Below are 52726 nucleotides of genomic sequence, written 5' to 3' on the forward strand. Positions count from 1 at the left end.
TGCGAAATAGCGCCTACATCACATTTTTAATTTCGGGGCTGCTACTTTGCGCATGCGCTCATGACGATACCTTGTTCGTTTCCGTACCATCGTCACATACCCATATCGACTTTTCGAACGATATCGAAGAAGATAGCCTGAACAACATTTACACTTTTATGAACATCTATACCGGTGCTGGTGTGGGTGTTGGCGATATCGATAATGATGGCCTTACGGATGTTTTTATGGCCGGCAATAAAGTGTCGAACGCATTATATCGCAATCGGGGGAATCTTGCTTTCGAGGATATTACCGAAAAATCGGGACTCACCTCCAAGAGCTGGGCCACTGGCGTTGCCATGATTGATATCAATCAGGATGGATGGCTCGACATCTACGTCTGTGTATCAGGGGATGCGGCGGTGCCGCAAAGGGCGAACCTCCTGTATATCAATCAAAAGGATGGTACATTTTCGGAGGAAGCCCAAAAATACGGACTCGCCGATACCTCGCAATCTACACAAGCCGCCTTTTTCGATTATGATAAAGACGGTGACCTCGATATGTTCCTCATCATCAACCCCGTAGATTATACATTGTCATCCGTCAACAAAATACGGTCCAAAAAAGTAAATGGCGAATCTAACAGCACCGACAAATTGTACCGCAACAACGGAGACGATACGTTCAGCGATGTATCCAAAGAAGCGGGAATACTCGTTGAAGGCTATAGTCTAGGCTTGGGTATTGCCGATATCAATAACGATAGTTGGCCGGATGTCTATATTTCCAACGATTTTTTGACCAATGACGTGCTGTATCTGAATCAGGGCGACAGTACGTTCAAAGATGCCTCGAAAACACTGTTCAAGCATACCAGTTTTGCAGGTATGGGCAACGACATCGCCGATTTCAACAACGATGGCCTGATGGACATTCTGGTACTCGACATGTTGCCGGAAGATAACCAACGACGAAAGACCATAGTACCCTCCAGTAGTTTCGACAAACTGCAAATGCTGACCGAGCGGGGCTACACGCCACAATATACCCGTAATACATTGCAATTGAACAATGGCAACGGCTCCTTCAGCGAAATCGGCCAGTTTTCCGGAATCGATAAAACAGATTGGAGCTGGAGCGTACTTTTGGCCGACTACGACAACGATGGCAACAAAGATGCGTTTATAACCAATGGTTTTAGAAGGGAACTGGGCGATCTCGATTACATCAATTACCAACAGCAAGACCTTTCGAACCCCTTCGGTTCGGAAACGGACCGAAAGCAAAAAAAACTGGACGCCATCAAAGACTTGCCCAGTGCCGCGGTAAAAAACTACTTTTTCAAAAATAGGGGCGACCTCAAATTCGAGAACGTTTCAGAAGCATGGGGCATCCGGGAAAAAAGCATGTCAAACGGTTCGGCGTTTGTGGATTTGGACAATGACGGCGACCTAGATCTTGTCGTCAATAATGTCAACCAAAAGGCAGATATTCTAGAAAATAAAAGTGAAAGGAAACAAGAGAACAATTTTTTGGGCATCCGTTTAGAAGGAAAACAGGGCAACCTTGAGGGTATAGGAACAAGTCTCACCTTAAAAACAAAAGGGAATACCCAATATTACCAACACTATCTGTCCCGTGGCTATGAATCGAGCATCGATCCGAAGATACACTTCGGGCTAGGTGACGAAAAAAAGGTCGATAGCCTGATCGTGACCTGGCCCGACGGCAAAAAGCAGGTCGTAACGAATGTAGATGCCGGACAATTGCTAAGCATGCGCTATATCGATGCCAAAGCGGGTAAAGAGACATCCACTACAACCAAAAAAACCTGGTTCACGGAAATATCGCAAGAGGTAGGCACGGACTATCGCCATATAGAGAATAAATTCAACGATTTTAACGTACAGCCGTTGGTGCCCCACATGCAATCGAAAAACGGTCCGAAAATGAGTAAGGGCGATATCAACGGAGACGGTCTCGACGATTTTTACATCGGGGGTAGTGCCGGATTCAGCGGCTATTTCTTCTTTCAGAAACCGGATGGCTCATTTACCAAAAAGCCCCTTGACCAAGATATCGCTTCCGAAGATATGGGCTCGCTGTTGTTCGATGCTGAAAATGACGGCGACCTAGATCTGTATGTGGTCAGTGGCGGCAGCGAGTTTCAAAAAGAGGACAAGGCCTATCAAGATCGACTGTACCTCGGCGATGGCAATGGCGGTTTTGTGAAGGATAGCGTAGCACTTCCCGAAATCGAAACTTCAGGTTCGGTGGTTGCTGCATCCGATTTTGACGGTGATGGCGATTTAGACCTTTTTGTGGGGGGAAGGGTGGTTCCGGGAGAGTATCCCCTACCCCCTAAAAGTGTTCTACTACGCAACGATTCCGGAAAATTTACCGATGTTACGACGAAATGGTGTCCCCAATTATCCAATCTGGGAATGGTCACTTCGGCGCTTTGGTCCGATGTTGACGGCAATGGCCGACCTGACCTTATTCTGGCCGGAGAATTTATGCCTATTACCATCCTAAAAAATACGGGGACCGAATTTGTCGACACTACCCAAGAAGCCGGACTTTCAAAAACCTCGGGGTGGTGGAACAGTCTGGTATCCGCAGATTTTGACAATGACGGCGACCTTGATCTAATCGCCGGAAATCTCGGCACGAATAGCCGATTTAAAGCCACCGTCGAAGAACCGCTTTGTATCTACGCCAACGACTATGACAAAAATGGTAGTATCGACCCAATTATGTGCTACTACATCGATGGAAAAAATTATATCGCCCACACCCGCGACGAAATCATCAAACAGATCGCCCCTATGCGGGCCCGTTTTCAGACTTATGGAGACTACGCCAAGGTTACGTTTTCCGAGGCCTTTTTACCTGAAGAACTTTCAGCCGCCCATGTGGTGCATGCCGAAAATTTCGAGAGCAGCTACTTTGAAAATTTAGGAGATGGTACTTTTGCCGTACACGCCCTACCGAACCTGGCGCAACTCGCACCCGTAAACGGTATCGGGGCTATTGATGTCAACAAAGATGGTAATGTCGATGTACTGTTAGTAGGCAACAATTATTCCGGCGAGGCGACCATCGGCAATCATGATGCCGGTATCGGGCTGTGTATGTTGGGCGACGGAAAAGGAGGATTCGCCCCGGTAAGCTTGGATAAAAGTGGATTTTTTATCGATGGCGATGCCAAAGACATCAAGACTATGTTAAGAAGTGACGGTCAGACCACGGTATTAGTGGGTATAAATTCGGTGCCGATCAAGGCGTTTTTGTTACAAAAACCATGATTCTTGAATCACGGCTACATGTGGTATTACTGGCTCGTTTTATGGATAGCGCCTCTTTATATCTCTTTTTAATACAATAAATTTACTATAAGTTTCAAACCGATGAAAATGAAAAAAATACGCATACTCCCGCTTATTGTAATGACGGCCTTTTGGGCACATGCCCAAAATAAGGATTCGGTCGAAATCGATATTATTCCCGGCGAATATTGGTGGGGCGGTCTTAGCACCGTAGGCCATGAAACGCCCTATGATTCGGAAACCGTCACTAGCCATGATCTTTGGGGCGATAATCTGGGAAACCAGGCGCAGCCTTTATTGCTGTCAAGTAAGGGAAGATACGTTTGGAGCGAATCACCGATCAAATACAGCTTTAATAAAGGCAAAATCACGGTTACAGACCGTGAAGGCGGCATACAATCAGGTACTGCCGGTAAAACTATTCGGGATTCCTATGACTACGCAGTCAAGAATTTTTTCCCTCCAAACGGTAAAATTCCCGAAGAACTGCTGTTTACAAAACCGCAGTACAATACGTGGATAGAGCTGACCTACAATCAGAACGAAGAAGACATTTTAAAATATGCACAGGCCATTATCGACAAGGGATATCCACCGGGGGTTCTGATGATCGACGATAACTGGCAAGATAGCTATGGTACTTGGGAGTTTTCTGCCAAACGCTTTAAAGACCCCAAGGGCATGATGAAAAAATTGCATGCTATGGGCTTCAAAGTGATGCTATGGGTATGCCCTTTCGTAAGCGCCGACACCGAAAACTTCAGGCAATTGGCCAAAGACGGGATGCTGTTGTTAGACGGTGATAAAACACAGGAAGTACTCTGGGCCAATACCCAGAACAAGGCAGCCATCATACGTTGGTGGAACGGGGCTAGCGCCTGCCTCGACCTCAGCAATCCGAAAACTAGGGAATGGTTCGAAGGTCGACTGAAATTTTTGATGGACGAGTATGGCGTAGATGGATTTAAATTCGATGCCGGCGATGCCGATTTTTATACCGGTGATATCGTTTCTTACGTGCCCGACCTGGCGCCGAACGACCATACGACCTATTTTGCAAAACTCGGATTACAATTTCCTCTGAACGAATACCGCGCCTCTTGGAAAATGGCGGGACTTCCGCTAGCCCAGCGATTGCGTGATAAAAGCCATAACTGGGGAGACCTTCAAAAGTTGATTCCCGATCTGATGTCACAGAGTATGATGGGTTATGCCTACACCTGTCCGGATATGATCGGGGGCGGGGAATATGGTTCGTTTATGGACCTGGCATCCATTGATGAGGAACTGGTCGTTCGTTCCGCGCAGGTACATGCCCTGATGCCCATGATGCAATTTTCTGTCGCCCCTTGGCGGGTGCTATCCGAGGAAAACAACCAAATATGCCTTGAAGCGGCCAAGTTGCACGAAAAAATGGGGAATATGTTCCTTAATCTCGCTAACACTGCCTCAAAAACGGGAGAACCTATCGTTAAACCATTAGCCCTGGCCTACCCAGAGAGCGGATATGAGATGATTAAAGATCAATTTATGGTCGGGGACAGTATTCTCGTAGCGCCCGTGGTGGAAAAAGGGTCACGGAAACGTAGTGTGGTTTTGCCTAAGGGAAGGTGGAAAGCCGACGATGGCACCTTGTACAAGGGCAATCGAACGGTCGAAATCGAAGTGCCTCTGAATCGGTTGCCCTATTTTACGAAAAGCTAGTTCAACCTAGGGATTGAAAAATTCTAGAACAAAACCAGGTATGTATTTCATTGACTAAAAAATGGCCCGTGCGCGTGTTTACGTGTTCGTGTTATTGGGCCGCGCGTGAGTTATATCATTTTCTGGGAAGATAGCACCGATATTCGTTCCCGCAATACATTGAACTTATCCTAAAAGGTTGGCAGTAAAAACTTTCGAATCATTTTTATCCAAATAAAAATGAAAGGTTACGAAAGATTTTATATATTTGATATTCATATATAATGTCGAATATCATTGAAACGTAGATCTTTTATTGGAAGAAGTGCCTTGGCCGGCCTTTGTACAGGGGTCTCCTTTTCATTTCTGGATAGTAAGATACCACCCCATAATTGGGAAGGGTATAATTTTGGCCCTCCACCTACCATCACCGACCGTTTGAACCAAGGTCCGTTTCACAACTATGGTCCCGATGCGAACGCACCCGGTGCGAATGTGGTCATGACCACCACCGCGGCGTCCGGCAAAGTACCCAATTTCGGAATGGGCATGGTCACCTATATCTGTGATGAGGTTGGGCCGCCCAAGGTTAAGGGTGAAGACTTAAGAACATCCATCGAAAAATTGGCCCGTTTACCTTTAGGCGATGTGCTGTACCTTCGCGTTGATTGGAAAGATATCCAAAAAGAACCTGGGAAACTCGATTTTCCCGAACATTGGAATATCACCTTCGAGATGGCCAAAAAATATGGTAAAAGGGTGGCATTTAGAGTGCAGTTGATGAGTCCGGTAATCGAGGGCCATTCCGTACCGGATTTCTTAGCGGATAAAATTCCTTTCGTGAAATTGGGGGTTACCGATGAAATCGGCATTCCCGGAAAAGTACATTACGCTCCGAGATATGACCATCCAGAATTCATGAGGGCCTTTAAAGAGCTTGACGACCTGCTATCGGAAAAATACAACGGCCATGAACTTGTGGAATATGTAGATACCTACATGTACGGCTTTTGGGGCGAAGGCCACACTTGGCCCTTTGAAGGCAATCCGTTTCCGGATTATCGCACTGCCGAAGAAACCTCTATCGCACTTTTCGAGCATCAAGCCAAGAATTGGATAAAAACTCCCTTGACTACAAACACACAACCCGATTACAGCGAAGTGGGCAATTCGGAAGTTTTGGATAGAACCGTACGCTCGCATAATTGGTTGCGCACAGACACTATTTTTATCGAAACCTCGCAAATAGATGCCCTGAGTAATCGCCCGTCTTGGATAGGCGCGACAATAGAACAGGGCTTGGCGACAGGCGATAAAAATAAAGAAACGAATTTCGAGGGAATTGCAAAGAACGAAAATATCATTGCCCATGTAAAGGACGTTTCCCCAACCTATTTTTCGTTGTGGAACTGGCACGTTATTTCTGCGGAAAATTTCCTGAGCTATTACGATAAATACCCTGGGCCATTAAACCATTTGGCCGCTTCGATAGGCTATCGGGTCAGGCCCTCATGGATCTGGTATTTTGAAAAGGACGGATATCCCGGACTGATTCTTGGATTGGTCAACGACGGACTTTCCGGGGTGCCCGGTGCGCTTCGCATATCCCTTACCGATACGGAAAAAACCTTGCACATCGAAGGAAGTCTCGATCCCGGATATCCGTTACCCGGCAAGGTAAGACAGGTACTTTTTCAATTGCCTAAAAACAAAGCTTGGGAGGGATTGCGTCTCTACGCACATATCGAAGTGAAACAAGTAAGACATCCTGTAAAATGGGCGTGTCACCAATCGCTGGAAAACGATGGCGCCCTCCTTTTAAGAAAAAATCTATAAACCTCGAATTACGGTCAAATGACCAAAAATAATACCTCTTATGAAATTGAAACCTTGGCTCCTTTATGCATTAGTAACCACCATTTTTTGGGGCGTTTGGGGCGCGTTTACAGGAGTACCTGCAGAAAATGGCTTCCCCGATACCTTGATCTATTGCGTTTGGGCGGTAACCATGATTCCCCCTGCCCTATTCGTTATGGGCCGTACCGGTTGGAAACTACAGCGCGATAAGAAATCCATTTTCTATGGATGTTTGATTGGTCTATTAGGTGCGGGAGGCCAAATGGTACTTTTTAAGGCGGTCACTGTGGGGCCGACCTATCTCATATTTCCTATTATCTCCCTCTCCCCGATTATAACCGTGGTGCTTTCTTACTTGTTCTTAAAAGAGCGCACAGGCAAGTTGGGCACCCTCGGTATCGTGTTTGCCATAATCGCACTGCCCTTATTCGATTATTCAAAAGGTTCCACCGAGGAGGATTATGGTATTTTATGGTTTGTTTTAGCCATTTTAGTGTTGGCCGCTTGGGGCATACAGGCCTATTTTATGAAACTGGCCAACGAGACCATGAAGGCGGAAAGTATTTTTTTCTATATGATGCTGACCGGACTTCTAATAATTCCCGTTGCCCTCTTAATGACGGATTTTTCTCAAGAAATCAATTGGGGGGCCAATGGCCCTTGGCTTGCGGCGGGCATCCAAATTTTAAACGCGGTCGGGGCACTATGTCTGGTCTTTGCATTCCGATACGGAAAGGCTATGGTAGTATCTCCTTTGACCAACGCCGGGGCACCCCTGATTACGGCCATAATTTCGATGCTGGTACTCGGATTTTTACCGAATCCCGTAAAAATAGCGGGTATCGTATTAGCGATAATAGCCGCTTTTTTACTGGCTATCGATCCGGAAGAAACTGCGGACACGCCAGAGGAGAAAGTTTGACATAATTTAAACTGAACTACCATCGGCTAAATACAGATGGCTTTTGATTCCGATTCAAGCTCGGTTAAAGTCCAACCGTTCGGCCCAACGCTATACTCAGATTGCTTTAGGCTTTTTTTGCCTTCGTCATATAGCGAACAGCGAATCGAATTGAATTGAAGTCTTCGCCTAAAGGCGAGGGCATTTCACCCAGAATGATGCATTAAGTTTCTATCGTATTGGGTGTATACTCGTTTAAAACTTAAAATGAATTAGGACGTTAAGACTTAGAAAACAGCATAAAATAGTATCAGAATCATTGTCTTGTTTGATAGCCATGTTATGTAAACCAAAAAATATGAAAACAATGAATATTCTATTTCTCGTGATAATCTCAATAGTTTGGAGCTGCAATAGCGATAGCGGTTCCGAAGAGCCGAAAAAAGAGGGTGAAGTCCAAGTCTCGGATAACGTCGTTGTAGACTATACAGAAGACGACACTGATTTTCCGAATCCCGATCGCGGTTTTTATCGCTATTCGGAAACCAGGGCAAGCAGCTATGAACCTCTTAGTGAAGATGCACTAAAGGCCTATCGAAATCCGTCCACGACCGAAGGGGCGACTTACAGCACGGTAAGCACATTGATATTCCGCTATTTTATTTTAGATGGTTTTAACGATAAACCCCTTTCGCAAGAATACCTTACTAACGTCGCTTCCGATTTCGAAATCGCCCGAAAGGCAGGGGTGAAATTGATTCCCCGTTTTACGTATACCGTTACCTCCACGGCCGGCAGTTGCCCCGAAGATTTTATATGCCCTCCATACGGTGATGCCCCAAAAGATATAGTTTTACAGCATATTGCACAATTGGGTCCGATACTTAGCGAAAATGCGGATGTAATCAATTCCATTCAAATGGGCTTCATTGGCACATGGGGTGAAAACTATTATACGGATTATTTTGGGGATTCTTCAGGTAACGCCGACCAAGGCAAATTGTTGGACGAGAACTGGCAAGACCGTATCGATGTATTGAAAGCCTTGTTGGATGCCACTCCCAAAGAAATTATGATACAGGTGCGCTATCCGCAGATGAAGCAGCGCTATATTTATGGAATAGATGCCAAAACAGATGTTACCGCCACTTCGGAAGAAGAAGCCTTTACCGGAACGGACAAGGCGCGGATCGCCTACCATAATGATTGTCTTTTCGCAAGTCCAGATGATTTCGGAACCTACGAAGATTATGGCAATTCGTCATCCCAAAGGGAAACATCCATTGAAAATCTAAAAGCCTATTTTGAACAGGATAGCAAATATGTCATTGTCGGGGGAGAGACCTGTAGTGATGGATACAGTCCTGAAAATGACTGTTCACCGGCAGGCGTGGCCGACATTGAATTACGCCAATTACACTATACTTTCTTGAACGCCGATTACAATAATGAGGTCAATAACGATTGGGTAGACGGGGGATGTATGGAAAACATCAAAAAGAATTTAGGCTACCGCTTTGTTCTGAAAAAAGGTACCTATCCTTCCAAAATTACTAAAGGTGGCTCATTAGAAATAGCGCTCGATATAGAAAACAAGGGCTACGCATCCTCTATGAAGAAAAGGAACGTACAATTAATTTTGAGAAATCAAGTTGACGGAACAATCACTGCCCTGCCTATAGCTACAAACGTTCAAAAATGGTTTTCCGACGTTAGCCTCTCCGAATCTTTGTCCCTTCCCAAATCTTTGATGGCCGGAGAATATGACCTACTCCTTCACATAGCCGATAGCCAAAATGACCTTGCGGATAGACCCGAGTATAGCGTACGTTTGGCGAATGTCAATACTTGGGAGGAAACCACCGGATACAACAACCTCGACCATAAGATAACCATTGAATAGACCCCTGCGGTCAAAGTGAAATGTAGGAACTATTGCAGCGCTTTTGGCATCAATCAGTTTTTTTTAAACGGTCCTAGGCAATAATCACTTTCACCCCTGAATCTTGAAGTTGTTTATGGTCTTCGGCACTAATTTTATCATCGGTCACCACGGTATCTATTTGGCCTATCGGACAGATAAAGGCAAGGCTTCTTCGATTGAACTTACTTGAATCGGCTACCAAAATAACTTCTTTGGCGATGTTAATCATAATTTGGTTAAGCGAGGCTTCTTCAATATTGGGGGTATAAATGCCAACGCGGGTATCAAAAGCATCGACCCCGATAAAAGCCTTATCCACATAAAAGTTCTTAAGATTTTTTTCCGCAAGGGGGCCGACCAATGAGTGGGAGTTTTTTCGTAGCGAGCCGCCCGGCACAATCACATTAATGTTCTGATTCGCTATCAATTGACCCACAATATTGAAGGCGTTGGTGATGACGCTCAACGATTTGATATCACCGAGATTCTTGGCGATTTCCATAGTGGTAGTTCCTGAATCTAGTATTACGGTTTCCGATTCTTTGATCAAAGCCGCCGCTTTTTTACCGATTTTTTGTTTTTCGACGTAGTTTATTTTGTCCTTTTCGGAAATTCCGTAATCAATTCCAACGTTGTTCTCATATTTCATGGCACCGCCCCTGGCCCTAATCAACAAATTTTTAGATTCGAACAAATCCAGGTCGTTTCGTATGGTCACCTCACTGACGCTAAACTGCTCACTGAGCTCATGCACGAACACTTGCCCGTTTTCGGACAGCATACTTAAGATGGTTTTACGTCTTTCGACGGTTGAACGTTTTGATTTCTTTTTTTTGGCCATGCCGTTATTTAGGTATTAGAAGACCAAAGATATTCGTATTCCATGGTTCTGCAATTAGTACCCCTAAAATAGGAAAAAGGAGATTAAATAATGTATTGGAAATAAAATACAAGGCTTTGAAACTTAAAATAAGTTCGTTATTTTTGTTACATAATATTATGGAAGTTTATCGCAATAAAATAGCTATCTTAAACATATGAAATATTTAGGCATCGATGAGACCGTACTCAAAAAAAGGAACGGTATTTTTACAGCCAGGGAAATAGCAGGTCAACCTGTTTTGTGGTCTACGATTAGGGATAAAGTTTCCGAAGAAAAAGTACAAATTGCTTCATTTCTTGATGAGGTACTTCCCAAAGTCGATACTATCATACTCACGGGAGCGGGCACTAGTGCATTTATAGGTCTTTCACTTTCCGGTGAGATACAGCGCAAGACAGGGGTAACCACGCTCTCGGTGGCCACTACACATTTGGTTTCACATCCCGAGGATTATTTTAGGAAAACTTCATCCATCTTACTTATCTCGTTTGCCAGATCCGGTAATAGTCCTGAAAGTGTTGCCACTTTGCGTCTTGCGGACCGGTATTGCCATACATGCTATAATTTGGTGATAACCTGCAACGAAACTGGTAAGCTTGCTGAATACAAAGTCAAGAACGAGCGCTATTCTTTCATCTTACCCGCAGAAGCAAATGATCAAAGTCTGGCTATGACAGGAAGCTACACGGGAATGATGCTAACTGCCCTTTTGATAAATACTATTAATCAACCGGAAGCCGTCAACCCTCTGGTAGATCACGCCATTACCTGTGCCAACACTATTTTTAAAAAATATAGCAACGAATTAAAAAGAATTACCGACCTACCTTTTAAAAGGGCGATTTTTCTCGGATCCGGCCCCCAATTTGGTACTGCAATGGAATCTCATCTAAAGCTTCAAGAATTAACGGATGGGCAGGTCATCTGCAAATATGATTCTTACCTAGGTTTCCGGCATGGACCGAAAGCGGTTGTAGACGAGGAAACTTTGATGGTTTATTATTTTTCCAATAATCAAGATGTGCTGCGATATGAAAAAGATCTGGTCAAAGGAATGGACCAAGGTAAGAAGCCTTTGTTTCAAATAGGCATTTCCGAGGTAGAACTGAAAGATATTTCTTTCGATGCCCATTTTCAGCTTCCAAAAATCAATTCGGCAGGTAATGAAGCTTTTTTAGCGGTCTCCAATATACTGTTCGGGCAATTACTGGCATTTTACAAATCGATGCAACTAGGTCTCTCGCCAGATTCGCCTTCATCTAGTAAAGCGATTTCTAGGGTTGTTGAAGGTGTTACTATTTATTGATAGAGTTCGTTCTTATCAGAATCCTATTAAGGTGGAATGTGCAAAAAATCGATACATAGCGGGATTCAGCGCGATTGAATTTTGAAAAGACACTTCCAAAAGCCATTAATTATGTTATATTTTATTTAAAAGGCAACATTAGACAGCTGTCCGAAAAACCATGCAGAGAAGCTGGTTCAAAGGAGTAGAATGCCTGACTTACCTGTTGCCGCCGTACTTCTTGACGATGCCATGTCCTTTCGGTAGAAAACCAGCTGATTGCGCAAAAACGTTACAAAAATTAATCAATTCCATATTTCTCTCTTTGTATACGAGTCAAGGGAGCTATGTGATCGCTTTTAAGAAAGGCTTCTAAAGTTACCATTTTCCACAAACGGGCGGTCCCATCTTGTGAACTTGTCAATATGGTCTTTCCATCGGGGGAAAAGACAGCGGATAAGACTTGATCCTCATGTTGCATTGGCTTCCCAAGGAGATTACCTTGACGATTCCACAAACGGGCGGTCCCATCCCATGAACTTGTCAGGATGGTCTTTCCATCGGGGGAAAAGACAGCGGACAAGACTTGACCCTCATGCTGCATGGGCTTATTAAGTGGACTACCTTGCAGGTCCCACAGACGGGCGGTATTAGAGGATCTTGTGAGTACGGTCTTTCCATCGGGGGAAAAGACAGCATTGAAAACCATACCCTCATGGTGCATGTTCTTTCCAAGGGGGTTGCCTTGCAAATCCCAAAAACGGGCGGTCCCATCCTTGGAACTTGTCAGGACGGTCTTTCCATCGGGGGAAAAGACAGCGGAATAAACTGCATCCTCATGTTGCATGGTCTTTCCGAGGGGATTGCCTTGTGGGTCCCATAAACGGGCGGTATTATCCGCGGAACTTGTCACTATAATCTTTCCGTCGGGGGAAAAGACAGCGGAATAAACTACATCCTTATGTTGCATTGGCTTGTAAAGGGAATTGCCTTGCAAGTTCCACAAACGGGCGGTGTTGTCCGCGGAACTTGTCACTATGGTCTTGCCATCGGGAGAAAAATCAGCGGAATAGACGTCACTCTCATGTTGCATTGGGTTTCCCAGGGGATTTCCCTTCAAATCCCACAAACGGGCGGTCCCATCCTCGGAAGTTGTCAACACAGTACTTCCATCGGGGGAAAAATGAGCGGAATAGACTACACCCTCATGGTGCATAGGATTTCCCAGGGGATTTCCTAGGGAATCCCACAAACGGGCGGTCCCATCCTCGGAATTTGTCAACACAGTACTTCCATCGGGGGAAAAATTAGCGGAATAGACTGCACCCTCATGGTGCATAGGGTTTCCTAAGGACTCAACTTGTGCGTCCCACAAGCGGGCAGTGCCGTCCTCGGAACTTGTCAGTATGGTCTTTCCATCGGTGGAAAAGACAGCGGAAGTTACCGACCCCTCATGCTGCATGGGCTTATAAAGCGGATTGCCTTGAGCATCCCACAAGCGGGCAGTCTTATCAAGGGAACCTGTCAGTATGGTCTTTCCGTCAGTGGAAAATACAGCGGAAGTGACCGCCCCTTCATGTTGCATGGTTTTCCCATTGGGGTCGCCCTGCTGATTCCACAAGCGTGCAGTCCCGTCCGCTGATCCTGTCAGTATGGTCTTTCCATCGGGAGAAAAATTAGCGGAATAGACCGCACCCTCATGTTGCATGGGGTTTCCTAGGGGATTCCCTTGAGAGTTCCACAAGCGGGCGGTATTGTCCGCGGAACTTGTCACTATGGACTTTCCATCGGGAGAAAAGGCAGCAGAATAGACTCCATCTTCATGTTGCATGGTGTTTCCGATAGAATCACCTTGCAGGTCCCACAAACGGGCGGTGCTATCGGCGGAACTGGTCACGATAGTCTTTCCGTCGGGAGAAAAGACAGCCGAATAGACAGCAAACTTGTGCTTCATTGCCTTTTGCAGAGGGTTACCTTGTAGGTCCCACAAACGAGCGGCCCTATCCTCACCACTTGATAGTATAGTCTTCCCATCGGGAGAAAAAACAGCGGAAAAGACTCCGCCTTCATGCAGCATGGGCTTTCCAATGGGGTTACCTTCATGGTCCCACAAGCGAGCGGTCCCATCCCGTGAACTTGTCAATATGGTCTTTCCATCAGGAGAAAAAACAGCGGAATTGACTGTTTCCTCGTGTTGCATTGGGTTTCCCTGAGGATTTCCCTGCGAATCCCACAAGCGGGCGGTATTATCGGAGGATCTTGTAAGTATAGTGCTTCCATCGTTGGAAAAAACGGCAGATTTGACTGCCTCCTGATGTCTTAAAATACGTTTGTAAAAACTATTTTCGCTATAAATGGCATATACATCCTTAGCGATAGTAGTATCGTCAGAACGTTTTTCAAATGCTTCCCCCGCTAATCGGAGTGCAAGGGTCGGATCGGTTTGAACTTCTCTATTCGCTTCCCCGATCAAGTAATTGGCCAAGGCTCTATTTTTTTGAGTAATAGCATTTTTACTCTCTATAAAAGCTCTATTACGCTGTTCCTCTGCTATATTTGTTTGTTCCTCTGCTTGTGATTTTTGATAAATTGCTTCTTTTTTTTCCCTTTCGGCTTCTTTTGAGCGGATTTCTGCGATAGCTGTTTGCCTCTGCGCTGTCGAATCAGAAACCTTGGCTTCTATGGTTTTTTGTTGCGCAATATTGGTTTGCTCTGTAGCATTAATAAATAGAAAGGTCATCGATAAGCCAATAAGCGTCAGAAAGGATATGACTCCAATTATGCTGGCACGCCTTTTACGACGTCGACGGAGGTCCTCCTTTAAACTTTCCAAAACATAGTGCTGCTCTTCACTGTCGAGTTGGTTACTATAGCGTTCAAACCAATTGGAAGCTTCGTGCAATACCGCGCCTTTAAGTAGTGTGTTTTTGTCCCTTTCGTTGTAGTCCCATTCCTGTTTAGCTCTGGAAAGTCGGCTGCGCCATAACAGAAATTCCCGGTCTTCGTCCAACCAGGTTTTTAATCGCTTCCAGGATCTAAATAAGGTTTCGTGTGCAACTTCTATAGTACCATCACCATTTTCGCCGCCACGTGAGACTAGCAACCTCCCCGCTACCAGTCGTTCAAGTACACCGTGAACTTCTTGGGGCATGTCACTCCATTTTGCTACCTCTCTTGTAAATTGTCCATTTTCGTTGATTCGGGACATAAAAAGAAATGCCTTACGAAGGTTTTCTTCTTGAGTTAAAGTTAGTTGTTGTCTTTCCAGCACTCCTTCAGCTGCTTTGGCAACCGCACCCTGAATTCCACCGAGAAAGTCTTTATACTCGCGATATTCTAATAGATTATCGTCGGCAAATTTATCGTACAGCTCACGCAAGGTAAAGGCAAGCAAAGGCAAGGCATCATCTGTTCCAGCATCTTCGATCAAGGCTTGCAATAATTTCGGTTCTATCCGCACCCCTGCCAATTCTGCAGGCTTTTCAATGATTTCTGTCAAAGAAGCTGTATCAACAGGACCCACTAAGATTTTACCATATTCTAAGCTACGCAAAGCCGAATTTTGTTGAAAGGCACCCAGAAAGTCGGATCGCATTGTTCCTATTATCACAAGTTTGTTATCCTTATTGTCCAATAGGCGGCGTAAAAAGACTAGAAACCGGCTGCCCAAATGATCTGGAGGTCGGTTGAGCAACTCTTCAAACTGATCAATGATAATTAAAAGACTGGCATTCTCTCGACCTGAGCCATTTAATAGCTCTTCTATAAATACTGGCCGTGAACCGTCATCATTGTCAGCGACGTCGGCATAGTTTGGAGACGCAAATTCACTGCGGAACTTTTGGAGATCCTTGAGGCTGGAGCGCAGTAATCCGTGTTTGGATGTATTTGTTTCGATGACACTTTTCTGGAGAAGACCTTCTAAGGTCTTTATGGCATCCTGCAATTCAGCAAAATCTATAGATGGTTCATCAACAGAAACAGTGTCATCATCACCAGTGGTTGTCCGTTCTATAGCTACTTCGTTGAAAATAAGACTTTCACGAATGGCATCGGCCTTTCGTTTGATTTTGGAATATTTGAGATAGGCCTTAGATAAAATTTTCGACAACTCAAGGAATGGGTCGTCTCCCGGTTGAAAGGGGTCTATGACTAACCAACGTGCCGGATCACGCTTCAATCTAGGCACAATTCCGGCTCTAACAAGTGAAGACTTCCCGCTACCGGAAGCACCCAAAGTCATGACGAGACCGGCGCCATCATAGCGATGGATTCCATTCAGTACATCAAGTCCGTCTCCGATTTCTTTGTCCCTTCCAAAAAAAATCGCGGCATCGGCTTCCTGAAAAGATAAAAGACCGGGATAGGGTGATCGACTACCATCCCAATCATAGGGGTCCTCGGCATCGATTCCTGCAATGGCCAGCCCATTTTTAAGGCGTTCGAAAGCTTCCTTTTCATCAAATTTCAAAAAGTCAACAACCTGCGAATCAGATAGTATTGAGTCTATTTTACAATCGGCTATCTTAAGTGGAAAGATATGTTTTCCTAAAGAGCGTGCCTGCGTGATTTCCGCAAAGCACCATTTAGAACCCATAAGGTTTTCGGTACAAATAACGATGACCGCACGACATACCCGCAATTCTTGATAGAGTTTCTGCTCCCAATTGTATCCAGCTGCTATTCCAGATGATCCGTCTATATCCAGGAATACGGAGCGGTGTCCAAGATCATCCAACCAAGCCATCAGCTTTTCACAAAACTCGTTATCCCTACTTGAATGACTTATAAAAATTGCGCTCATATTAAAATTTAATCAATAGAGTTGGTTATTTTAAATTCGACACGGAATTTGCAAACAAAATTTTGAAAGGGATATTAAGAGGGAGGGGGGACTAAATTTAGTACTAAATTTTAAGATGTCAAAATAGCATGACCAACAATCCTATGAGAGTGATGAACGCCAGTGAGTATGCCACTCGATTGGTCGATTATTATGACCAGCAAGACCTTTATAACTGGTATTACACCAATCCGACAAGTAGCCAGGGCAAACCGGCCCGACCCGATGTCACTAATCCTGAAATAATGACTTCAAGGTTAAGGACCGAAGAGGAAAAGTCCAATTATCTAGCGGGAAACGATGTTGATTGGGTCGATGCAGTTACGAGATTTGCAGCAATTCAAAACTACAACCTGAGTGTTGCGCAACGTACCGAGCGCGGTAATTATTTCGTATCGGATTCCTTTACCCGTGAATCCTTTTGAGATCCCGGTCGCACCTGGGGTGGATATAACCATAAAGATGTTTATGCGATCCAGCTTGCAGAAACTTACCTCTTGAGAGCCGAAGCCTATGTGTATATGGGAAACACGGCCTTAGCGGCACAAGATATAAATGTTATCAGAAACCGGGATATTGATAGAATGGGTGTTTATCGGCGGTAAAATGGGGCAGATCCACCAAACATGACTATTTTGCAAACGGATATCGGAATTTAACGGGATTTAATCATATAATTTACATCCATATGGGAACAAGAAGAAATTTTATCAAAAAAACGACACTTGGTGGTGCAGCCATTGCAGTGGGAAGTTCGGCCATGGGAATGACAGCAAGTAGTTACCGCCGCATTATAGGTGCCAACGACAGGTTAAATGTGGCCATAGCAGGATTGGGCCGTAGACTGGGCGCCTACTATGAGCCGATTGCCAAAAAGGAGGCCAATGTCAATTTAATGTATCTATGCGATGTAATGGAAAAACAACGGGAAAAGGCCTTGAAAAATTTTTCGGAACATATTGATTACAAACCGAAATTGGAAAATGATATCCGCAAAGTAATCGACGATTCCAAGGTAGATGTCTTGTTCAATGCCACCCCCGACCATTGGCATACCCCAGGGTCGATCATGGCTCTTAAAGGAGGAAAAAATGTATATGTAGAAAAACCGTGCAGCCACGACATGAATGAAAACGAAATGTTGGTGCAAGCAGCCAAAAAATATGGGAAAGTGGTTCAAATGGGCGTTCAGCAGCGTTCTTCCGACCATACCATAGAGATAGTTAACGAAATTCATAACGGCATTATTGGCACGCCCTTTAAAGCAGTTGCCTTTTACGTCAATAGCCGTGGCGAAGTGCCCGTCCAGAAAAAAGTTCCTGTACCCCAAGGTCTGGATTGGGAACTATTCCAGGGTCCTGCCCCACGCCGTGACTATACCGAGGAAACCTGGGACTATAACTGGCACTGGTACGGTTGGGACTACGGTACTGCCGAAGCAGGCAATAACGGTACCCATGAATTGGATGTGGCCCGGTGGGCACTTAACGTCGATTTGCCCCAACATGCCGAGGTATTGGCAGGCAAACGGCAATTTGTAAACGATGGTTGGGAAATGTACGATACTATGGAGGCTACTTTTAGATTTGCAGGGGATAAAACCATTCAATGGGACTGCAAAAGCCGAAAAGCTTACGATACCTATGGTTATGATCGCGGAACCATTATTTATGGCAGCGAGGGGGCAGTGTTTGTAAATCGCGGGAAGTATCTGCTCACGGATCTCGGCGGAAAATTGATCAAAAGCAGCGAGTCTACCTCCAACGAGGCAGGCACAGCGTTGGGCGGAGGAGGTGATATGTCGACCACCCATATACTAAACTTCTTCGACGCGATTCGCGGTAAAGCCAAGCTGAATGCGCCTATCGACGAGGCAAGCATCACTATGGCCATGGTGCACTATGCCAACATCGCTTACCGTATAGGAAAAGGGTTCGACGTTGACGATACAACCGGACGTATGTCCGACAGCGAGGCCATGAAGTTATGGGGACGTAAATATGAACAAGGATGGGACCTTACCGTGTAAGAGACCGTCTAAAACTATTTCTTATGAACAGAGCATCTTATTTACCAAGTATAGTAATCGCCTTATTGTTATCTACGGGAACCATTTTTTGCCAATCGGGCAACCTTCTTTTTCCCGAAACGCCCGGCTTGGTATCGTACACCCATCGAACCAGTTTCGAGAAAGACGTTTCGGCAACCCTAGATACTATAAAGACCTTAGGCATCACGGATATGGAATTTTCCAATCTGTTCGGCAAGACCCCCGAGTCCCTTCGCAGTTCTTTGGACGAAAGGGGCATCAAATGCTCGTCTTTCGGTACGGGTTATGATGACTTGGTAAAGGATACCGAAGAAGTAGCGCGAAAGGCAAAAGTATTGGGCGCTTCCTTTGTCCGGGTAGCTTGGATTCCCCATGAGGGCACCTTTGACCTTGATGATGCTAAAAAAGCCGTTGCAGACTTTAACCGGGCCGGTAAAATTTTAAAGGAAGACCACGGATTGACGTTTTGTTATCACAATCATGGGTATGAGTTCGAGCCCTATAAAAAGGGTACCTTATTCGATTATCTGATGCAGAATACCGATCCGAGGTACGTGTCCTTTGAAATGGATATCCTATGGACATTTTTTCCCGGGCAGGACCCTGTCCAATTACTTAAAAAATATGGTGACCGGTTTAAGCTAATGCACTTAAAAGACTTACGGAAAGGCGTTAAGGGCGATATGACCGGATCTACCTCCAAAGAAAACGACGTTCCACTGGGTACCGGTCAAATAGACATTCCCGCAGTATTAAAAGCTGCAAAAAAAGCAGGTATCAAACACTATTATATCGAGGATGAAAGCAAATTAAAAAGTGTTCAGGTCCCAAAAACTATGGCTTACCTAAAGAGTTTAAAAGAATAATATCAGGAAAATATATGTGAACACATTCTAGGAGCACATCTTTTAATATACCTGACACAGCAATTATTATTGCTTACTTATTCTTATTGCATTGCCCCGATAGATTTTCTCTAGGACAGAATCAGTTAACCCAAGACCATACAAAGGCCATTTATAACCCAGTAAATCGGTTAAATAAAAATGTTCATCCTGAGTTTCAAGAACCCTAAAAGTCATACGAAACATAGAGTCTAACTTGGTATTGTTGCCATAATCACCGTTCTTGTCCCAAACTTCCCAACCATAGTCCGTTCCGTAAACGATACGGTCTTGGTATTTTTCAAAGAATGCCGCTGTATTTCTAGGGATAGTCGAATATTCGGAGAAACGTGCTGAAATATCGGCATACAAATTTGGGAAGTCATCTAAAAGTCTTCCGAGAATGGATAAATCAAAAGTGCAATTCGCCAAATGGGCGGCCACGAACTTTGTGTTCGGATGCCGTTTTAATGTATTCGCAAATGTGGACATCAGTTTCATATGATCAAACTCGGGGTTCTTTACCCTCCATGTCCAGGATCGCATCAAACCATCATTGGTAGAATCCATGGTTTCGTACATCCATTTCGGATCTGAAACGTGCAAATTGACTGGAATGTTCAATTCCGAACAGGCCTCAAATAAAGCATCCATCAAAGGGTCATCGGGGTGCAGTCCCTGAACCAAGCCTCCGCCTTTGTCATGAAGTTCCCCAACACCTACGGCACCTTTCTTCACACAACGTCGAAGCTCCTTTACGGCTTTATCCGACCAACCCTTTTCCTGATATCCGGAAAGATCAAAACCGCAATAAACCTCAAAGCGTTCAGGATATTTGGAATACATGGTATACAGCGAATCAAATTTCGCTCCGGTTGAATTCGTGAAGATTACGGATTTCTGAATACCCACTTCATCCATAATCTGCACTCGTTCGGCGATATCTTCCGCTGTAGTGGTATAATCATGGGCATGCATATCTATTACCGGGAATTTCGCTTTTTCAATATTTGTAATTGGAACCTTGTAAATAGACTTAGGCATCCACTCTTTAAGAAGAAGGTTTTCGGGACTTATTGTATTCGCCTTCGAGTTGGGAGCATCAGAATCCCGATTATTCTGGCAGCCAACCATACTGAGAAGCGCCAGGCAAATGGTTGCGATTGTATTCGATTTAATCATTGATTATATTTAAAGATTTCATGTATTGTCATTGGCAAGATATTGCGTAATGCACTTACCCAATTGTCATGGGGGGCCTAGTTTTCCACTTGCCCTTAGTAAAATCGGGAACATCTACGGATTTGCCATTATTGGCCACGGATAAATTTGAAAGCGGAAACACCACACTACTGGTAACTGAATCGTATACATCAAAATAGGGCATTTTTTTTTCTCGCAAGGCATTCACCAATAAATGCCAGGTCAAAGGTGTGGTATTGCTGTTACCGCCGTGGCCTCTTAACGCTGACTTTCGAGGAGTTGGATTATAATTTTTGATTACAGGGTGTTTGTATTCTTCGAGGTATTTTGCGGCAGGTTCCCATTCGTGTTCCTCAGGGCTAAGTCCTTCAAGATAAATTTTCGGGCCATCCAAGGCACTTCCTCCTAAGTATACTCCCTTTGTACCTTGTAAGCGAAATAATTCTCTTGGATGTGGCGTATTCGTGTCGTAATTTAAAGTTATCAACCGTCCATTAGCTGTCCGAATTAAGGTTGTATTGACATCACCCTGTTTAAATTCGATCTTACCTTGTTCGGAGTTTCTGCCATAGTTCAATTCCGCATATTCATGGAGCATCACCGCTTTTGAACTCATGGAAATCAAATGCTCCAGCCTGTCACCATGGTTTATATTTTCATATGCCATAATGCGGTTCATCGGATGGTCTGGATATAGATTACCGTTATGTGTTACGTCGTAGGCTAAACGCCAAGGTTCTTCCGCAGGATTATTTTTGACAAATCTCAGGTCATGCACATAGCCACCCTCCGTATGCAATATTTCTCCAAATAGTCCCTTTTGTACCATGTTCAGCAACGCTAGCCCATCAGAACTTTCCAACATCGCTTGCTCCAAGGCAAGAGTGGCCCATTTACCGGTTTTTTCAGATGTTTCTACCAGTTCCCAAGCTTCATCGACCGTAAGAATAATGGGCACCTCCGATACGGCATGCTTATCATTTTTCATCGCAGCAAGGCAAACTGGGGCGTGCCATTCCCATGATGTAGAGCAAATTATGGCATCCAAGGTTTCTTCCTCACAAAGACGTTTAAAATCCGTAAGCCCCTTATCGTAGAGCCGAGGAGTCGGCTGGCCCGATTCTTCGATCCACCTTTTCGCCTGATACAGTCTTTCAGGCTTAATTTCACAGATTGCTGGAACCAATACACCTTCCATTCCCAATGCCACATCAAGATGGTAGGAACCCCGGCCCCCTATTCCGACAAAGCCCAATCTTATAGGATCTGCGATAGTACTATTTTGCGAAAAAATGTCGAGAGGTGAACTTATATTGGATATCGCCAAACCTCCCATTGCTACAGAAGACTGTTTGATAAATCTTCTACGGTTATCACTGTAATTACCCATAATCCCATTGTTTTTGAGTAGAATTCTACTCGAAATTTTTGATTTAAACCGAAATCGTGAAAGGTCGAGTCTATTTTATATAAATAGTCCTTTTTGGTTTACGATTCAAGCTAAGCTACTCAAAGATGACATAATTCAGGGCAGTACCTTAGCATTCAGTTCATGCTCGAATTTGACATAAGTAATTTTAGTATTCAGTTGGACTTTTAAAAGTCGGACTTTTTTGGAAGAATTTCCCCTTATACTATTTGGGTTTACCACTTTCTAAATCCTTTAAATAAAAATACACACTTTATCGGACTTTTGGTAACCAAGGCAATATTAAATCTGATTAAAATTCTCTACTTTTAAAATGTCCGGTTTAACGGGAGGAGGTCAAAGGAATTATTAAATATTATAAAAACCATAAATTATGAAATCGAATAGACGTAATTTTTTGACAAAAAGTCTTTCCTCCGCAGCTGGATTAGCGGCCGCTTCTATGATGCCACTCGGAGCTTTGGGTCATAGCTTAGGATCTACAACTAGACCTGAAGAGATTATTGTTAGACCCCAAAAACGTTCAAGGCCCAAGAGAGCAATACGATTTTCGGTCATCGGGCTAAACCATGGCCACATATATGGGATGGTAGATTCCCTACTTGAAGGCGGCGGAACCCTAGTGGCCGTTTATGCCAAAGAACCCGCTTTGTTACAAAGTTTCACAAAGCGCTATCCTAAGGTAAAGATTGCAAAAAGCGAAGAAGAAATTATTGAAGATACTTCTATAAAGTTGGTGGCGAGTGCATCAATCCCTGTAGATCGCGCTCCTCTTGGCATTCGTGTAATGAAATCTGGCAAGGACTATATGGTCGATAAACCTGGAATCGTGAATTTTAATCAATTTGAAGAAGTAACGAAAGTACAAAAGGAAACGGATCGTATTTATTCAATCACATACAGTGAGCGTTTGGCCAACCCTGCCTCGGTGTTTGCAGGACAATTGGTCCAAGAAGGCGCCATTGGCAAAGTCGTACAGGTCATAGGTCTTGGCCCTCATCGTATGCGACCCGAAAGCCGCCCTGATTGGTTCTTTTCTCCCGAAAAAGCAGGAGGTATCCTGTGCGATATAGGCTCTCATCAATGTGACCAGTTCCTTTTTTATACCAATTCAAAACAGGCAGAGGTAAGTTTTGCCCAAACGGGAAACTTTAATATTCCTGAATATCCAAGTTATCAAGATTTTGGTGATATGAGCGTACGGAGTCAACACGCTACCGGATATATCCGTATAGATTGGTTCACTCCAGATGGGCTAGGTACATGGGGAGATGGAAGAACCTTTATTTTAGGGACTGAAGGCTATATCGAAATGCGAAAGTATATTGACATTGCCGGCCGGGAAGGGAACAATCACTTATTTTTGGTCAATAAAAAGGAAACCAAGTATTTTGATTGTAGCAATGTTCATATGCCCTACGGTGAACAACTGGTGAGTGATGTAGTCAACCGCACCGAAACAGCTATGGCTCAAAGTCATTGCTTTCTTGCCACTGAACTAGCACTAACGGCGCAGAAAATGGCATACAAACTAGGATGATAATCCTATTATATATTAAGCATCTTAAATAAACAAACCTAAAGTGGAAGTAGCCATTACTAGAAATTGGATACGAATGAGGTTTTTGTAGACTAGGAAATAAACCGGAATTTTCCTTTTAGACTTTTAGATAGGCTTATCTGATTAAATGGCAACAAAGTCAAATTGTAAAAATTAATGAATCCTTCTGTTTCTCTAACGAAGTAGCAAAGGTATATTTGGGGACTTTCGAGGTATTGTTAAGGCTCATATCTTGGCTACTGCCTTGTGGTAAGCCAATGCATATCAAAAATAGCAGGCATACCACAGACCAGTGACCTTTACTGAGAATTTTCATGATTATTCAAGTTTTTGATTATACAACCATCGGGTCAATCAGTAAGAAATTAGTCCACCTTTACGCTCTTTTTTGAATTGCTGACAAAAGCGATGTGTTTACTATCCGGTGACCAAGAGTTGACATTGATAGTGCCCTGTCCCCCATACAGATGGGCAATCACTTTTGGCGCACCTCCCGATGTCGGCATCAACCGTAGCATTACCTTTTTGTACGAAGGATGGGAATTTAGTTCAATATCCGGCGAAAAAGAAATAAAGGCAATCCACTTACCATCGGGCGAAATGTGCGGAAACCAATTATTGTATTGGTCGAAGGTAATCTGCTCCTTTTCAGTTCCATCAGGTTTCATTCTCCAGATTTGCATAGTGCCCCCATTTTTGGAGCCGTTGTAATAAATGTACTTGCCGTCCGGTGAATATTCGCATCCGTCGGCATGGTCCCATTTTTTGTTATCGGTCAATTTGACTTCCTTGCCTCCTTTAATGGGTTTCCTATAGATGTCGTACACCTTGTTTTCTCCCCTTTGTGCCACGTAAACCACTTCTTTGTTGTTAGGTGCCCATCCGTGCAGATAAGACGGAGCCTGTTGAGTAACCGATTTGGGCTCTCCACCATCAAGCGGAAGATAGAACACATTGGAACCTTCTCCATCGTTATGGCTGATACCTAGCATTTTACCATCGAACGAAATACAATGGTCGTTGTTGAGATCGTCGGCGGAGCCCGTATTCAGTTTTTCGGTCTTACCTCCATTGATGGGAATGGTGTATAATGACCCGTCTTCATTGAAAAGGAGTTCCTTACCGTCGGGCATCCAGTTGGGTGCCTCGAAACGTCCGTCTTTTTCGTGGATCACTCTACGTTTACCGTCGAAAACGTTCATCGTTTCCATCCGGCATCCGATCCATCCATCCTTTCCGGGATTATAATCTTCGGCCACGGGCTGGTCAATACGAGCGTTCCATACTCTGGCGGTTTCGATTACGTTTTCATCGTGTGAACCTATAACAACACCCAAAAGCACTGCCTCTGGCATAAATTCTAATTGTTTGGAACTGATTTCCTGCAAAGGTTCACCCGGATGCGCGGCACGTACAATAAAGGTATTTCCGCGACGCTCCAACTGTATAATCTGCTGATAGCGCTTTTGGGCCCAAACGTCATCCTCGGGGTTTTGCATATCGGCCCCTTTTCGTTCGCGCCACTGGCCTGCCATTAGTCCGTCACCGTGAAGGAAACCGCCGACCATTACGGAATTGTCATTCTCCGAGGCACGTGCCATCCACCCGATCTTACGATGAATTTCTTTATTGCCCTCAAATTCAAAGTTAGCTGTCGCGACAAAGTCGCCCTTCACTTTACTGTACAGATAGCGGTGTTCATCGCGCTGCCCCCAAATATTATATCCGGCACCCTTTATTGTGTACGTTTGCGAAGTTTCGTCATAAGAAGCCGACCCCGCTAATTTTGGATTACCGATGTCCTTATTGTCCTCAAAAATTCCGATTGGATTTTCTTGTGAAAATACCGCTCCCGAAATGGCCATAAAAATTAGTAATGGTAGTGCTCTTTTCATAATGTCGTTTTTTAAATAGCTTCTTCCATTAAAGAAGATTACTACGGTTTAAGTAAATTTATAAGAGAAATTCGAAATATCACGCCGTTTTTACATTATTCATAGATATTTTCCATATCATAGGCCTCCAACGAAAGCAGTTCGCTATCCTGTCCTTGAGAGCGTAGGGAAACGCCCAAACTATCCTCCATTCCGGGATAGACCCGCACAGCGACGCAAAGTTTTCCATTAGCGAATACCTCGACCACACTTTTATCGATAAATACCCTTAATTTTAAGTTCTCATCGGGTTCCAGATAGAAAGAACCTGTTTCTGGGGCACGTGATTTCACGTCGGGTAGTATGGAGGAGTAAGATGAGTCTATGGTCAGCAAGCTGTTGAACTCTTGCTTCCAAGACTCCGGTCTGGGACGTTCGTAATTTCGGCCCTGCCATTTGCCCCGTTCTTTGTAAAAAGCAATCCTAGTGTATTCCTTTTTATCTGGGGAGCGCAGGACATTCAGTTCAACCATGGGTGCATCCTTGGCATCTATTTCTGCAACGATTTCCATAGCATTGCCACTGATATTGTCCAAAACGATTTCTTGATTGGCAGGAAGTGTTCTTTTTTCGACGGTTCGCTTATTGGAGCGAAGTGATTCGATGTCCCCGGCAGGTTCTTGTAACAGGGTATCCTTACCCTTGAGCATCAGCCTTCTGGGAAGGCTCATGATCTGGTCCCATCCATCGGTAGGTTTTGCCGCGTTCATGTTAAAGATGATGATTACGTCTTTCCCATTGTTCGCGGGTGCTGCGGAGGGCGCATGTACCCCCGCCGGATTGGAGGCCCCAAAATTGAATTTCCCATGGCCAGTTGCTACAAACTTGTCACGCCGCTTGTCGTAGTCGCCCAAAAAGTATTGCCCTCCGCTAATGTGGCTGTAAAAAGGAAGGATATGGCGATCGCCAATGGGCCAAAAATAAGGACAGGCACCATCATCGCCTACATGGGTAAAATGATCATTTTCTATAAATTCGTGCATATATTCCCAAGTTTTTAGGTCCTCGGATTTGAACAGGTAGTTGGAAACCATTGGGTTGTCTCCGGGATTATCGTTGGTAATTCCGCCGGACATAGAATAGTACACCCCATCCTTTTTCCAAATATTGGGATCGTAAACATAATACGGTAGGTCTTCACTGTTCGCGGTCATGGGAATTACGGCACCGTCACCGATTTTATCCCAATTCAACAAAAGTGGATCGTTAGAAGTAGCCACCATATTACCCAAGCGCGTACCATGGTACATGGCGATGACCCTATCGTCTTCTACCAAGGCCGACCCAGAATAGCATTGGTATTCCGGCCCCGGATAGATGGCATAGGGCAAATCCTTCCAATGCACCAGATCATCGCTTACCGTATGGCCCCAATGCTGGCGTGTATCTTCCGGTGGATAGGCCTGATAGAACAGGTGCCATCTTCCTTGCCAGTAACTTAGTCCGTTGGGGTCGTTCAGGTTACCTTCGGGACTTACAAAATGGTAGCTTGGACGATACCGGTCGTGCTTCATTTTTTCACGGGATGCCGCGAACCGTATCATCAACGGATTGGCCTTTAACTCCTCCTCTTGTCTTTCGAGGGTATTGGAAAATTCGAACTTCGGGACTTTTGAAGTATAGTCCACAGATTTATCTTGAGCGGATGTCAAGTATACGGGACCCAACAAGGCAAAAAAGTAAATAGCGTATAGTGTATCTTTAATTTTAAGCATTATATTACTTTTTAAAGTAAACGATTTAGGGGAAAAAACACGGGTCCTCCGACCCGTGTCCAAAAACTAACTCAAACTAACTCAAATCACTGAATTATTCTTCAACCACAAGGAAATTAGTAGCCAGGGTTTTGTACATAAACTCCTCCCGTAAAATCTATTTCCCGCTGTGGTATTGGATAATATTCGTCCCTGCCCGCAGTAAACTGCGCATTGTTCAGGAAATCCCTTTTGGTTTTCTCTTCGGCCAAATAAGCGTTTAAAACTTCCTCTGCTATGCCCCATCTGACTAGGTCAAAGAAACGTGGACCTTCCATACCAAATTCCAATCTGCGTTCGAACATCAGAGCTTTCATCGCAAACTCTTTATCTGGAAAAGCGCTATAAGTCCCGATATTGTAAATATCGTTCGCTCCGGCATCTAAGGGACGTTGTGTACTAGCGGCAGCACGTTCCCTTATCTGGTTGATGATAGGCAAGGCCTCGTCCCATCTATTCAATTGTATCAATGCTTCGGCTTTGAAGAGCAGCACATCTGCATAACGGATAAAATCCACATTCTTGGAAGTCCCCATGAAAGGCCCTTCCTTTTTATAACAGGAACAATCGGGTGCCTGCTGTTCTTTCATATTCCCAAAATAGCCATATACCCCAGGATCTCGCGCCCAGCTAAAGTTATATACCAAATCGCCCGGTTCATTGAGGGTGTTTCTATATTTAAATGGCCTACCGGGTACCCCTACTGTATGGTCGAGTCTTGGGTCGACGGTAAGGCCTGCATCAGGGGGCGTCTCGCCATCGGCATTTAAATTCGTAAAAATATCGGTATCGTTAAATGTGTCCAACAATGGAAGTCCGTTTGCGTCGGTCTTGAAAGCATTCACCATGTTTTGGCTTGCCAAATGAAAACCACAGCAACCATACAATGCTGTGCCGTGCGGTGAATTTAGTCCTGTTACATAACTTACCCTTCCTACTGTTGTACCGTCATTTATTGAAAATTGGGCCGCCCAGATGGATTCGGAACCGTTATCAAAACCGTCCAAATAATTATTACCGTAATCCGGCTCTAAACTTCCGGTAACCTCATCGGCATAATCAATGACCTCTTGCAAACGTGCCGGATTTATTCCTGTCACCTGATGTTCTTCATTCTGTTCGTAAGCCTGGTACAACCGTAATTTAGCCAAATAAGCCGCAGCCGCATTACGATCTGCCCTTCCTGGTTCTTCCTGTGATTGGGGAAGGTTGTCGTAGGCGTATAGAAAATCTTCGGCAATGGTATTCCACAGATCTTCATCGGAGACATCATTGGAAACTAAGGCAATTTCCTCCTGAGTAAGCCCTTCCCTAATATAAGGAATCTTGTTGAACAACAGCTTTAGCATAAAATGGGAATGTCCTCTTAAGAATCGAAGTTCGGCCTGCCGAGCGGTTTTATTCGGAACATCGGCTTCGGATAGGTCATTAATTACTGAAAGAGCAAAATTAGCTCTCGAAATCGCCTTATAAAAATTGGTCCAGGTCGCTGGGGCCATATCGCCGCCGTCATCGGGCACTGTCAAATTGTATTGTTCATAATGGTCCACAATATTAACATCCCCTCGGCCACCACCACCCTTGTACGAGTCATCCGAACGCACACTGCCATATACCCACATATGGGTGAGGGGACCACTAATTTGATCATTGGCGATGCCGGCATACGCTGCTGTAACTAATGCTTCGACGTTATCGGCGGTCGCAACGCTTTCACTGGACAACGCTCCTTCCGGCTCATACTCCAAAAAGGTATCCGAACATGAGAGTAGTAGATGTGCTGACAATATTACCAATATAATTAATTTGTAATTTTTCATGATTTTCATTTTTAAAAGTTCACGTTAAGACCCAATGAAAGCACGGTAGGTACTGGAATAGTATTAGTGTCCGTCCGCTCCGGATCCGATCCTATATAATCCCCTGGGGTAAACCAGAAAAGGTTTTCCCCTTGAAAATAAATCCTCAATGCCGTCATCCCGCCCCATTGGGCTATAAGATTCTCAGGAAGGGAATAGCCCAACTGTAAATTCCTTATCTTAAAATAGGAGTTGTTCCTCAAAATATAGTCGGAAGTATCGGTAAAGTTATTGACCAGAGACAACGAAGGGATGTCGGAACCCGTATTGTCGGGGGTCCAAGAATTCAGCACGCCAAGACCGGCATTCTCCCTCCCCTGAACAAAATTATTCCAGAATATATAGGGATCTGTTCCGCTGCGTCCCGCTACACCGGAACCAAACATGGCAAAATCAAAATTTTTGTACCCTAGGTTTACGCTAATCCCATACTCCAAATCGGGAAGGGTAATTCCTATGAAATCCCGATCTGAACCATTGATGACACCATCATTGTTCAAATCAACGATTTTTATTCCGCCGGGCCTAGCATTTCCTGTCTGTGCACCACCGGTAGGGTGTGCGTCGACTTCAGCCTGACTTTGAAAAAGACCATCCGTTTTATACCCAAATATCGAAAACTGGGACCTGCCGATGATAGAGTTTTCGGCCGTTCCCGGAAAGGCCGACCTGACTTCCTCGGGCAACTCGGTAATCTTATCCTTGAAGGCCCCAAAATTGGCAGAGACGCTAAAAGAAAGCTCGTTTTCCCATGTTTTGGCATATCCAAGCGAAAGTTCCCAGCCCTTGGTTTCGGTGGTGGCACCGTTCAAAACTCGCTGTTGGCCCTCACCAATAACAGAAGCTATGGGAGGTGTAGTTAAAATATCGCTGGTATTTCTGGTAAAGTAATCAAATGAACCGTTGATGGCATTGTTCAAAAACCCGAAATCAATACCAAAATTCCATTCCTTGGTGGTTTCCCATTTCAGATCTGGGTTTGCCGCCTGTACCGATACGAATCCAGAAGGCAGATTACCGGAATTATTGCCGCCCAGGTCATATGCCGTACCTATATTGTACCATTGGTCGAAACCGGTACTACCAAATTGACTGAAAACCGGCCCATATCTTGACTCGTATAGACCAAAACGGGCCAAATCCCCGATTTCTTGATTACCTACTTCGCCATAACCCGCTCGAAGTTTTAGATTTGAAACCACCTCCACATCACTCATAAACTGCTCATTATTGATTCGCCATCCAAGAGTACCAGCAGGGAAAATACCATATCTGTTATTAGCGCCGAATCTAGAAGAACCGTCCCTGCGTAACGTAAAGGATGCCAAATACCTGTCGGAAAAAGCATAGTTCAGTTTCCCAAATTGTGAGGATAACCTGCTCCCAGTTGATCTGCCCTGTGAGGTTCTTGGCCCCGATGCCGCGTTCAAGACAAAGTAGTCTTCCGTCTCAACAGCAAAATCATCGGCAGAAGCAAAGACGGAATCAAAATCGTCTTTAATGGATTCGACCCCCAAAAGAACTCCTATCCGATGTTCACCCAATTCTACATTGTAGTTCAAGGTATTAGAGAATACCAAACTCGTAAACTTGTTGGTATCCAAAATAAGTCGATTTGTATTTCGTGAAACAAACCCATTATCGACCTTTCGTTCGACATTCTTACTTTTGTAATCGTTGAAATCTATTCCCAGACTGGAACGGAAGGTCAAATTTTCGAGTATTTGCAGTTCAGCAAAAATGTTACCGAAAAAATTGTTCCGCTCCGTATTGTCCCACTGGTTTAAAAATTGCATTAATACTGGGTTGTTTCTATCGGAGTATCCTGCACCGATGGGACCCGCAAAATCACCATTACTATCGCGCAACGGTATGGTCGGAGCCAAGGTGATTGCAAGTCCGGGTGTGGGGGCATTCCCTACATCCCTTGCCGCCAAGGTTTCAGCCGATGTCGAAAATTGTGTGTTAACACCAAACTGCAGTTTGTCTTTGAAAAGCTTGGTGGCACCATTTATCTTTGCTGTGTACCGGTCGTAACTGGTATTTTTTAGCATGCCTGTATTTTTCAAATATCCTATGTTGATTAAAAGGGAAGATTTATCAGAACTTGCCGCAACCGTTGCCTCATTGTTAAAGACATAGCCTGTTTTGTAGGTTTCATCTTGCCAATCGGTATTTCCAGCAGGTACGTTTGGATCACCACCCACGAAAGGTTGTATCCCTACACTATTTAGTACGGGGTTAGCAAAATCGCCGTTCCAGTCAAAACTGTAAATTTCGCCATATCCGCCTGCGGGATCGGCACCATCATTAACCGAGGCGCGCCACAGTGCATCGCCCCGTTGCTGCGAACTTAACATATCGTACCGCTGATTTTTTTCGGACTGCACGGAAACTATCGAATTGATGGAGACACTTAGTGTTTCCCCCCTCGGAGCCCTGTTCTTCGTAGAAACGATGATTACGCCGTTAGCCGCCCGAGAACCATATAGGGAAGAGGCCGACGCATCCTTTAGCACCTGGATAGATTCAATCGTGTTGGGGTTAAGGCTTGCAAACACTTCAGGCCGTTTTGTGGGGACACCATCGATAACGTACAAAGGATCATTATTACCCAAAGTGGTGGCCCCTCGGATCAGAATACGACTGCTCGCCCCGGTAGGGTTACCGGATTTTTCCACAAAAAGGCCTGGCACTCTTCCCTGTAAGGCCTGCATTGCATTGCCAGAACTCAGGCTCTGCCCTTCTATAGGGGCAATATCCACAACCGTAACAGCACCAGTTAGGTCAACTCTTCGCTCGGTCGCGTATCCTGTCAGTACAACTTCATCGAGTTGCTGTGCATCGGGCTGTAAGGAGGCATTGATAGCGGATTGCCCGTTCACTTGCACTTCTAGCCTCGAAAAACCGACATAGGTAAAAGCTAGTGTCGCATCGGAAGCTACATCGTCAAGAGTATAATTACCATCAAAATCGGTGGTGGTACCCGTGGTGGTGCCTAGGATAACAACGGAGGCGCCCGGCAAGGGCATACCGTCATCTGCAGAGGTAACCGTACCGGATACCTGCATTTGTGACAGCAGGACTAAAGGTCCCAAGATCAGCAGAAATAATAGGAGTTTCATTTTCATAATAGTTGAGATTTAGTTAAATTTTAATTCATGTATTTCGACGTGCTTTAGTTTAAGTTTGTCGTCATCTGATTGTATCGATAAGGTTTCAAAAGGTGCGTTCGGAAAGAATATTTCGGTCATAACGTTGAGCCCATCGTCATAGAACAGTTCTATCGATGTTTTATCCAATAAAATCCTTCCCGACAAACTTGTCGCTTTCGAAATTCGTGGGGCTGTGATAATCGTATTTGCAAAATTTTTGGAGAAGTCTATTTTTCCGGATTTTGACCGGTCGACATAAAAGTTTTTGTCGTTACCATTATATCCAAACGAAAGTTCATCCCCCCCCGAATTGGTTAGCTTGAAGTTGAAACCGCCATCCTCGATATCCGAAATATCGAAGATGAGCTCGGCCCGGGACAGATCGATGGTTTCTGAATCGACGAGTTTCGTTTCCTCATTGACCGTTACACCGCCCTCTTTGTGTTTTTTGCCGCGATGTCCGATAATTTCGTCCGTAGGCCTAAAGACCAACCGATAGATACCGTCCGATTTTACGAGCCTTAGTTCTCGGGGCACTGTCATGGCGCTACGCCATGTTTCGGTAGGCACTTCGTTGGCATATTGCCAGTTTGACATCCAACCAATAAACAGTTTTGCGCCATCGGAAGTCGATATATTGGACCAGGTGACTCCCGCGTAATTGTCCTTTCCGAAATCGGCCCAAAAATCATGTTTCTTCTGCATTTCATCTTTGAAATTCTCATCGACCATGAACTTTTTTCCATCGAAATCTCCGATGAAATACTGGGTGGCACTTCCCCCATTGGGCCCACCCGGATTGATACTTACCAAGTGCACCCATTTGGTCTCATCGGTATCCTGCACTTTCAGCGGAAATAGGTCCGGACATTCCCAGACACCATCGTGATTACCGATTCCTTCGCCAAAAGTGGAAAGCAATTCCCAATCCTTTAGATTTGCAGAGCTATAAAAATAAGTCTCCTGTCCAGCCGCCAGGACCATATTCCATTGTTTGTGCTCAGCGTCCCATGAAACTTTTGGATCTCTAAAGTCACGCGCACCTGGATTCTTTATTACCGGATTCCTATCGTACTTCGTCCATGTTAGACCTTCGTCCAAAGAATAGGCAATGCCTTGAGTCTCCACATCAGTTTTCTTTGCTTCGGCTTTTTTGGGATTGTGGTAGGTGAACATGGCAATAATTGGGGGTATACCATTTTTGCCAAAGCCAGAAGTATTATCATGATCGACCACGGCACTGCCCGAAAAGATATATCCCAATTCATCGGGATACAATGCAATAGGCTGTTCCTTCCAAGTTACCAGATCGGAGCTGGTAGCATGCCCCCAGTGCATGGGTCCCCAAACGTTATCATCCGGGTAATGTTGATAATAAAGATGATAGTAATCTTTGTAATAGAACATCCCATTAGGATCGTTCATCCATCCACTCTTTGGGGTAAAATGGAAGTTTGGACGGAATAGTTGCTCCTCGGACATTGCTGCCTGTTTCATGCGTGTTGAGTCTTGAGCATTTTTCTTTTTATCAGCATTCTTGCATCCGACAATTCCCATAAACAATACTACGGTCGTTAATTTTACTAGTGTGTTTCTCATTGTATTTTGCTTCTAAATGACTGCCTTATTCTTGGTCCTATGGGGCCTGATCAAGGATTTGCTCAATGCTTCTAAGGGCACCCCTTTGGTTTCTGGCATCACAAATGCTACGAACAGCAACTGCAATACCATCATAAATGAAAAAAATGAAAAAACTATCCCGGGCCCAATGGTGGTGAAGAGGATAGGAATTAATGATGGCACTATTGCAGCCAATATCCAATGAACCGAACTTCCGAAACTTTGCCCATAGCCTCTCAAATGGTTAGGGAATATTTCCGAGATAAATACCCATATTACGGTTCCTTGGCCAACGGCATGGGCCGCAATGAACATGAAAAGAAATATTGCTACCGAAATACCTTCCCAATTGAAGAAAAAAGCACAGGCCACTAACGTTAATGAAATAATGTATCCGACAGATCCTATATACATCAATTGCTTTCTTCCCATACGATCTATCAGGAATATGCCTAGAAGGGTAAAAAGCATATTGGTGACACCTATACCTATACTGCTCAAAAGGGCAGTACTTGCACCCAGGCCTGCTTCTTCCAAAATTCTGGGCGCGTAATATAGAAATGCATTTATGCCGGAAAGCTGATTAAAGAATGCAATGCCGAATGCCAATATTAAGGGAAATCGGTACTTGTGCATGAAAATATTTTCACCAGATACCATATTTTCATTTTCGGTATTGATTTCCAACATTAACTGCTCTACATCCTCACCGGGGTTGGTGATACCCAATACATTCCGGGCTTCGTCAATCTTTAATCTGGACATTAACCACCTAGGACTTTTTGGTATAGTCAGCGCGAGAACGGTGTAGATTGCCGCCGGAACAGCCTCAACGCCCAACATCCATCGCCACGCATTTTCACCTATGTTGTTTATGAGGTAATTAGAGAAAAAAGCGATAAGAATACCGAATACAATATTGAACTGGTACAGGCCGACCAATTTCCCCCTGTCCTTTGCCGGTGCAATTTCAGAGATGTAGGCGGGTGCGGCAATCGTGGATGCTCCAACGCCTAGACCTCCAATAAAACGAAATATGGCAAAGGTTACAGGGTCTTTGGCAAAAGCCGAACCCAAGGCCGAAATAGTGAAAAGAACCCCAATCCATATTAGGGTTTTCTTTCGGCCGAGCTTATTTGTGGGGATACCCCCAAGAATCGCCCCGACCACGGTACCCCAAAGCGCCATTCCGATAACTATGACACCGTGAAATACATCGGAAGACTCCCACAACGTCTGAAGTTTTTTGTCCGCACCAGAAATTACTACGGTATCAAATCCGAAAAGGAATCCCGCCAAGGCAGCCGTAATAGACCAGATCCATATTTTTTTCATATTCACAATTCTAGTATACTCCGGCGAATATATTCATAAATATAAATTGGCTATTTTGACGATGTTACAATGTGTTGTGATTTAGTTAAGAAGAAATTAAAAGGAAGGCAACGGTTTCAATATCAGGTGAATAAACCATAAACGACCAGAACCGCTAACAAGGTAATTATACTGAGGTAACCTATATGTTTAAAATTGATACATAAAAAGGAAAAATATTCGCCGTTTACCGATGATAATTAACCTCAGGTTGATTTCCTATAGGATAATGGAGACATTCCGTAATTATTTTTAAAAGTGGTCGAAAAATAATTTGGCGAAGAAAAACCGCAGGTGTACCCAATCTCCGAGATGGTCAAGGAGGTATTTTCCAACATTGACTTGGCTTTTTCCAGTCGAATGTTGCCAATATAATCGCTTATGCTGATACCCATAATGGCCTTGACCTTTCTGTATAATTGAACTCTTGAAATATTGAGATTTTCAGCCAGGGTTTCAACGGAAAATTCCGAATTCCCCAAATTGTCTTTGATTAATCCGTTCAATTTATTAATAAATCGCTGTTCTATATTTCCAAAGGTATCGACGTGTTCTATTTTGTGAATGTTGCTGCTGTAGTAAAACCGTAGCTTTTCCCTATTGTAAAGTAATGATTTAATCGACTGTATCAGGATGGAATAGCTAAACGGCTTGGTCAGATAGAGGTCCGCACCCGAATCAAGACCTTTCAAATAGGATTCCTTATCACTCATCGCGGTAAGAATTATTGTGGGAATATGAGAGGTCCGTAAATCCCTTTTTAAGATTTCACAGATTTCAAATCCATTTTTATCTGGAAGGGCTATATCGCAAATAATTACATCCGGTATGACATTAAAAGCTTTTTCAATAGGATCCGTGCCGTCCGAGAGATGGATATCATATTCTAAAGTCAATTTATTTTGGAGGAATCTGAGCAAATCACGGTTATCTTCTATGATTAGGATAGAATATTTTTCATTGCCCTTTTGTGGTGCCTGTAACAGATAATCATCGTCGACCAAGTGTTCGGAACTAAAATCTATAATCTGGGTATCCACCAGATCCTGATCAGTAATGATCTCGGTTTCATCAAAATGGGCCTTGCCCTTATATAACGTGATGATGAACTCGGCGCCATGAAAAGACTTGATTTCGATAGCCCCTTTGTGCATTCCAACAAACTCCTTACTTAAATGTAGGCCAATACCCGAACTGTTTTTTCTGTTGTTGGATCCCTTAAAAAACGCCTGAAAAACACTATCCATTTCGTTTTCGGGAATACCGATACCGGAATCCCTAAAATGTATCGATACCGTGTTTTTATTCGCATCGTCATCAATCTGAATTTCAATTTTACCATTGTCGGGAGTAAATTTAAAGGCATTGGAGAGGAGGTTGAAATATACCTTGTCCATCAAATTTCTATCAATAAACAGCTCCAATTGTTCGTTGTTCGAATATAATTTGAAGCGAATATTCCTTTTTTTTGCCTCACGCTCAAAATCCTTAAAGATATTTTTGGAAAAGATAAATACATTGGTTTTTGACACGTGCAGGGTAAATTTCCGGTCCTCGACCTTTCTAAAGTCCAATAGTTGATTGATGAGCCTTAATAAGCGATTCGAATTGTTGTAGATCAACTCCAATTCGTTCATCAGTTTTGAGCTTCTTTCCATGGCGAAATCGCTTAACGATTCGATTGAACTCAATATTAAGGTAATCGGGGTCTTGAACTCATGGGAAAGTCCTGTGAAAAAGTTCAATTTTGCCTCGTTGCTTAACTTTATCTCTTTGGCAATTTTTTCGATCTGGTTTCGCTGGACAGTAATCTTTTTGTTCGTCAATTGCAATTGCCTATTCCTTTTTCTGATGGCAAAAATTGAATAGACGCTATAGATTGCCAAGCTTAGAATTATTGCCAATAGCGCCATGGTAACTTTTAATAAGTTGTTTTGGGAATAATACAACTCTTTTTGATATCTAATCGCTTCAAGCTGCTCTTCGATTTCGGTCTGTTGCTCATTTATCTTAGCGAACTGGTTGAACATGATATCCGCATTCACCTTATTAATGATAGTGGTAGACAGGATGTTGTTTTTAGCTACGGATTCCTTATTAAAAATTCTTAAAGCCAGATTTATGACTTCGTCGCCGCCCGTAGGATAGAGTATTGTAGCCTTTAAGATACCATCTTTCACAGCTTGTATTCCTCCATTTGCCCCTGCTAGGCCGTCTACTCCTATAAAATCAATGTCATTCTCCAATCCCAATTCGCGAGCCACTTCCCATGCCCCAATCGCCATTCTATCATTATGGGCAAAAATATAATCTACCTCACCATTTTGTTGCAGCAATTTTCTCAACTTTTCCTGTATAGACTCTTTTTCCCAATCCCCTTCGACACTCTGTACAATCTTTGCCTTACCAAACATTTGTATAATCTGACGGAATCCCTGACTTCTTTCTTCTGCAGGGGAGGATCCTGCCAGTCCCTTGATCTCAATAATTTTTATGGAATCTTTTGTATTCGATGCTATGATTTCCTTAGCCGCATTTCGACCTATTTCGATATTATCGGCTCCCAAATATGCCGTATACTCCTGGTTTTCCGTTTTCCTGTCGACTACCAGCACCGGAATGCCAGAATTAAGGGCCTTTTGTACTACCGGCGTAATGGGTTTTGATTGAATCGGTGATACAATCAGTACATCAAGACTATCAGCAATCAAATCTTCTATCTGCTTAATTTGTCGTGCGACTTCATAATTGGCATCTTTTATGATCAAATCGATATTGGGATTCAAGGAAGCTTGGAGCAGCATGGCATCGTTCATGGAACGACGCCAATCATCCTTGGTCATGGCTTGAGAAAAACCTATACGTATCTCGTCCGTCTTATTGTTCTTGTCACAAGAACATAGGGTAAAGAGTATACCAAGGATTAGAAAATAACAGTTTTTGAAAAGCATCAATTTTCTCTAGTTGACAAATTAAGCCTGAATGTACAAATAAGTATTTGTTCTTTGACTTGCCAATCAGGAATCGTTACCATTGGGGGGATTATAAAGAAACCTATCATTAGGTCCGCTATGTAAGCATCCGAGCAAGTGCATCTTTCCCAACTCTGGCCACCGGCATACCTTTGTCGCAAACAGATATAGGTTATGACAAAAAACGGCAATGCATTGCGGATGCACAAATTGGTGAAGGAATTCAGGGGATTCGGTCGGAGCCAAAAGGAATTTGCGGCGGCACATGGACTGTCGGAAGGCAAAATGCACTATTGGGTCTCCAAAACGGCACGGGCCGAACGACCGGCCCCTCCATCGATTGTTGCGAAGAAAGACTTTGTCGCCATCTCGGTAACGCCGGAATCTGAAGACCGCAACATCGTGATCCGCCTTAAGAGCGGCGTCGAGATCGAAATACCGGTATAGATGTTCGCCCTGACCGTTTCCCAACGTTTCGAACTCTACATGCGCCCCACCGATATGCGCAAGGGCTTCAACGGCCTTAGCGGTCTTGTGGCCAATGATCTGGATCGGAGCCCGGACAGAGGTACGGTGTACATCTTCATCAACAGGGCGCGCAACAAGGTGAAGCTGCTCCGCCGGCAGTCCGGGGGCTTCGTACTATACTACAAGAGGCTGGAATCGGGCACTTTCGAGCTGCCGGAATATGACCCCGAAGTGGGAAGTCTGCGCCTGGGCTACGCCCAACTGATACTGCTTATCGACGGCATCGCCATTACCAATATGGCCCGGAAAAAACGTTACGAAAAAGTATAGCTAGGGGTTGCTTTTTTGCCCTGTTACCAGTATTTTTATGGTAACGATGACCTATCAGGAACTACTTGTCGAGAACCGGGACCTTCAAAAGAAGGAGCAGGTCTCGACGGCCAGAATAACTTCTTTGGAACACCAACTGGCCCAGCTCTACAAACTTATAGGCGGGTTCAAGTCCGAGAGTTTTATTACGGAGACCGTCATAGATCAATTATCGCTGTTTTCAGGGGATACGGTCGAGACAATAGAAGAGACCCCACAGGAAACAATCACCTATACCAGGGACAAACAGAAGCACCGGGGGCGCAATGCGCTGCCGGAACATCTGCCGGTCAGGGAAGTGATCATCGAGCCGGAAGGGGATACCACGGGCCTGAAGAAAATCGGGGAAGAGGTCAGCGAGACCTTGGAATATACCCCGGCAAGCCTTGTCAAAAGAAGGACGATTCGCCCCAAATACGCCAAGGCCGACGGCGATGGCGTCCTGATCGCACCGCTCCCGACGCGCCCGATTGACAAGGCCATTGTCGAGGCCTGCCTATTGGCGCATATCCTGGTAAGCAAATATATCGACCACCTACCGTTCTACCGTCAGATCCGGATGTTCAAACGGGATTTCGGGTGGGAGCCCGCCCAGAGCACCATGGGCGATTGGATGGCAGGTTGCTGCAAGTTACTGGATCCGCTCTACAATGCCCTGAAACAAAAAATACTCGCTTCGGATTACATACAGGCCGACGAATCGCCGATCAAGGTACTCGATTCAGATAAAAAAGGCCGTACACATCAAGGATATCAATGGGTCTATCACAATCCCGTTCAAAAACTTGTGATCTTCAACTACCGTCCGGGGCGTGGCCCGAACGGCCCAAAGGAACTGCTTGCGGGCTATAAGGGCCATCTGCAATGCGACGGTTATAGCGTATATGACAAAATAGGGGCCGATCCCGATATTACCCTTGCCGGATGCCTGGTACATGCAAGGCGCAAGTTCCACGATGCGCTGGACAGTGACAAAAAGCGGTCGCAAACGGTTCTGGGGCTTTTTAGAAAAATGTACCTTGAAGAAAGGAACATCAAAGAAGGGACGCCGGACGATTTTGGGAAAAGAAAGCTGTTAAGGGAAAAAAAGATCAAGCCGCTGTTGGCACAGATCAAAACGTGGATCGGGGCCGAACAGTTCAAGGTACTGCCCAAAAGCCCCATCGGCAAGGCGATGGCCTATTTCATCAACCAATACCCGAAACTCAATGCCATTTTTGACGACGGGCGTATCGAACTCGACAACAACCTGATAGAGAACGCCATCAGGCCAATGGCCATCGGCAGGAAAAACTATCTCTTCTGCGGATCCCACGATGCGGCACAAAACGCCGCCATGCTCTATTCGTTTTTCGGCAGCTGCAAAATGCAGAATATCAACCCCAGGGAATGGCTCGAGGATACCCTGCAAAGAATCCCGGATCATAGCATACAAAAACTTGAGGAGCTCCTGCCCGGATATCAAATCAAGGTGTAGTTGCTCGGATGCTAACGACTGTTCAGTGCTTTAGCATACATCAATAATACATCGGCGTAGCGGATATAAGGGTTATCAAAAGGGGAATCGTTCACATAATTGTTCGGTTTGGCGGCATGCCATTTCCAAACTCTTTGATTGGGGGCGTCCAAAGACCAGGCCTCTTCATTATTCATGCCCTCCTCTGGAGTCCAATTGTTGGCATTGTGCTTTGCAATGTTGTTTGAAGAGCGAATATCATCTTCGCCATAGGTTTCGGCAAAATCGACATTAATAAAAGATGTACCGAAACCAGCACCTTGGTTCGTGTCGCCAGCCGGAACCATAAACGAACCTAACCGTCCGCCTTCATTAAAGCCCGGGCAGTCCATCCCGATAAAAAAAACGGTTTCGACACTCATCACCCAACGAGCTATCAAGTTTGGTGGATATTACCCAGTCCGGTTCCCTAGACTTAAATTCGACCTTCGTTGTGTCCAACTTGGTTTTGAATTCGTTTGAGGCATATTTAATAGTTGGATTCTGTAAACTATTTTGGATATCCAAAGTCAGTTTTTTCTCGGAATCGGTACAGGAAACCAGTAATAGAATAATTGTTAAGCATTCAAAAAAATATTTGTTCATTTTATCTTTAGTTTATGTCCTAATTCTGAGTCTTAGCCAAATCCTTAAGCTATTTAAAATCATTTACATAGACTTTAAACAGGGGCTAGTGGAGAGCAGCCGGTTCAAACAACTCCAAAAAATCCATGGAACGGGTAACCCTTCCGCTATAATTATTCCTTAAAGGGACCAACATACTGACTTTCTACCAAAAAGGTTCTTGTAAAGGAGCTACCCAGTCCAATATTCCCGTCAATATATTCGATATCGAATATGTACCAACTAGTGACAAAAACATTTCAACTAATCTTTGTATTAGTTTAACCGACTTATTAAAAAGGTCTTGCCCCTTTTGCAATATTAATGTCGCGTTCAGCCTGCAGCGTATATTTAGTCCAAGAAAAATACTTTGCATCTTTAAAACTGTTTGATGACGATTTATATCCTTCCAGGTAAGGGACTTCTTTATAATGAGAAGAAGTTATTTTACTTATTTTTTCCCAGTAAATGAGGCAGTTACCAAGCAAAGTAACAGCGTTCGCCTGTTGTAATTTATTTCCTGTGCGCCTGAACTCCTGTAATGCCACTCCTGCCCGCAGTTTATCGGCAAAATAAAGACTTAAATATGCCCAGGTTTCAAGATCGTCCAGCTCGCATGCCAATGGCGTTACTGAAGCTGTCTGCAAAGGTTTAACAAGCTTTAATACATCCCTGCCAGCCAGTTCGAGCGAATCGGCCAGCATTAAAGGAGTTACCTTATCTGATGTTAGCGTTTTATTTTCATCCATTGCTTTTACATAATCGGCTATTGATATAAACTTTGGATCTAATACCGGATGATCAATTAGTTCATCTACCGAAATAAAAGAAGACACTGTATCATGCAAGCCTGCATTTGCAGCAAATGGAGCAAGAAATCCTTCGGAATACAAGGTGTAATCCCATGTGGCAGCGAAAAAAGAGGCCAAGCTTAAAGGCATTTGGCTTGCCTCGGTATAAGCTGTAAGTAAACGCGGTCCTTCGCCGTTACCATACCTTGTATTAAAGCCTTCTTCAAACACTTCATTAGGAGTTGAAGGGTCGTATAACAGCCGCCCCCATAGTTTATAAAACAACCATTGTTTTTGAAATGCATAATCCCAGTTGCGATGGTTGTTGTCAATATGAGAGAAATCTTTTGCAGGAATATATCCTTCCGATCCAACAAAATAACCGTTTACAAAATCATGTGTATTTTCAGCAATGTGTGCCCTTATAAAATCGGGCTGTCCCCAACGGAGTATAAAAAAATCTTCATTGCGGATCATCCATTCAATTCTGTAATTAACAGGAAGCGGATTCCAGTAGCCGTCGTCTTTTTTTCCAGAATGTGAATCGTGCGTCATAGCCAGCACCGGCGTGGAGTGACCATGAGACCAGTTGAATTTCACTTCTACCAAAGTGGTGTCAGGAAGATCAGCATTGTTGATCACACGCCTCATTTCAAGAGGGTCAGACGACAACACAGAACGATGAAGCAACTTAATGGGCCTGTTGGCGGCTTTAATTCCTGCTACCACAGTTTCTTCTATCCAGTCTTCGCGATCTTTAGGCGTCATATCTGGCAAATCGCCGTTTGCTGTTTTGAAGTTGCTCATCCAGTCAGCAAGTGTAATTCCAATACCTGCCAGATCAGGATATTCATTAATCACCTGCGTTACCACTTCCCGGGTATATTGTTTTACAATTGCAGAAGTATCGTTTCTTTCTTTTACACCATAGGCCTTGGCAAACTCAGGAGATACAGCAATGTTCCAGTTTACTATAAATGGTTCGATGCCACGCTCTCTTGCCATGCGGAACAAGGATGTGAAAAAATGTTTCCGTTCTTTCATTTCTTCATCCGAAAAATTATTAGCTGCCGGAAAATTGACAGGCTTAACCATAAATGAAAATGGATGAATGTTCCATAAGGAAAGTATATTGAACCTGTTGTCTGCCATCTGATCTAAAAATGCCTGCCAGAAATGAAGGTCTTTACATAGCTCCATATTCTCCTCCATAGCGGGGCCTGAGCGGTAAGAAGACCAAGGAAGATTAAATTTGATGGCGCGTACTGCAAAATGAGGGTTAACGGTTTTCGCTTTGACTTCCTGCCATACATTTCCCAATTGGATCTGTTCTGCAACTTCAAGCAATCCATACATGGCGCCGGTTGTATCAATGGCAGTAATGCGTAATTTCTTATTTAAAAAACTTATGCGGAAGCCTTCCTTCTTTATGGAGGTATCCGCTTTGGATATGATGACCGAAATATCCTGTGCCGGATTTGCCGTTATATTAGTTGCTATAACCTGCTGACCTGAATTTTGAAAAGCTTTTTGCAACCTGTCAACACCAAAAGCCAGAGGTTTACATGCTGTATCAAATGCAACACTTACCTCCTCCTTTATTTCTTTTGCAGGTATATCGATTTTCATGGCATATTGTGGCACATTCACATCAATAATACGGATATTTTTAAACCATGAACTTGCCTTTTCGCGTTCGGGATTGTTACCTAAAAAATGAATTTTAAAAGCAATATAACCTTCATCGTATTTGGAGTTAACCAGGTGAGCTGTTGGTATTCCATTGAGCCAAACTTTTATTTCATTTCCAATAGCTTCTATTCTCCAGCGGTTCCATTCCCCAACCCGTTTTTCTGCATGCTGTGCACGCTTATCCTGCTGTAATGTATAAAGCCAGTTCCAGCTTGTACCAAAGTCATCAAAAATGCCGCCAGTCCAGTTTCGTGCAGTATGATCCACTTTTACCTGATAGCCATTTAATCTCACATGCGCAGTATCCGGAGCGTTTTGTGCACGAAATAAAATCCCATATTGAAATGCAGTATCCCGCCTGCAATCCACTTCAAAAATAAAATCCCTATAGATTTTATTGGTACGCAAAAAAGTATGTTCCTTTGTATTTGCTTTCATGTTAAGCACAATGCAACCATTTTCAACCCTTGCTTTACCATCACCTCCTGTAATCGTCCATCCATCCAAATTTTTACCGTTGAATAAGGACTTCCAAACCCCAGCTGTTTGTGATGAAACCGGCTGAAGCGTAGCTGATATAACAAATAGAATACAGACTACTATTAACCGCTTTACTTTTTCAGGCAAAGAGCTCCCGTTTAATATCTGTAAAAAATGAATCTTCATTAGTTCTTTTTTTTAACTGTATTAACCATCATTATAATCCAATAAAAAACCAGGGAATTACTTTACACCATTCATTCTGTTTCCTTAACCGGAATATCTATGCCACGTGAATACTTAGAAGCATTTTTACTGATGATGCGGATATTTTTAAACATTGCCTGCATCTGATCATTCCATTCGGTATTTTTCAGATAATGAATTTTGAGAGCAATAAAACCTTCTTTATACCTTGAGTTAATCATATTGGTTGTAGGAATGCCATTCACCCATACTTTAATACGATCCCCAATAGCCTCAATACGAAAGCGATTCCATTCACCAACGCGTTCGGCTTGCTGGGCGCGTACATCACCTTCTAGTGGATGCAGCCAAGTGACATAGCTGCCAAAATCAAGAAATATACCACCAGTCCATCGGCGTGTCAATGAAGGGTCTATTTTAATCTGGTATCCGTAAAGGCTTACTGCGGCGGTATCAGGTGATTTAATAGTTCGAAAAAGGATGCCTGAATCAAAACTGGTATCCCGCTTAACTTCAAGTTCAAGTATAAAGTCTTTGTATTTTTTTTTAGTGCGGACAAATACATGCCTGCTGGTGTTTTTGGTCATGTGAATGAGAAAAGCGCTATCCTTAATAACCACGTTGGCTGGCGAATCGACAATGGTCCAACCTTTAAAGGTTTTTCCATCAAAAATAGTATTCCATGCCTTTTCAGGCTGCGCAAACAAAGATGTGTGACTGCAAAAAACAATTAATAAAACAGCTGTAATTATTATTCTTATTCTTTTCATTACAATGATGGATTTTGATGAAGTTCAGCACTCTCTTTGTGTAATCATTTTTTTATATAAGCGTCAGTTACTTTTCTGATCATACCATTTTTAGCCATGATGTACAATTCATTTGCATAAACATCGTAACCAATTCTTAGATGCACTCTTTGGGTGTTATTGAGCTGCATAAGATCTGTAGGCGTATTGTTTTCAACAATTGACAAATCATAGACCGATGAATCGGACAACGGACCATCCATGTTCACGTAAAATAATTTTCCGGTTACAATATCACCAAAAACATATTTATTTTTTAAAGCATCCAATTTTCCTTCATATACATACCCGCCGCTGATTGCATGGCCTTCTGTATGATCAAATACCGCAAAAGGTGCAGCATACATAGCACGCTCCGAATCATTTAAAGGATAAATTGCTTTAAGATCTTCCTTAGTTGCAATTCTGTAATTACCTTCCCGCACAGGCCATCCATAATCTTTACCTTTTTCGATTACATTCACCTCTTCAATATTGGATTCACCAATATCTGCTAGCAGCATTCTATTATTTTTTATATCCCATGCCATGCGGTGCGGATTGCGAAAGCCATAAGCCCATATTTCTTTTCTTGTAGCAGGATCGGAATCTTTTACAAAAGGATTATCGGGCGGAATACCATAATGACCATTCTTACTGTTTGTTCCCAATGGATTGATGCGGATAACGGTTCCCAGTAAAGATTGCTTGTTATGGACCAGGTCTGGACGTTTGATATTATTAGAACCGCCATCGCCTATACCGAGAAATAGCATTCCATAATCCGGATTTTTTTTATCGATTGTTGGAACAAAAGAAATATCCTGAACACCATGAGCAGTTGTTGGTGTGTTTATACGAAGCAGTTCTCTCCTGGAACCTTTGAATTTATGTGCTTTGATATCGTTGATCTTCCATTCGGAAAGTACCCATTGCAAACCTGGTTCAAAAGTATCGGCAAACTGAAAATCGGTTGGCTTGCCAATAAACTGTTCTGCATGGGTAGTGTATATTAATCCATTGCGCAAGAAGTCGGGATGAAACGCGAAACTGCCAAGGCCGGTGCCAATTCCCGGCGTAAAAATAAAATCGGGAAATGCAGCTCTTACATTAAGAAAAGTATCTGCTTTGCCGTTTTCTATTCTATAAATAATTCCCATCTGATCACTTACAAAAAGTGTTCCGTCACCGGCAGGATAAGCTCTTAAAGTAGCAATACCTTTGTCGGGCGGACTGCCGTCTGCTCTTGGAATTTTTATAAAATCTTCCAGCTGTATAACAAGGCCGGACTTTTTAATATCAGGAGCGTATTTTTCCCTTACCTGGTTTTTATTAGCTGCAGCAGTATCAACTTTCAGTGGCTCTATTTTTGCAAGCTTTGATTCATTATCTATATAAGCAAGTATGGATTTAACATCATCATCTTTCAAAAAATCAAAAGAAGGCATTACCTGATTGTAACGTTTCTGCAAGCTGTTGGCACGTACATCACCGGATGCAATGATAGCTGCCGGATTATGAATAAAATCAAGTAGATGTTGTTCTGAAAGTACAGTTGTAACACCTCCAAGCCGGGGCCCCATACCTTCTTCCGAAAGACTATGGCAGGAGAGGCATTGTGTACTAAAAAGATTTTTTCCTTTTGTCAGCGTTTGCTCATCTACCGGATAAGCCTTTTTGCTTTTAGAAAAAAATATCACTATGAGTGCGATAATTATTATAACAGCAAGCCCAATGAAAATATTTTTTTTACTGCCCACAGGGATGTTTTTTAGAAGCTATCTTTTTATTTTAACTAAAACGTTCTTTTGTTAATGAGTACCGATCAGTATCCGGGATTCTGATCTTTTACAGGATCAAGTGCCTTATTAAAGTTCATTTCAGATATTGGTATTGGCCATAAATAATTTTTTGGAGCAATTGTTATTTCTTTCATAGCAAGAATAATTTCCTGTGCTTTTCCGGTGCGTTTCAGTTCACTCCAGCGTTTGCCTTCCAACTGAAATTCGTAGCCATATTCTTTTACTACTAAGTCGAGAAAACTGGACGCATTATAATCGGCCAATTTAAAATCTACAGGAGAAGGTGTTTTAGGATCATAACCATAACCCCGGCGATGCACCTGGTTAAGCGCTTCCATAGCTTGTGCAGTTGGGCCTTCTATTCTTGCCTCTGCTTCAGCATATATCATCAGTGCATCTGCATAGCGGTACCATGGTATATCGTTACCTGCGCCTGAGCTACTTGGTGCGAGCGGATCTATAAACTTTTTATTCATCATGGTCTTTCCGACCAGGCCCATATCAAGAGGATACCACAATTCCTTACGCTTATCATTATCATCCCAACCGGTATAATAAGGTGTTGTGGACCATGAGTAAAGAATAAACCATCCACCGGCACCATGAAACCCATTACTTGAGTGATTTACATGCATTACAAACGGAGTTCCAAGACCACTTTGCCGGGTACCTTTTGTATAGAATATTTCCTCAGAAGTTGTTACTACATCAGGGCCAAATATTTCCTGAAAATCATCAACTGTTTTAATAGGTACCAGCGCATACTTATTTGAACTGATAACGTCACCTGCTTTATCTCTTGCGCCGGTATAATTACCTGTTTGAAGATAAACATCAGCAAGCAGTGTTTTAGCGGCGTATTTAGATGGTCTTCCGGCAACAGCTGCAGTTTCAGGAAGTTTTGCTTCGGCATCTAAAAGGTCTGCAATAATCAAATCATAAGTTTCTTGGGCAGTACTTCTTTTAAGATCAACATCAAGCATATTTGTTTCTACACGCAATGGCACACCGCCCCAATTTTTTACCAGTTGAAAATAGGCGAATGCCCGCATGAACTTTGCTTCGCCAACATATTTATCAATATCTGCCTGAGAGATATTTTTTCCTTGTGGCGCAAGGTTAATAACCAAGTTAGCATTTCTTATACTTAGATAAAACTGATCCCAGGCACCAGCCGTACGGCTGGTGTTTGTTGTAGTTAAACCCTGGAAATCGCCAAAAAAAGTATTTCTTCCCACTAAATAATCTGAATATGATTCACTTATCGATATATAGTCAGCAAGGCTAAAGCTGCTGTTATATGGAGGGTAAATAGCATTTACGGCTCCTTCCACTTCTTCAACAGTATTGTAAAATGTTTCTCCCGACAAGAACTTGGGTTCTTCTACTAATGCTTTTTCGCAGGAACCCAATATTATCATTAACAGGAAAACTGCTATGATGGCATTCCAACTTTTTAAAAAATGCTTTGCAAAGTAATTTGATTTGTTATTATTATTTTTCATCATTTATTTTTTTAAAAGAAACTATTTATGTTTAGAACAGCAGGCAATTTTTAGATTAAAAACCGGCCCGTATACCCAAAGTTACTGACTTAGAATTTGGATAACTGGTAACGTCGAAGCCCTGATCAATTGAATTTGGTCCACCACTTGAATTCACTTCAGGATCCCACCAGGAATACTTAGTAACCGTTAAAAGGTTCTGACCGCTTACATATAACTGTATGTTTCTTATCCATGAAACACCGAGCTTTTTATCGTCCACATTATACGCTAACTGTATATTTTTAAGCCGCATAAAAGATCCATTTTCTACAAACCTGTCTGAAGCAAGTGAAACCGAATTCTCGGCAAACTGTGGATATTTTGCATTGGTGGTATTAGTTGGGGTCCAGTGATTGAGGTAAACATCCCTGGGCATATTTAATCCCAGGCCATAGTCTAATGTGCTGTTGATGGAACTAACGTTATAGATGTCATTACCCTGCACACCCTGTATAAAAAAAGTAAAGCCGAAATTTTTATAAGTCATGGATGAATTCAAGCCATAAATAAAATCAGGATTGGGGTCACCTATATAAGTTTTATCGGTATTCGTAATGGTACCATCATTATTCAAATCCTTATACTTAATTTTTCCTTCGGTGGTATAGCCGTCTTCAACATATCCATAAAACTGGCCTATCGGACGGCCTTCCCGAAGTATATTAACATTATCCTGTACCGCAGTTACACTAACTCTGCCACCGAAAATGTCCTCTCCACCATAAAGTTTTAAGACTTTGTTTTTGTTGAAAGAAATATTAGCATTTACATCCCACGTAAAACCACCATTTAAAATATTGGCATCAACTCCTATTTCAAATCCCCTGTTCTGCATTTTTCCAACATTCTGAATAGTTGTTAAGAATCCCATTGATGATGGAAGTTGAACCAAATTGAGTAAATCGCGTGTTATTTTATTATAATAATCGGCAGTAACAGTAAGCCTGTTTTCAAGTAATCCAATATCCACTCCAATATCCACTGTTTCTGTGGTTTCCCATTTCAAATCGCCGGGCAGTCGGATACTGGGTGCATAGGCTGTATAAAGCCCATCATTAAAAACCGTTTTAGCAGAATTTAATAGATTCAGTGTGGCATAAGCATCAATTGCCTGGCTACCGGTCAAACCCCATCCAGCCCGCAGTTTCAGGTCAGAGATACCAGAAATATTCTTAAAAAAATCTTCCTCCGAAACTCTCCATGCCAATGATCCTGATGGAAAGTAACCCCACTTGTTTCCTTCACTGTACTTTGATGCGCCATCATATCTGGAACTTACAGTAGCAAGATATTTATCGTTATAGCTATAATTTAAACGCCCGAGATAAGACATTAATGTTGATTTCACATAAGATGACTGCGGAATACCCAGCGTACTTGCAGCCTGCAATGAATGGGTTTGGCTGATATCGTTTATAAAACCCCTTCCACTTCCTTCAGAAGAAGTTTCAATAAAATTTTGATAAGTAAAACCTGCGAGTGCATCAATACGATGCTTACCAAAATATTTATTGTAACTAACCGTATTTTCAGACAATAAACTTCTGAACTGTGTGGTACGCACATTTGCAGCACCCTGTGAGTTGTAAAATTTAGTTGTTGTGTACCTATCAGTTCTGTCATCAGTGTTTTCAATGCCACCGGATATTTTAATGGTAAGATCCTTAGCCGGTTTATAGCTTACTGCTGCATTTGTTAGTACGGTGTTTGCTTTTAATACATCAGTTTCCTCATAAATAAAGTTCAGCGGGTTAACCATAACAGTAGCAATAAACGGATACTGACTTTCGCCCAGTACCGTGTAAGTACCATCATCATTATAAGGCTTTAATATTGGCGGTGACGATAAAATAGCTGAGATAAGCCCAGTGCCCCTGCTTCCTCCGCCGCTATTCTTGCGGTTACTTTGTATATTGGTAAGCGTGCTACTTAGGCTTACACTAAGTTTGCTGCTGATATCATGGTTTAAAGTAGTACGTACGGAATAACGGTTATAATCGCTTCCGATAATAATACCATCCTGTTTAAATACACTTCCTGAAAGTGAAAACTGTGTTTTTGCATTTCCTCCGCTAATATTTACCGAAGTATTGCTCATCGGAGCATCCCTAAAAATAAGATCCTGCCAATCTGTTCCTTCTTTGCCAAAACTTTGAATTTCTGCATCAGTAAAACGGAGAGGAACACCATCATTCACTGCCCCTTCATTGTATAAAGTAGCATACTCATAGGCATTCATGAGGTCCAACTTCTTGGATATAGTTTGAATACTGGAACTTAATTCCACATCAACCTTAGTGGCCCCGGACTTACCTCTTTTAGTGGTAATAATAACAACCCCATTGGCACCGCGTGAGCCATAAATAGCAGTAGCAGATGCATCTTTAAGAATCTGCATAGATTCAATATCACTGTTGTTAAGTAACTGCGCCGGGTTGCCGTTTAATGGAAAGCCATCCACCACATATAAAGGTTCATTACTTCCCTGTACGGAGTTGGTACCACGAATACGGACACTTACATCGGCTCCAGGAGAGCCGTTATTTTGGAGTATCTGCACCCCTGCCGCTCTTCCCGATAATGACTGCATTACATTAGTAGAAGGATAAGCGTTGATGTCTTCCTCTTTTACCACTGCAACGGAACCAGTAAGGTCTTTTTTTCTCTGAGTACCATATCCAATCACTACGACTTCCTCTAAACTTGCAGCACTTTCCTCCAATACGATATTCAAGGTAGTTTCTCCGTTCAACGGCACTTCTTTTTTGGCAAATCCGATATAGGAAACCACCAACGTGGCATTTTCATCGGAAACTTCAATCGAGAAGTTACCGTCAAAATCGGATTGTACGCCATTTATAGTTCCTTTTTCAAGAATGTTGGCGCCAGGCAGGGGCGCATCGTTTGCATCGGTTACGGTACCGGAAACGGATTGCTGGACCGTTTCTTCATCAATGATCGATGATCGGTCCCCGCTATTCTTCGAAGATAATTTCCCGATATCTCCGAGCTTAAGGATCACCTGTCTTTTTCGCAGGATATAATAGATTGCGGTACCTTCGAACATAATATCCAACACCTCCGATACCGGTCTATCTACAACCCTTATCGAGACCAACCTTTCGGCATCAATATTTTTATTGTTGTAAAAGAATTTCAGGTCGGTTAGAGACTCTATCGTTTCCAGTACCCTTCTCGTTTGCACCCTTTCAAGATCTAGGGTGACTTTGTTTTTCTGGGAATATACGCTCGCTTCAACGGAGAAGATAGAAACTAACAGAAGAATAGCGGTTAGTTTCATAGATAGATTGAGGTTTAGCGAACAGGGCTTAAAAAAGCCCTTTTCATCATAATTTTTCATATTTTTGTAAAGTTTTTTGTTGACTGCTACTAGTCGATTATCACTGATCGGAAAATGTTAGAGCATTTTCCGATTTTTTTTACATGACAAACGACCAATTTTTTATTGATACGATTTTTTTTAATGGTCTAATGCATAGGCGGTTATATTAATTATTTAGTGTTTGGTCGGTATATAGTAATCCGGTCCTTGTTGAATTTATATTGGAAAGGAGTTTCCTCGGCAAATATTCTTAACGCTTCATCAATGGTCTCTATATCAAAAGTGGCCGTAAAGACTTCATTGTTTAGGGCTTCATATGTATTGTCTATGCTTACATTATAGTAGCGCTCCAATTTAGGCACGATGTTTTTAAAGGACATTTCCTTGAGTACCAGTTTCCCATCAATCCATCCCGTGTAGATATCCGTGTCCACTTTCTCAACGTCCATTCTTTCATAAAACTTGTCCCAGGTCGCTTTATAGCTCGGCTCGAGCTTATCGGCTTTTTTGGGGTCATAGCCGCTTTCGGAACTGTAAAGGCTGACGGAGCCTTCGACCAGAACGGTATTTATTTCCCGGTCCTCGGGATATGCCATAATATTGAATTTAGTGCCCAATACCCTGACGTCCATTGT

General features: G+C 43.3%; 31 protein-coding genes and 1 pseudogene (1 of these 32 only partly in view). 14 read left to right on the plus strand and 18 right to left on the minus strand.

Annotation, left to right across the window (positions count from 1 at the left end; all coding sequences use genetic code 11):
- From BLT07_RS18435 to BLT07_RS18455, 5 genes are all read left to right on the plus strand, one after another.
- On the plus strand, positions 1–3293 hold the 3' portion of the coding sequence (locus tag BLT07_RS18435) for a VCBS repeat-containing protein (protein WP_091873332.1). 1 nt of this gene lie to the left of the window's left edge; the window shows 3293 of its 3294 coding nt (coding positions 2–3294); the start codon is cut by the window's left edge — 2 of its three bases fall inside, at positions 1–2; its stop codon occupies positions 3291–3293.
- A gap of 108 nt (positions 3294–3401) precedes the next feature.
- Complete coding sequence (locus BLT07_RS18440; protein ID WP_091873335.1) at positions 3402–5018, plus strand: glycoside hydrolase family 31 protein; 1617 nt, start codon at positions 3402–3404, stop codon at positions 5016–5018.
- Positions 5019–5294: 276 nt separating this feature from the next.
- Positions 5295–6833, plus strand: coding sequence for a hypothetical protein (locus BLT07_RS18445; RefSeq protein ID WP_217633346.1), 1539 nt, complete (start codon positions 5295–5297; stop codon positions 6831–6833).
- A 40-nt stretch (positions 6834–6873) separates the two neighbouring features.
- Positions 6874–7776 (plus strand): DMT family transporter, encoded by a 903-nt coding sequence (locus BLT07_RS18450; RefSeq protein ID WP_091873338.1) that lies wholly within the window; start codon positions 6874–6876, stop codon positions 7774–7776.
- A gap of 337 nt (positions 7777–8113) precedes the next feature.
- The gene (locus BLT07_RS18455; protein WP_175455365.1) at positions 8114–9658 is read left to right on the plus strand and encodes a DUF4832 domain-containing protein; all 1545 of its coding nucleotides are present in this window, start codon (positions 8114–8116) and stop codon (positions 9656–9658) included.
- Between the two features lie 73 nt (positions 9659–9731).
- Here BLT07_RS18455 and agaR read toward each other — a convergent pair whose 3' ends face one another.
- Complete coding sequence (gene agaR, locus BLT07_RS18460; RefSeq protein ID WP_091873347.1) at positions 9732–10520, minus strand: transcriptional repressor AgaR; 789 nt, start codon at positions 10518–10520, stop codon at positions 9732–9734.
- A gap of 196 nt (positions 10521–10716) precedes the next feature.
- Between agaR and BLT07_RS18465 the strand changes: the two genes are divergently transcribed.
- A complete protein-coding gene (locus BLT07_RS18465; RefSeq protein ID WP_091873350.1) occupies positions 10717–11868 on the plus strand; it encodes an SIS domain-containing protein in 1152 nt (383 codons plus the stop codon).
- A gap of 280 nt (positions 11869–12148) precedes the next feature.
- On the opposite strand, the gene BLT07_RS18470 is transcribed toward BLT07_RS18465, so the two are convergent.
- Complete coding sequence (locus BLT07_RS18470) at positions 12149–16651, minus strand: nSTAND1 domain-containing NTPase (RefSeq protein ID WP_091873353.1); 4503 nt, start codon at positions 16649–16651, stop codon at positions 12149–12151.
- Between the two features lie 128 nt (positions 16652–16779).
- Between BLT07_RS18470 and BLT07_RS18475 the strand changes: the two genes are divergently transcribed.
- The 4 genes and pseudogenes from BLT07_RS18475 to BLT07_RS18490 all read left to right on the plus strand — a co-directional run bounded on the left by BLT07_RS18475 (position 16780) and on the right by BLT07_RS18490 (position 19606).
- Positions 16780–17115, plus strand: coding sequence for a hypothetical protein (locus BLT07_RS18475; RefSeq protein WP_091873356.1), 336 nt, complete (start codon positions 16780–16782; stop codon positions 17113–17115).
- A 24-nt stretch (positions 17116–17139) separates the two neighbouring features.
- Positions 17140–17295, plus strand: a pseudogene (locus BLT07_RS18480) (RagB/SusD family nutrient uptake outer membrane protein); the annotation flags it as partial.
- 83 nt (positions 17296–17378) lie between these two features.
- Positions 17379–18719 (plus strand): Gfo/Idh/MocA family protein, encoded by a 1341-nt coding sequence (locus BLT07_RS18485; RefSeq protein WP_091873364.1) that lies wholly within the window; start codon positions 17379–17381, stop codon positions 18717–18719.
- A 23-nt stretch (positions 18720–18742) separates the two neighbouring features.
- Positions 18743–19606: a sugar phosphate isomerase/epimerase family protein gene (locus BLT07_RS18490; protein WP_091873367.1), complete on the plus strand. Its 864-nt coding sequence runs from the start codon at positions 18743–18745 to the stop codon at positions 19604–19606.
- Between the two features lie 66 nt (positions 19607–19672).
- Here BLT07_RS18490 and BLT07_RS18495 read toward each other — a convergent pair whose 3' ends face one another.
- A complete protein-coding gene (locus BLT07_RS18495) occupies positions 19673–20806 on the minus strand; it encodes an amidohydrolase family protein (RefSeq protein WP_217633347.1) in 1134 nt (377 codons plus the stop codon).
- A 55-nt stretch (positions 20807–20861) separates the two neighbouring features.
- The gene (locus BLT07_RS18500) at positions 20862–22217 is read right to left on the minus strand and encodes a Gfo/Idh/MocA family protein (protein WP_091873370.1); all 1356 of its coding nucleotides are present in this window, start codon (positions 22215–22217) and stop codon (positions 20862–20864) included.
- Positions 22218–22629: 412 nt separating this feature from the next.
- Between BLT07_RS18500 and BLT07_RS18505 the strand changes: the two genes are divergently transcribed.
- Positions 22630–23796, plus strand: a complete 1167-nt coding sequence (locus BLT07_RS18505; RefSeq protein WP_091873374.1) for a Gfo/Idh/MocA family protein — start codon at positions 22630–22632, stop codon at positions 23794–23796.
- 386 nt (positions 23797–24182) lie between these two features.
- Here the strand turns inward: BLT07_RS18505 and BLT07_RS18510 are convergent, their stop codons facing one another.
- From BLT07_RS18510 to BLT07_RS18540, 7 genes are all read right to left on the minus strand, one after another.
- Positions 24183–25712 (minus strand): TolB family protein, encoded by a 1530-nt coding sequence (locus tag BLT07_RS18510; RefSeq protein WP_091873379.1) that lies wholly within the window; start codon positions 25710–25712, stop codon positions 24183–24185.
- Between the two features lie 95 nt (positions 25713–25807).
- Positions 25808–27466 carry a glycoside hydrolase family 32 protein gene (locus BLT07_RS18515; protein WP_091873384.1) on the minus strand — a complete coding sequence of 553 codons (1659 nt, stop codon included), beginning with the start codon at positions 27464–27466 and terminating at the stop codon, positions 25808–25810.
- A gap of 116 nt (positions 27467–27582) precedes the next feature.
- Positions 27583–29325 (minus strand): RagB/SusD family nutrient uptake outer membrane protein, encoded by a 1743-nt coding sequence (locus BLT07_RS18520; protein ID WP_091873460.1) that lies wholly within the window; start codon positions 29323–29325, stop codon positions 27583–27585.
- Positions 29326–29336: 11 nt separating this feature from the next.
- On the minus strand, positions 29337–32495 hold the full coding sequence (locus BLT07_RS18525; RefSeq protein ID WP_091873387.1) for a SusC/RagA family TonB-linked outer membrane protein: 3159 nt from the start codon (positions 32493–32495) through the stop codon (positions 29337–29339).
- A 12-nt stretch (positions 32496–32507) separates the two neighbouring features.
- Positions 32508–34118, minus strand: coding sequence for a glycoside hydrolase family 32 protein (locus tag BLT07_RS18530; protein WP_091873390.1), 1611 nt, complete (start codon positions 34116–34118; stop codon positions 32508–32510).
- A gap of 12 nt (positions 34119–34130) precedes the next feature.
- A complete protein-coding gene (locus BLT07_RS18535; RefSeq protein WP_091873394.1) occupies positions 34131–35474 on the minus strand; it encodes a sugar porter family MFS transporter in 1344 nt (447 codons plus the stop codon).
- 245 nt (positions 35475–35719) lie between these two features.
- On the minus strand, positions 35720–38464 hold the full coding sequence (locus BLT07_RS18540; RefSeq protein ID WP_091873398.1) for a hybrid sensor histidine kinase/response regulator transcription factor: 2745 nt from the start codon (positions 38462–38464) through the stop codon (positions 35720–35722).
- Between the two features lie 195 nt (positions 38465–38659).
- Between BLT07_RS18540 and tnpA the strand changes: the two genes are divergently transcribed.
- From tnpA to tnpC, 3 genes are read left to right on the plus strand one after another with little or no spacing between them, the layout of a single operon-like run.
- On the plus strand, positions 38660–38932 hold the full coding sequence (gene tnpA / locus BLT07_RS18545; protein ID WP_091873403.1) for an IS66 family insertion sequence element accessory protein TnpA: 273 nt from the start codon (positions 38660–38662) through the stop codon (positions 38930–38932).
- The gene (gene tnpB, locus BLT07_RS18550) at positions 38933–39283 is read left to right on the plus strand and encodes an IS66 family insertion sequence element accessory protein TnpB (RefSeq protein WP_091873406.1); all 351 of its coding nucleotides are present in this window, start codon (positions 38933–38935) and stop codon (positions 39281–39283) included.
- A gap of 37 nt (positions 39284–39320) precedes the next feature.
- Positions 39321–40799, plus strand: a complete 1479-nt coding sequence (gene tnpC, locus BLT07_RS18555; protein ID WP_245726600.1) for an IS66 family transposase — start codon at positions 39321–39323, stop codon at positions 40797–40799.
- 11 nt (positions 40800–40810) lie between these two features.
- Here tnpC and BLT07_RS18560 read toward each other — a convergent pair whose 3' ends face one another.
- From BLT07_RS18560 to BLT07_RS18595, 7 genes are all read right to left on the minus strand, one after another.
- A complete protein-coding gene (locus BLT07_RS18560) occupies positions 40811–41200 on the minus strand; it encodes a RagB/SusD family nutrient uptake outer membrane protein (protein WP_139205169.1) in 390 nt (129 codons plus the stop codon).
- Between the two features lie 534 nt (positions 41201–41734).
- On the minus strand, positions 41735–44590 hold the full coding sequence (locus BLT07_RS18570) for a 3-keto-alpha-glucoside-1,2-lyase-like domain-containing protein (RefSeq protein ID WP_091873418.1): 2856 nt from the start codon (positions 44588–44590) through the stop codon (positions 41735–41737).
- Positions 44591–44661: 71 nt separating this feature from the next.
- The gene (locus tag BLT07_RS18575) at positions 44662–45381 is read right to left on the minus strand and encodes a 3-keto-disaccharide hydrolase (RefSeq protein ID WP_091873422.1); all 720 of its coding nucleotides are present in this window, start codon (positions 45379–45381) and stop codon (positions 44662–44664) included.
- Positions 45382–45425: 44 nt separating this feature from the next.
- Complete coding sequence (locus BLT07_RS18580; protein WP_217633348.1) at positions 45426–47159, minus strand: PQQ-dependent sugar dehydrogenase; 1734 nt, start codon at positions 47157–47159, stop codon at positions 45426–45428.
- A 65-nt stretch (positions 47160–47224) separates the two neighbouring features.
- Positions 47225–48709: a RagB/SusD family nutrient uptake outer membrane protein gene (locus BLT07_RS18585; protein WP_217633349.1), complete on the minus strand. Its 1485-nt coding sequence runs from the start codon at positions 48707–48709 to the stop codon at positions 47225–47227.
- A 52-nt stretch (positions 48710–48761) separates the two neighbouring features.
- Positions 48762–52109, minus strand: coding sequence for a TonB-dependent receptor (locus tag BLT07_RS18590; RefSeq protein WP_217633350.1), 3348 nt, complete (start codon positions 52107–52109; stop codon positions 48762–48764).
- 152 nt (positions 52110–52261) lie between these two features.
- A partial coding sequence (locus tag BLT07_RS18595) for a FecR family protein (RefSeq protein ID WP_139205168.1) occupies positions 52262–52726 on the minus strand: 465 nt, incomplete at its 5' end.

Origin of the sequence: Pricia antarctica (assembly GCF_900101815.1) — a bacterium.
In the GTDB taxonomy this organism is placed as follows: domain Bacteria; phylum Bacteroidota; class Bacteroidia; order Flavobacteriales; family Flavobacteriaceae; genus Pricia; species Pricia antarctica.

Excerpts from the sequence above, each read along its gene's own strand:
- tnpB (WP_091873406.1), top strand. The coding sequence starts at position 38,933 with ATGTTCGCCCTGACCGTTTCCCAACGTTTCGAACTCTACATGCGCCCC.
- BLT07_RS18500 (WP_091873370.1), bottom strand. The coding sequence starts at position 22,217 with ATGGGTAATTACAGTGATAACCGTAGAAGATTTATCAAACAGTCTTCT.
- BLT07_RS18520 (WP_091873460.1), bottom strand. The coding sequence starts at position 29,325 with ATGAAAAATTACAAATTAATTATATTGGTAATATTGTCAGCACATCTA.
- BLT07_RS18450 (WP_091873338.1), top strand. The coding sequence starts at position 6,874 with ATGAAATTGAAACCTTGGCTCCTTTATGCATTAGTAACCACCATTTTT.
- tnpC (WP_245726600.1), top strand. The coding sequence starts at position 39,321 with ATGGTAACGATGACCTATCAGGAACTACTTGTCGAGAACCGGGACCTT.
- BLT07_RS18570 (WP_091873418.1), bottom strand. The coding sequence starts at position 44,590 with ATGAAGATTCATTTTTTACAGATATTAAACGGGAGCTCTTTGCCTGAA.
- BLT07_RS18575 (WP_091873422.1), bottom strand. The coding sequence starts at position 45,381 with ATGAAAAGAATAAGAATAATAATTACAGCTGTTTTATTAATTGTTTTT.
- BLT07_RS18585 (WP_217633349.1), bottom strand. The coding sequence starts at position 48,709 with ATGATGAAAAATAATAATAACAAATCAAATTACTTTGCAAAGCATTTT.
- BLT07_RS18590 (WP_217633350.1), bottom strand. The coding sequence starts at position 52,109 with ATGAAAAATTATGATGAAAAGGGCTTTTTTAAGCCCTGTTCGCTAAAC.
- BLT07_RS18510 (WP_091873379.1), bottom strand. The coding sequence starts at position 25,712 with ATGAAAAGAGCACTACCATTACTAATTTTTATGGCCATTTCGGGAGCG.
- agaR (WP_091873347.1), bottom strand. The coding sequence starts at position 10,520 with ATGGCCAAAAAAAAGAAATCAAAACGTTCAACCGTCGAAAGACGTAAA.
- BLT07_RS18515 (WP_091873384.1), bottom strand. The coding sequence starts at position 27,466 with ATGCTTAAAATTAAAGATACACTATACGCTATTTACTTTTTTGCCTTG.
- BLT07_RS18535 (WP_091873394.1), bottom strand. The coding sequence starts at position 35,474 with ATGAAAAAAATATGGATCTGGTCTATTACGGCTGCCTTGGCGGGATTC.
- BLT07_RS18495 (WP_217633347.1), bottom strand. The coding sequence starts at position 20,806 with ATGATTAAATCGAATACAATCGCAACCATTTGCCTGGCGCTTCTCAGT.
- BLT07_RS18560 (WP_139205169.1), bottom strand. The coding sequence starts at position 41,200 with ATGAGTGTCGAAACCGTTTTTTTTATCGGGATGGACTGCCCGGGCTTT.
- BLT07_RS18465 (WP_091873350.1), top strand. The coding sequence starts at position 10,717 with ATGAAATATTTAGGCATCGATGAGACCGTACTCAAAAAAAGGAACGGT.
- tnpA (WP_091873403.1), top strand. The coding sequence starts at position 38,660 with ATGACAAAAAACGGCAATGCATTGCGGATGCACAAATTGGTGAAGGAA.
- BLT07_RS18455 (WP_175455365.1), top strand. The coding sequence starts at position 8,114 with ATGAAAACAATGAATATTCTATTTCTCGTGATAATCTCAATAGTTTGG.
- BLT07_RS18470 (WP_091873353.1), bottom strand. The coding sequence starts at position 16,651 with ATGAGCGCAATTTTTATAAGTCATTCAAGTAGGGATAACGAGTTTTGT.
- BLT07_RS18530 (WP_091873390.1), bottom strand. The coding sequence starts at position 34,118 with ATGAGAAACACACTAGTAAAATTAACGACCGTAGTATTGTTTATGGGA.
- BLT07_RS18440 (WP_091873335.1), top strand. The coding sequence starts at position 3,402 with ATGAAAAAAATACGCATACTCCCGCTTATTGTAATGACGGCCTTTTGG.
- BLT07_RS18485 (WP_091873364.1), top strand. The coding sequence starts at position 17,379 with ATGGGAACAAGAAGAAATTTTATCAAAAAAACGACACTTGGTGGTGCA.
- BLT07_RS18490 (WP_091873367.1), top strand. The coding sequence starts at position 18,743 with ATGAACAGAGCATCTTATTTACCAAGTATAGTAATCGCCTTATTGTTA.
- BLT07_RS18475 (WP_091873356.1), top strand. The coding sequence starts at position 16,780 with ATGACCAACAATCCTATGAGAGTGATGAACGCCAGTGAGTATGCCACT.
- BLT07_RS18525 (WP_091873387.1), bottom strand. The coding sequence starts at position 32,495 with ATGAAAATGAAACTCCTATTATTTCTGCTGATCTTGGGACCTTTAGTC.
- BLT07_RS18505 (WP_091873374.1), top strand. The coding sequence starts at position 22,630 with ATGAAATCGAATAGACGTAATTTTTTGACAAAAAGTCTTTCCTCCGCA.
- BLT07_RS18540 (WP_091873398.1), bottom strand. The coding sequence starts at position 38,464 with ATGCTTTTCAAAAACTGTTATTTTCTAATCCTTGGTATACTCTTTACC.